This is a genomic window from Mesorhizobium sp. M8A.F.Ca.ET.161.01.1.1, assembly GCF_004792105.1.
In the GTDB taxonomy this organism is placed as follows: Bacteria; Pseudomonadota; Alphaproteobacteria; order Rhizobiales; family Rhizobiaceae; genus Mesorhizobium.
Window position 1 is genome coordinate 696,126 of the sequence record NZ_SRTD01000001.1, and the last position, 56,861, is coordinate 752,986.

Annotated in this window: 55 protein-coding genes and 2 pseudogenes (2 of these 57 cut by a window edge); 32 read left to right on the plus strand and 25 right to left on the minus strand. The window is 60.2% G+C overall.

Features of this window, described 5'->3' with window-relative positions:
- Window positions 1-106, plus strand: partial view of a thermonuclease family protein gene (locus tag EN804_RS03555; protein WP_135900629.1) — the 3' portion only. 746 nt of this gene lie to the left of the window's left edge; only the last 106 of its 852 coding nucleotides appear in the window; the start codon falls outside the window, past its left edge; its stop codon occupies window positions 104-106.
- Window positions 107-140: 34 nt separating this feature from the next.
- On the opposite strand, the gene EN804_RS03560 is transcribed toward EN804_RS03555, so the two are convergent.
- From EN804_RS03560 to EN804_RS03575, 4 genes are all read right to left on the minus strand, one after another.
- On the minus strand, window positions 141-1,100 hold the full coding sequence (locus tag EN804_RS03560) for a hypothetical protein (RefSeq protein WP_246693357.1): 960 nt from the start codon (window positions 1,098-1,100) through the stop codon (window positions 141-143).
- Between the two features lie 80 nt (window positions 1,101-1,180).
- Window positions 1,181-2,557, minus strand: coding sequence for a hypothetical protein (locus tag EN804_RS03565; protein ID WP_135900630.1), 1,377 nt, complete (start codon window positions 2,555-2,557; stop codon window positions 1,181-1,183).
- A complete protein-coding gene (locus EN804_RS03570) occupies window positions 2,554-3,378 on the minus strand; it encodes a hypothetical protein (protein WP_135900631.1) in 825 nt (274 codons plus the stop codon). Before EN804_RS03570 ends, EN804_RS03565 begins: the two co-directional genes overlap by 4 nt.
- A complete protein-coding gene (locus tag EN804_RS03575; protein WP_246693358.1) occupies window positions 3,371-4,813 on the minus strand; it encodes a hypothetical protein in 1,443 nt (480 codons plus the stop codon). Before EN804_RS03575 ends, EN804_RS03570 begins: the two co-directional genes overlap by 8 nt.
- Before the next feature lie 486 nt (window positions 4,814-5,299).
- Between EN804_RS03575 and EN804_RS03580 the strand changes: the two genes are divergently transcribed.
- Complete coding sequence (locus tag EN804_RS03580; protein WP_167508660.1) at window positions 5,300-11,620, plus strand: DUF3320 domain-containing protein; 6,321 nt, start codon at window positions 5,300-5,302, stop codon at window positions 11,618-11,620.
- Between the two features lie 342 nt (window positions 11,621-11,962).
- Here the strand turns inward: EN804_RS03580 and EN804_RS03585 are convergent, their stop codons facing one another.
- Window positions 11,963-12,331 carry a hypothetical protein gene (locus EN804_RS03585; RefSeq protein ID WP_135900634.1) on the minus strand — a complete coding sequence of 123 codons (369 nt, stop codon included), beginning with the start codon at window positions 12,329-12,331 and terminating at the stop codon, window positions 11,963-11,965.
- Between the two features lie 421 nt (window positions 12,332-12,752).
- Here EN804_RS03585 and EN804_RS03590 point away from each other — a divergent pair, with 421 nt between their 5' ends.
- Window positions 12,753-13,124 (plus strand): hypothetical protein, encoded by a 372-nt coding sequence (locus tag EN804_RS03590; RefSeq protein ID WP_145973282.1) that lies wholly within the window; start codon window positions 12,753-12,755, stop codon window positions 13,122-13,124.
- Here EN804_RS03590 and EN804_RS03595 read toward each other — a convergent pair.
- The 3 genes from EN804_RS03595 to EN804_RS03605 all read right to left on the minus strand — a co-directional run bounded on the left by EN804_RS03595 (window position 13,105) and on the right by EN804_RS03605 (window position 16,306).
- Entirely contained in the window at window positions 13,105-13,491 is a 387-nt protein-coding gene (locus EN804_RS03595) for a hypothetical protein (RefSeq protein WP_135900636.1), read from the minus strand. The two genes, EN804_RS03590 and EN804_RS03595, sit on opposite strands and share 20 nt — an antisense overlap.
- A 147-nt stretch (window positions 13,492-13,638) precedes the next feature.
- Window positions 13,639-15,627: an AAA family ATPase gene (locus EN804_RS03600; RefSeq protein WP_135900637.1), complete on the minus strand. Its 1,989-nt coding sequence runs from the start codon at window positions 15,625-15,627 to the stop codon at window positions 13,639-13,641.
- Between the two features lie 67 nt (window positions 15,628-15,694).
- Entirely contained in the window at window positions 15,695-16,306 is a 612-nt protein-coding gene (locus EN804_RS03605; protein ID WP_246693359.1) for a hypothetical protein, read from the minus strand.
- A gap of 461 nt (window positions 16,307-16,767) precedes the next feature.
- On the opposite strand from EN804_RS03605, the gene EN804_RS03610 reads away from it, so the two are divergent.
- Entirely contained in the window at window positions 16,768-17,463 is a 696-nt protein-coding gene (locus EN804_RS03610) for a DUF6544 family protein (RefSeq protein WP_348642026.1), read from the plus strand.
- A gap of 195 nt (window positions 17,464-17,658) precedes the next feature.
- Here EN804_RS03610 and EN804_RS37100 read toward each other — a convergent pair whose 3' ends face one another.
- Window positions 17,659-17,814 carry a hypothetical protein gene (locus EN804_RS37100; protein WP_167498788.1) on the minus strand — a complete coding sequence of 52 codons (156 nt, stop codon included), beginning with the start codon at window positions 17,812-17,814 and terminating at the stop codon, window positions 17,659-17,661.
- Window positions 17,815-17,921: 107 nt separating this feature from the next.
- On the opposite strand from EN804_RS37100, the gene EN804_RS03615 reads away from it, so the two are divergent.
- From EN804_RS03615 to EN804_RS03640, 6 genes are all read left to right on the plus strand, one after another.
- Window positions 17,922-18,476 carry a cytochrome c oxidase subunit 3 gene (locus tag EN804_RS03615; RefSeq protein ID WP_135900639.1) on the plus strand — a complete coding sequence of 185 codons (555 nt, stop codon included), beginning with the start codon at window positions 17,922-17,924 and terminating at the stop codon, window positions 18,474-18,476.
- 5 nt (window positions 18,477-18,481) lie between these two features.
- Window positions 18,482-18,757, plus strand: coding sequence for a cytochrome C oxidase subunit IV family protein (locus EN804_RS03620; RefSeq protein WP_135900640.1), 276 nt, complete (start codon window positions 18,482-18,484; stop codon window positions 18,755-18,757).
- A gap of 135 nt (window positions 18,758-18,892) precedes the next feature.
- Window positions 18,893-19,345, plus strand: a complete 453-nt coding sequence (locus EN804_RS03625) for a cytochrome c (RefSeq protein ID WP_135900641.1) — start codon at window positions 18,893-18,895, stop codon at window positions 19,343-19,345.
- Between the two features lie 17 nt (window positions 19,346-19,362).
- Window positions 19,363-20,709 carry a cbb3-type cytochrome c oxidase subunit I gene (locus EN804_RS03630; RefSeq protein WP_135900642.1) on the plus strand — a complete coding sequence of 449 codons (1,347 nt, stop codon included), beginning with the start codon at window positions 19,363-19,365 and terminating at the stop codon, window positions 20,707-20,709.
- 68 nt (window positions 20,710-20,777) lie between these two features.
- Window positions 20,778-21,590, plus strand: a complete 813-nt coding sequence (locus tag EN804_RS03635) for a CbbQ/NirQ/NorQ/GpvN family protein (RefSeq protein WP_135900643.1) — start codon at window positions 20,778-20,780, stop codon at window positions 21,588-21,590.
- A 9-nt stretch (window positions 21,591-21,599) separates the two neighbouring features.
- The gene (locus tag EN804_RS03640) at window positions 21,600-23,501 is read left to right on the plus strand and encodes a nitric oxide reductase activation protein NorD (RefSeq protein WP_135900644.1); all 1,902 of its coding nucleotides are present in this window, start codon (window positions 21,600-21,602) and stop codon (window positions 23,499-23,501) included.
- A gap of 75 nt (window positions 23,502-23,576) precedes the next feature.
- On the opposite strand, the gene hemN is transcribed toward EN804_RS03640, so the two are convergent.
- Both hemN and EN804_RS37105 read right to left on the minus strand, forming a co-directional pair.
- Window positions 23,577-24,929, minus strand: a complete 1,353-nt coding sequence (hemN, locus tag EN804_RS03645; RefSeq protein ID WP_135900645.1) for an oxygen-independent coproporphyrinogen III oxidase — start codon at window positions 24,927-24,929, stop codon at window positions 23,577-23,579.
- Window positions 24,930-25,114: 185 nt separating this feature from the next.
- Window positions 25,115-25,288, minus strand: coding sequence for a hypothetical protein (locus EN804_RS37105; protein ID WP_167508659.1), 174 nt, complete (start codon window positions 25,286-25,288; stop codon window positions 25,115-25,117).
- A 178-nt stretch (window positions 25,289-25,466) separates the two neighbouring features.
- Here EN804_RS37105 and ccoN point away from each other — a divergent pair, with 178 nt between their 5' ends.
- The 7 genes from ccoN to ccoS all read left to right on the plus strand — a co-directional run bounded on the left by ccoN (window position 25,467) and on the right by ccoS (window position 32,431).
- Window positions 25,467-27,122, plus strand: coding sequence for a cytochrome-c oxidase, cbb3-type subunit I (gene ccoN / locus EN804_RS03650; RefSeq protein ID WP_135900646.1), 1,656 nt, complete (start codon window positions 25,467-25,469; stop codon window positions 27,120-27,122).
- Window positions 27,123-27,128: 6 nt separating this feature from the next.
- Window positions 27,129-27,881 carry a cytochrome-c oxidase, cbb3-type subunit II gene (ccoO, locus tag EN804_RS03655; RefSeq protein WP_135900647.1) on the plus strand — a complete coding sequence of 251 codons (753 nt, stop codon included), beginning with the start codon at window positions 27,129-27,131 and terminating at the stop codon, window positions 27,879-27,881.
- Between the two features lie 22 nt (window positions 27,882-27,903).
- The gene (locus EN804_RS03660) at window positions 27,904-28,074 is read left to right on the plus strand and encodes a cbb3-type cytochrome c oxidase subunit 3 (RefSeq protein WP_135900648.1); all 171 of its coding nucleotides are present in this window, start codon (window positions 27,904-27,906) and stop codon (window positions 28,072-28,074) included.
- Entirely contained in the window at window positions 28,065-28,946 is an 882-nt protein-coding gene (gene ccoP / locus EN804_RS03665) for a cytochrome-c oxidase, cbb3-type subunit III (protein ID WP_135900649.1), read from the plus strand. Before EN804_RS03660 ends, ccoP begins: the two co-directional genes overlap by 10 nt.
- 241 nt (window positions 28,947-29,187) lie before the next feature.
- Window positions 29,188-29,994 (plus strand): DUF2189 domain-containing protein, encoded by an 807-nt coding sequence (locus EN804_RS03675; RefSeq protein WP_135900650.1) that lies wholly within the window; start codon window positions 29,188-29,190, stop codon window positions 29,992-29,994.
- Between the two features lie 14 nt (window positions 29,995-30,008).
- Complete coding sequence (locus EN804_RS03680; RefSeq protein ID WP_135900651.1) at window positions 30,009-32,285, plus strand: heavy metal translocating P-type ATPase; 2,277 nt, start codon at window positions 30,009-30,011, stop codon at window positions 32,283-32,285.
- Window positions 32,282-32,431, plus strand: coding sequence for a cbb3-type cytochrome oxidase assembly protein CcoS (gene ccoS, locus EN804_RS03685; RefSeq protein ID WP_135900652.1), 150 nt, complete (start codon window positions 32,282-32,284; stop codon window positions 32,429-32,431). Before EN804_RS03680 ends, ccoS begins: the two co-directional genes overlap by 4 nt.
- Window positions 32,432-32,893: 462 nt before the next feature.
- Here ccoS and EN804_RS03695 read toward each other — a convergent pair whose 3' ends face one another.
- On the minus strand, window positions 32,894-33,166 hold the full coding sequence (locus EN804_RS03695) for a DUF6455 family protein (protein ID WP_281404917.1): 273 nt from the start codon (window positions 33,164-33,166) through the stop codon (window positions 32,894-32,896).
- 115 nt (window positions 33,167-33,281) lie between these two features.
- On the opposite strand from EN804_RS03695, the pseudogene EN804_RS03700 reads away from it, so the two are divergent.
- Window positions 33,282-33,392: pseudogene (locus EN804_RS03700) on the plus strand (DUF3470 domain-containing protein); the annotation flags it as partial.
- A gap of 447 nt (window positions 33,393-33,839) precedes the next feature.
- Entirely contained in the window at window positions 33,840-34,121 is a 282-nt protein-coding gene (locus tag EN804_RS03705; RefSeq protein WP_246693360.1) for a hypothetical protein, read from the plus strand.
- A gap of 314 nt (window positions 34,122-34,435) precedes the next feature.
- Here EN804_RS03705 and EN804_RS03710 read toward each other — a convergent pair whose 3' ends face one another.
- Both EN804_RS03710 and EN804_RS03715 read right to left on the minus strand, forming a co-directional pair.
- Window positions 34,436-35,545: a tellurite resistance/C4-dicarboxylate transporter family protein gene (locus EN804_RS03710; RefSeq protein ID WP_135900654.1), complete on the minus strand. Its 1,110-nt coding sequence runs from the start codon at window positions 35,543-35,545 to the stop codon at window positions 34,436-34,438.
- Window positions 35,546-35,666: 121 nt separating this feature from the next.
- Window positions 35,667-36,830 carry a cytochrome P450 gene (locus EN804_RS03715; protein WP_135900655.1) on the minus strand — a complete coding sequence of 388 codons (1,164 nt, stop codon included), beginning with the start codon at window positions 36,828-36,830 and terminating at the stop codon, window positions 35,667-35,669.
- 418 nt (window positions 36,831-37,248) lie between these two features.
- On the opposite strand from EN804_RS03715, the gene EN804_RS03720 reads away from it, so the two are divergent.
- The 3 genes from EN804_RS03720 (at window position 37,249) to EN804_RS03730 (ending at window position 38,276) form a co-directional block, all read left to right on the plus strand.
- Window positions 37,249-37,572, plus strand: a complete 324-nt coding sequence (locus EN804_RS03720) for a hypothetical protein (RefSeq protein ID WP_135900656.1) — start codon at window positions 37,249-37,251, stop codon at window positions 37,570-37,572.
- Between the two features lie 81 nt (window positions 37,573-37,653).
- Window positions 37,654-37,932, plus strand: a complete 279-nt coding sequence (locus EN804_RS03725) for a ribbon-helix-helix domain-containing protein (protein ID WP_135900657.1) — start codon at window positions 37,654-37,656, stop codon at window positions 37,930-37,932.
- Complete coding sequence (locus EN804_RS03730; protein WP_135900658.1) at window positions 37,932-38,276, plus strand: type II toxin-antitoxin system RelE/ParE family toxin; 345 nt, start codon at window positions 37,932-37,934, stop codon at window positions 38,274-38,276. Before EN804_RS03725 ends, EN804_RS03730 begins: the two co-directional genes overlap by 1 nt.
- A 259-nt stretch (window positions 38,277-38,535) precedes the next feature.
- Here the strand turns inward: EN804_RS03730 and EN804_RS03735 are convergent.
- Both EN804_RS03735 and EN804_RS03740 read right to left on the minus strand, forming a co-directional pair.
- Window positions 38,536-38,655: pseudogene (locus EN804_RS03735) on the minus strand (IS1595 family transposase); the annotation flags it as partial.
- A 358-nt stretch (window positions 38,656-39,013) separates the two neighbouring features.
- Window positions 39,014-39,364 carry a hypothetical protein gene (locus tag EN804_RS03740; protein WP_135900659.1) on the minus strand — a complete coding sequence of 117 codons (351 nt, stop codon included), beginning with the start codon at window positions 39,362-39,364 and terminating at the stop codon, window positions 39,014-39,016.
- Window positions 39,365-40,099: 735 nt separating this feature from the next.
- Here EN804_RS03740 and EN804_RS03745 point away from each other — a divergent pair.
- The 7 genes from EN804_RS03745 (at window position 40,100) to EN804_RS03775 (ending at window position 48,305) form a co-directional block, all read left to right on the plus strand.
- The gene (locus EN804_RS03745) at window positions 40,100-40,681 is read left to right on the plus strand and encodes a hypothetical protein (RefSeq protein WP_135900660.1); all 582 of its coding nucleotides are present in this window, start codon (window positions 40,100-40,102) and stop codon (window positions 40,679-40,681) included.
- A gap of 66 nt (window positions 40,682-40,747) precedes the next feature.
- Window positions 40,748-42,994, plus strand: coding sequence for a Mu transposase C-terminal domain-containing protein (locus tag EN804_RS03750; protein ID WP_246693367.1), 2,247 nt, complete (start codon window positions 40,748-40,750; stop codon window positions 42,992-42,994).
- Window positions 42,991-44,067, plus strand: a complete 1,077-nt coding sequence (locus tag EN804_RS03755) for an ATP-binding protein (protein WP_135900662.1) — start codon at window positions 42,991-42,993, stop codon at window positions 44,065-44,067. Before EN804_RS03750 ends, EN804_RS03755 begins: the two co-directional genes overlap by 4 nt.
- A gap of 2 nt (window positions 44,068-44,069) precedes the next feature.
- On the plus strand, window positions 44,070-46,073 hold the full coding sequence (locus tag EN804_RS03760; RefSeq protein ID WP_189524433.1) for a TniQ family protein: 2,004 nt from the start codon (window positions 44,070-44,072) through the stop codon (window positions 46,071-46,073).
- 207 nt (window positions 46,074-46,280) lie between these two features.
- Complete coding sequence (locus EN804_RS03765; protein ID WP_135900664.1) at window positions 46,281-47,126, plus strand: Abi family protein; 846 nt, start codon at window positions 46,281-46,283, stop codon at window positions 47,124-47,126.
- A 197-nt stretch (window positions 47,127-47,323) separates the two neighbouring features.
- Entirely contained in the window at window positions 47,324-47,860 is a 537-nt protein-coding gene (locus EN804_RS03770) for a hypothetical protein (protein ID WP_135900665.1), read from the plus strand.
- A gap of 142 nt (window positions 47,861-48,002) precedes the next feature.
- Window positions 48,003-48,305, plus strand: a complete 303-nt coding sequence (locus EN804_RS03775; RefSeq protein ID WP_135900666.1) for a hypothetical protein — start codon at window positions 48,003-48,005, stop codon at window positions 48,303-48,305.
- Here EN804_RS03775 and EN804_RS03780 read toward each other — a convergent pair.
- The 3 genes from EN804_RS03780 to EN804_RS03790 form a co-directional block, all read right to left on the minus strand.
- Window positions 48,263-48,637: a hypothetical protein gene (locus EN804_RS03780; RefSeq protein WP_135900667.1), complete on the minus strand. Its 375-nt coding sequence runs from the start codon at window positions 48,635-48,637 to the stop codon at window positions 48,263-48,265. The two genes, EN804_RS03775 and EN804_RS03780, sit on opposite strands and share 43 nt — an antisense overlap.
- 696 nt (window positions 48,638-49,333) lie before the next feature.
- The gene (locus EN804_RS03785) at window positions 49,334-49,855 is read right to left on the minus strand and encodes a hypothetical protein (RefSeq protein ID WP_127276104.1); all 522 of its coding nucleotides are present in this window, start codon (window positions 49,853-49,855) and stop codon (window positions 49,334-49,336) included.
- Between the two features lie 30 nt (window positions 49,856-49,885).
- Window positions 49,886-50,842, minus strand: a complete 957-nt coding sequence (locus EN804_RS03790; RefSeq protein ID WP_246693361.1) for a DUF3592 domain-containing protein — start codon at window positions 50,840-50,842, stop codon at window positions 49,886-49,888.
- Between the two features lie 186 nt (window positions 50,843-51,028).
- Between EN804_RS03790 and EN804_RS03795 the strand changes: the two genes are divergently transcribed.
- Window positions 51,029-51,217 carry a hypothetical protein gene (locus EN804_RS03795; protein ID WP_127276106.1) on the plus strand — a complete coding sequence of 63 codons (189 nt, stop codon included), beginning with the start codon at window positions 51,029-51,031 and terminating at the stop codon, window positions 51,215-51,217.
- A gap of 193 nt (window positions 51,218-51,410) precedes the next feature.
- Window positions 51,411-51,635 (plus strand): hypothetical protein, encoded by a 225-nt coding sequence (locus EN804_RS03800; protein WP_135880226.1) that lies wholly within the window; start codon window positions 51,411-51,413, stop codon window positions 51,633-51,635.
- Window positions 51,636-51,644: 9 nt separating this feature from the next.
- Here the strand turns inward: EN804_RS03800 and EN804_RS03805 are convergent, their stop codons facing one another.
- Complete coding sequence (locus EN804_RS03805; protein ID WP_135880225.1) at window positions 51,645-52,718, minus strand: GH25 family lysozyme; 1,074 nt, start codon at window positions 52,716-52,718, stop codon at window positions 51,645-51,647.
- Window positions 52,719-53,071: 353 nt separating this feature from the next.
- Between EN804_RS03805 and EN804_RS03810 the strand changes: the two genes are divergently transcribed.
- The gene (locus EN804_RS03810) at window positions 53,072-53,677 is read left to right on the plus strand and encodes a DedA family protein (protein ID WP_246693362.1); all 606 of its coding nucleotides are present in this window, start codon (window positions 53,072-53,074) and stop codon (window positions 53,675-53,677) included.
- A 16-nt stretch (window positions 53,678-53,693) separates the two neighbouring features.
- Here EN804_RS03810 and EN804_RS03815 read toward each other — a convergent pair whose 3' ends face one another.
- The 5 genes from EN804_RS03815 to EN804_RS03835 form a co-directional block, all read right to left on the minus strand.
- The gene (locus tag EN804_RS03815) at window positions 53,694-54,485 is read right to left on the minus strand and encodes a phosphodiester glycosidase family protein (protein WP_127869523.1); all 792 of its coding nucleotides are present in this window, start codon (window positions 54,483-54,485) and stop codon (window positions 53,694-53,696) included.
- A 115-nt stretch (window positions 54,486-54,600) separates the two neighbouring features.
- A complete protein-coding gene (locus EN804_RS03820; protein ID WP_135918682.1) occupies window positions 54,601-55,227 on the minus strand; it encodes a transglutaminase-like cysteine peptidase in 627 nt (208 codons plus the stop codon).
- Window positions 55,228-55,375: 148 nt separating this feature from the next.
- Complete coding sequence (locus tag EN804_RS03825) at window positions 55,376-56,248, minus strand: undecaprenyl-diphosphate phosphatase (RefSeq protein ID WP_135880222.1); 873 nt, start codon at window positions 56,246-56,248, stop codon at window positions 55,376-55,378.
- A 241-nt stretch (window positions 56,249-56,489) separates the two neighbouring features.
- Window positions 56,490-56,687: a hypothetical protein gene (locus EN804_RS03830; protein WP_127276118.1), complete on the minus strand. Its 198-nt coding sequence runs from the start codon at window positions 56,685-56,687 to the stop codon at window positions 56,490-56,492.
- Between the two features lie 150 nt (window positions 56,688-56,837).
- On the minus strand, window positions 56,838-56,861 hold the end of the coding sequence (locus tag EN804_RS03835; protein ID WP_135918683.1) for a GFA family protein. It continues 372 nt past the right edge of the window; the window shows 24 of its 396 coding nt (coding positions 373-396); the start codon falls outside the window, past its right edge — the gene reads right to left on this strand; it ends in the stop codon at window positions 56,838-56,840.

Genomic DNA, 56,861 nt, shown 5'->3' on the forward strand with positions numbered 1-56,861 from the left:
CCAGGAGCACTACGACAGGACCCAAATCACGCTGAGCAAGGGCGAGCGATGGTTTTGTTCGGAGGCCGAAGCACTGGCTGCAGGGTGGCGACCCGCCCTTCGCTGATCGTCGAAACCGTCTAACCCGTGCTGCAGTTGCCTCACTGAATCTTCGCGCCGATTTCCGTTGTCGAAGGCGAATTGCGTTTCCTGACCCGGATCTCTATCCGACGCCGCGATTTCACGTCACCTGCTTGGGTTCCGTTGGTCAGGGTGTCGTCGGGAAGGATCAGTTGGGCCCCCGACATGGGCAGAATGGTAACCGCCTGGAGAGATGGTACGCTCTTCAGGACTTTGGCTACGGCAATCGCACGCGCTAACCCCAGACCCGCATTGTCCGCAGGGTGCAGCACGCCGACGGGGGCAGTGCCGCCAAGTACGTCTTGAAGCTCGGCATCAAGGTTTGATCCAAGACGCGAGATCTTCTGCTCATCGGTGTGCCCGATGACCTCCACGACGTCCACCGCATATTTCGCGGCGATGTCCGCAATCTGTCCAGCAGTGTTTTCTCGCAAGGCCGCGTCAAAGCTCGGGCTGAGTTCCGCGCTACCTGACTTGAAGAAGTATCCGTTCGTTTCGCTGAGGCTGATAATCGGCGGCCATTCGTGGGGCTTTGCGTTGCCTTCAGATTCCTTAGCCTTGCGGATTACCTCAAGAAGTTGCTCTTCCGGCGTCAGCTTCGAGGGTGAGACGACTACCTTGTCTCGGAGCACTTTGATCGCCGGGGCAAGCTTTTCGATGTCGTTGGCAGTCAGCCCGGAATCCCGGAGCCGTCCTGCCATGGGCACAACTTCTTCGAGAGTGAGACCGGTCTCCAATATCTGGTCCACCTTCGTTTTTGCGAGTTCCAGTTCCCGCCATTCCTTTTCGAGTTCGTCGCTACCAGCAACTGTCTTTCGGAAGACCTCGAGCTTTTCTTCGAGCAGAGCGTTGGAGGCCTCCTGCTTTTGAAGTTCAACCTCGACCGCCAGCTTGTCCGCTTTGATGTGTTCGGACGTGGACCGCTCTCTCGCAATGATCGCACCCGCTGCCAACAAGAGGCAGAAGACGAGCAACAGCATGGACTCGGCCATGGTGAGACCGAGAATAAGGCCGCGGCCATAGCCTCTCTGCTCGCTTGAGACGGACGTTCCCTGAGTGCTCAACGACGGTTCCACCACCGCTTGCTGTCAGATTCACTCTCGACAGATTTATTCACGGGGGAAATTGCATCCCCTGCCGCTTCGGGCGCATCCTGGCCGTTTGGCTGCGGCGCTTGAACTTCGACAGGGGGGGCCAAAGCAACTATGTCGTCGAGAAGCGGAGTCGACCCCAAGCCGTCGGTGAAATGGTGAACACCGTTTGCCCCCCCTGAAGCGCCATCGGATAGAGGTTCGAATACACTGGGCTTAGAGCCTGCGCGCGTTTCGATGAGCATCCTTTCAAGCAACTTCTGCATGTCCGCATTCTGTTGTTGGACATGGCGAGCGAGGCTGTCTGTGCTACGCTGCACGTGAGCGGACGCCTCTACCGACTTCTCCATAATCTGAAGCGATTTCCCAGTTGTCTCCAACATCTTCGCGGCGGCGGTCGTGATCAGGTCGATGCGGTGCGCCTGATCCTTGCTAAGGGCCTCGGTTCTGGCGCCGTAGTCGACGACAATTTTGCCGAGCTCCCTGACAAGCGGACCGAGTTCGTTCTTCAGGACGGCTTCGGGTACCATGACTGCTTCGAGTTTCCTGGTCACCGCGTCTACCTGGCTTCCGAGTTGAAAGGTTGAGCTGGCCATGCCACTATTGGCCTTCTCGAACACGTCGCCGGAGCTGTCGACCTTTTCCGCAATTTCGGCGAGCTTGGATGCGATCTGACCAAAGCTGGCGTCGATCGCGGCACTGAGTTTTGCCGACGCATCCTGAACTGGTTTGATGGCTTCGTTCGCCATCTTTTCCAAAGCGTCCCTCAACTGCTCGCCAGTATCATCGGCATGCCTGACGATCTCGTCGAACCCCTCGCTGATCATCTGGTTGCTCACCCGACGGAAATCGGCGAATTCGCGTGTGGCGCTTTCCATCTCCGAGCGCACGCGCCGCGTCATGGTTGCCAACTCGTGGCGCGTCGCCCTCTCGACATCGAGAACGTCACGCCGCGTCTGGTTGTAAAGGATGCGGAGAGCGATTCCGAAGATCGTGGACGTGATCGCGATGCCGAAGTTCCGGATGACGTCGTCTGTCGAAGACACTGAGGTGAATTGATATAGGGAAACGCCCAGGCTCGACAGCGTAAACAGGAAGCCCATGTAGTAGAGGTTGTCGCCGGTCTGCTCTTCGTGAAGCCGAATCCTCCCCGAAAACCAGGACAGCGACAAATACCCGATCATAAGCATGATCGGGACCGTCATGGAAACGAACGGATTCACCCCCCACAGCTTCGAGACCGCGATGAAGATGCAACCGGTGAGGGTAAACGCGGCGAAGGCGTAGAGCGGCAGGTTCCGGAGAAGACCAGTCGAAAATTCTTGGCCGACTGTGTGACGGTTCAATTCATTCCCTCCAGTCGTGGCGACGGCAGAAAGTTGCCGCGATTCTCCAAGACCCACTTAGCCCAGAACTCCAGATGATCGCGCCCGTCAAAGGGCTTGGCCGCGCGATCGACATACCAGATCGCGACGTCGACCCCGTCCAGCGTCGTCCGGTATTTGGCGTTCGCTGGACTGTTCAGATACGCTTCGTAGCTGACCCCTGACTTGTACTGCGAGTACAGCCTCGTGTGTTCGATCATGTCGGAGGCGACGATCAACTGCTTCGCAGCACCGGGTTTTGAAAACTTGTCGAAAACCGCGAGCTTGATTTCCTGAATGGCCGCCATGATCGGTGACTGATTGCCGGATTGGCCATTAGGGATGCTCTTCGAAACCTTCTCCAACGGCTTGTTGAAGGCCTCTTCCCACTGGCGCTGGCGTCTGGTGGGATTGTTAGTCCATTGATCGACAGTGGAGCCGTCGCCGGGATTGCAGCCGTCAAACATCGTGACGAGTTCGCCCGGGTTCTCGGTAAGGCCGAAAATCTCCAGCAGTCCGCCGACCGGAATCGCCGACACCCTCTTTTGGAACCTGTTCTTGATGTCGAGCAGCGTCGTGTCGGAAATCGGATCGGTCGTATCGACGAGGAACACGTTTACTGCAACAGGGCCGTCAAGCGGACACAAGGTTTCCTTGGCCAGCTTCGTTTGGGAACTGGCCTTCGCATAAAGGTATCCCAATCCACCGATCAATGCTCCGGAGAGGACGAGCAAACATATGCCGGCCATAACAGTGCCCAATCGGCCCGGCTTGCGGCTTTTTCTTCTTCTCGTCCTAGCCATTGGGAGCCGTCTCCGGATGCAGCTTGTCCAGTTCGCGGTACTGGTCGATGCCGTCGTCGCACACTGCAGCGATTTTTCTGATCTGGTCGGATAGGTCTGCCTGTGCCTTGCGTATGGATTCGGCGACGTCCTTGTCCGTCAATTCGCTCTCGCCTGCTTTCGTGGGCGGGATGCGTTCCAGCTTGTATGCGCCATCGAAGTACTTCGGAGCTGCTTCCGTTCGCGCCTTGGCATTAGCTTCCCGATAACGCTTGAGCAGCACGTTCGCGGTCCGCTCGAGCTGCTCCTGGTACTGGACAAACAAGGAGAGCAGCTTCGCCCGATGGGCGATGATCGCATTGTGGTCCCGGCGGCGGCCGCTGAGGTCCCTTATGATTTCGTCGACCTTCTCATTGTGGTCGTCTCGTACGCCGAGCAGCTCTTCAATGAGGTCTTCCTGACGGGTCGCGTAAGTCGTGCGCGCCGAGAGCAGCCTTTTGTACACTGCCGCATATCCGAGATATGGGTCTTTCAGGTACCAGCCGTCGATGAAGGCAAAGATCGAAAACATCAGGCCGATGCCGAAGAGCAGCCAGGATTTGATGTCCACGAGTCCGAGCGGATCATGCCGGATTCTATCCATAACGATAGGTCCAGCATCTTCGAGAATGCTCCCGGCTACCTCTCGATAATGGGCAAGTCCAAGATTCAGCGTGACGGCTAGGGCAGCATAGCCACCGATGGAAAGGTATCCGAGAAACTTCAGGAACAGGGACCGGTGGACGGTGAGGCTGACGCAAAACAGGGCGAAAACCAAAGCGATCCCGATATTGAGGAACGAGAAGCTCATGGCCTCGGTAACGCCCCCGACAATTCCCATATCGCTTCCCTTCGCGAGGAAGACGCCGTTCATGATCGCCTCGACGAGAAAGAGGAAGAACAGGAACGACACCTTGAAGAACCATACGTGGCCCTCCGACAGCCGCGGCGCGCGCGTGATCCCGTGCCGCCTGCGGAAATCGGCATAGTCTTCTTCGGCAGCGTTCAGTGCCCGTCGCAAACCATGGAGTTCGTTGCGTCCCCTGACGACTTCCGCCTTGAAGTTGGAAACGCCTTCGGCGTTTGCTTTGTGGATGTCGGAAAACTGTCCCTCGAAGTCCAGGCCGCCGAGCCTGCTGGCGAACGAATGGAGCTGGTCTTCCAGGTTGTTGTACGCGGTGTTCCTGGTGTCCTGGACCTTGCTGACGATCGCCAGTTCGACGTCATCAAGTGATTTCGAGCTCTTCGAGGGCTGGTCGGCTGCACCGCGGGCTTGCCCTTCTTCCGCGAGCTTCATGTCTCGTGCGACTCTGTCCACGTCCAAGTTTGGAAATATTTCAGTCGTGACCACAAAGTCATGGCTCGTCTCGCGGACCTTTTCCAAGATCCGGTTGAGCCCATCAAACGCCTTCGTCAACTCTTTACCCCTTGCCCACTTTCCCATGGTCAGCCCGTGCGAGACCTCTTAAGCAAAGAAACGCACGCGGACAACAATAATGACTATCTATACGGTTGCGGCAGAGGAGGACCACAGAATGCCACCCGTTTGCAGATCGAAACGGCTACGCGGATGACCAGGGATTGTTTTAGGAAATGTCGCCCTGAGGCGATTGTCGGTACCTCCCTCGCGCTTGATAGCCGGGAACAATTTTGAGAAAGAATTGGCCTGTAACACTGAACCATATGCATCATGCCCTCCCGACCCTACCAATCGAAAAGAATCGATGAACTCGAACGCATTTTCAAAGAGATGCGATCCGATGGACCTACGCTCGAGCTGTTGTGGCGAGAACTAGAGCACCGATCGACGCATCGAGCCGGGCAGCTCCAGAGAAATGTGGCAGCAGCCCGTAAAGTGGTCGGACGAGCAAAGTCCGGTCGGACGCCTGATTGGCGCGACGCCATGCAAACGCAATTGCAGCTCACCGGAACTGACCTCGCATCTTCGCAGTGTGTAACGAGGAATCCGGGGTCACTTCCCAACCGCATGTGTGATACCAACGTATCCGGGGTGGACGTCGTCCGTCAGGCGGAAATGAACGACAGGTTTGGGATGCTTGATCGCGGCGAAATGGACAGGCTTGGCAATATCTACGAGCAGCTCCGACTAAAACTTCTGGATTTGACCAAGAAAAATCGGATGCTGAATTACACGATCAGCGCCCGTTCAAAACGCCAGCTGCAAATCGTCGATGAGGTTCTTGAGGAAGCATACTCGAAACTCGTCGACGACGATGGTTCGTTCAGGATTGCCCATCTCGATGAGCCCGAGGGCTTTCCGCCAGAAGAAAAGACCGAAGAGTTTGTTGACGCGTTGGAACACGCAAAGGTTTCCGACATCGATTACCTGACCGCGCTGGATAATTTGGTCGCTAGCGCAACCGACGACGAAATGACTGTCGAGCGGCTCGATAGAACCCTTCGCGACCGCGTGCGTACCCAACTTGGACTCCCCCCTCGACCAAAGCGCGCGGACGTCAATCGCAACGAACATGCGCGTTCGCTCGGCATAGACCCCAATCCCGAGCTTCAACCGGCGGGCACGAAGAAGACGCACTCCGACCGCTTTCTCCAGACGTTGAAATATCCTGACGAGCTCGAGGCCTTAATGGAGAAAATTTCCGCTGAGGCCCGGCTCGCCGAACAGGAAGCGGGCCTGTCCACGCTCTTTTTGGCTTTCGGTTTCCTGGAATGGTACGACAGCGACGCCTCCGACAAGCCAATCTACGCGCCCCTCCTCCTTCTCCCTGTCAAGATCGAACGGCAGAAGGTGCGAGGAAAGCACGTCTACGAGGTGGCGGCCCGCGAAGGCGCGGCGGAAACCAACATTAGCCTTCAGAAATTCCTGGAGACAAAATTTGGCAGAGACCTTCCAGATTTCGGCGACGCCGATGACGGGGGATCCGTCGAGAGCTATCTGGCCAAGGTCGAGGCAAGCATCGAAGGATTGAAAAGATGGCGAGTTCGGCGCTGGCTAGTCCTCGGCCATTTCGCCTTCAGCCGCATAGCAATCTACGAGGACACTAAGCCGGAGAAGTGGCAGAACCACCCTGCCGCACATCCACTTGTCGGCTCGCTCCTCAGCGGCTTCGAGCAGGGCGCCGACGGTGACGGGCCCTCGTTCCATTCTCCCGAAGATTACCCTATCGACGATCCGGAGATCGAGAAGTCCGCCCCGATCCTGATCCAGGACGCCGACGCCTCGCAACACAGCGCCCTGGTAGACGTGATGCGGCAAAAGAATTTGGTGATCCAAGGGCCACCGGGGACCGGGAAGTCCCAGACCATCACGAACATCATCGCGAATGCCCTGGCTGCTGGGAAGACCGTGCTTTTCCTGGCCGAGAAACAGGCAGCCCTCGACGTTGTCAAACGGCGGCTCGACAAGTCCGGAGTTGGCGAGTTCTGCCTGGAGCTGCACTCCGACAGATCGTCTCCCAAAGCTGTGGTCCAAAGCCTCGCCCGCCGATACGAAATCGGCGTCGGGCGATCCGCTAGGGCAGCTACGGCACAGGAGGACACGACGTGGGCCTTCGCACGGGCCCAAATCTCTGAGTATCTGAACGAGCTGCACTCCGAAGCCGACGATGGAGCGACTCCGTTCGAACTGATTTGGAAGTCGATCCGAGGACGTTCGGTAAATGCCGATCTTGGCGACTTTTTCAACGACGTCCATATGCCGGACGATCTGCTGGGCGATCCACGCAACCTGCGGGACGTCAGAGGTAAATTAGAGATCTTCGCGGCGAGCGCGCAGGCGTTCCTTGATTCCTATGGACACCCGTCGGCATCACCATGGAGTGTGACCCCTCCGGGCCACCTGCCAGCGTACGAGCGCGATCAGTTTCTCGTGGCGATCCAAAGCCTTCGCGATGCGGCGGCGGAATTGGCGAAATTCATGGATCGCCATGAGGGTCTCGGCATCATTTCCGGCGAAGACGGAGATGCGGTTTCGGCCGCCGACAAGATCATCCCGGAGCCGTCGAGCCCTTCGAGGATAGCCACGATTGCCGCCATCGATCTCGATGGCCTGCAGCATGGATTGTCCCTTCAATCCTCGTACCTTTCGGCAGTTCAAGCAGTCGACGACTTGCCGTCAGCTGGAGATCTCGACGCGCCGACTCTTGATACGGCCCGTGCGATCGTCTCAGCGCTGCCTTCTCAAGACCTTGCCGAGCTTAGCCCCGTCGGCCTGCGGGCCCATGCCTACCGCACGATACACCGGAACAAGGGCTTTCTCGGCGCGCTTGAATCGATGGGCCAGGCAATGGAACTGCTAGGCTTGGGAGGGTCCGCCCCCGTTCACGCTCTCGACGCTGTTGCGGCAGCTCTCGAGGTTACCGAGAGCGCTCACCCTGAGCATCTGCAATGGGTCGGCGCTGTCCAGATTGATACCTCTATTTTCGGCCTGCTATTTGATCAATGGAACGCGCTTGCTCGCGAAGAGCTGGAACTTCGCCAGGCGGCGAGAGGGTTCACCGAACCCAAATGGCCGGATGCACGGGAGCTTGACGAAGCCGGCGCTACATTGCGAAAGACCGGGATCGGCAGGCTCTTCAGCGCAATACGCGGAGACGTCAAAGCCGCGAGCGCAATGTTGGAGCGGCTCCGGTTTCCGGCAGAACCGAACTCCGTCGACATGCTTGTCCGAATCTCCAAACATGTCCGGTCGGTCGAGGCGTTCGCGTCCCATCGCGACGCGGAAGCCGCGATTGGCAAAGCCTGGGCAGGGGTGGCAACGCCGTTCGTGGCTATCGATCAAGGGATCAAGCTGCGCGAAGCCTTGGAGCACAAGCTCACGGGGCTTCCCAACGGAAACAACGTTGCCAAAGCCATAGTCGGATTGACCGCAGGTTCTATCTCCGCATTCGCAGAGCTTTCGCGAACGGCAGATCTCTATAGAGCCGGACGCGCACGGTTCGATGAATTGATTGACGGGCACCCGATCGGGGACGCCGCGGAACAGTGCACAAAGGATCTGGAGACCTTTGAACGTGTTCTCGGACTGGACCCGGATGACCGGCTCTCGTCTTCCACGCTTTCGCTTTCGACCCTTGCCGAGATCGATGCCGCCAGGACACGGTTGTCGCAAGCGCTGATCGCGGTCGGCAGATCTCCATTCGCCGTCGCGGTGCGCTCGCTGGCGCCTGACAACGACGGGGTGTCGCAAACTGAAGACGCCATAGGATATGTGCGATCGGTCAAGTCGGCGCGACTGCCCGGACCGATCCTTGAAGGACTTCTCTCCGCGGATGGCCGGGCATGGCGCGACCGCCTTCGCGAGATGGCGGGGTCCTATGACCGCGCTACAGGCCAGCTCAGCCACTCGGCGAAGCGTGTTGATGGATTCGGTATTCGTGGCATGGGCGCCTTCGATCTGCGGTCCATGATCCCGCATCTTGAAAGCCTCCTGGAACATAGAGAAGAACTTTCGGAGTTCATCTCCCTCCGCAGTTCCCGAGCCGAACTCGAGGGAGCAGGTCTCGTCGAATTCCTTTTCAAGACAGATGGGCTGCTGGTCCCGCCTTCGAGGCTTCCGGCCGTATTTGACGCGGTCGTGTCCCGACTTCGAGCCCAAGGTGCCCGGCGTTTCTCTTCGTCGCTGGCTAACCGGACTGGCAACGAACTTGATGCGAAACGAAAGACGTTTGCCGAACGTGACAGGCAGAAGATCCTTGGCGATCGCGAGACTGTCCGGGCGCGTTTGCTCACAAGGCAGCCGCCGAACGGCCTCCGCAACGGATCGGTGAAGACATGGACGCAAATGAGCCTCCTAGCGAACGAGTTTCCGAAACAGAAACGCTTCACGCCAGTTCGCGGCCTAATGGGAAGGGCTGGCGAAGCTGTCAGGGCCCTGAAGCCCTGTTTCATGATGTCACCCCTCTCGCTTTCAAAGTTTCTCCCGCAAGGCCGATTTGAATTTGACCTGCTCGTCATTGACGAGGCGTCCCAGATGAAGCCGGAAGACGCGTTGGGCGCCATGTTGCGTGCGCGCCAGATCGTAGTGGTCGGCGACCCGAAACAGCTTCCGCCGACGAGCTTTTTTGAACGGTCGAGCGACAATCCGGCCACTGACGACGAAGACGCCGACGAGATCGACGACGAGTCGATCCTTGAACGGTGCCAGAAGGTATTCGGTGAGGTCAGGCGCCTGAAATGGCATTATCGCAGCCGTTGCGAGAGCCTGATCCGGTTTTCAAACGACAACTTTTACGAGGGCAGCCTCGTCACGTTCCCTGCCGCAAAACCTGGCTCTTTCTCTATCGACCTGCTTCGCGTCAATGGGGAATACAAGGCTAGGCGGAATGTCGCCGAAGCGGAGCGCGTCGCTGAAGAAGCGATAGAGTTCATGCGGCATTTCTCGGACAGCGATGAGGATTCGCTTCCCACCTTGGGTATTGTCGCGCTCAACACGGACCAGAGAGACCTCATTGAGGAAACCCTGCGACGGATGTCGGGCGATGACGAACTCGTCGAGACATATAGGGAGAAAGCCGGGAAGAAGGGGGAACCTTTGTTCGTGAAGAACTTGGAGAACGTTCAGGGCGACGAACGCGACTTCATCTTCATATCAATGACCTACGGCAAGGAAGCCGGTGCGACTGTCATGCGGCAGCGCTTCGGCCCGATTAACAGCAAGCAGGGTCATCGTCGTCTCAACGTACTATTTTCCCGGGCCCGGATCCGCATTGGTCTTTTCGCTTCGTTTGGCTCCGAAGACGTCAAACCGGCGGAAACCAGCAAAGAGGGCGTCCATGTTTTGAAGCGATATCTCGAATATGCCGAATCCGAGGGACGTGCTGCGGTCCAGCTGATTGGCGGAGAGGCAGACAGTGAATTTGAAACCGAGGTGGGCAACCGTCTTCGCGCTCGTGGCCATTCCGTAGACATGCAGGTTGGAGTTTCCGGATTCAAGATAGACTTGGGAATACGACATCCGGACCACCCGGAAATGTTCCTCGCAGGCATTGAATGCGACGGCGCGCAGTATCATTCGAGCAAGAGTGCGCGCGACCGCGACAGGTTGCGCGAGGAGGTTCTGCGGGGCCTGGGCTGGAATGTCCTTCGGGTCTGGTCGACCGATTGGTTTGATAACCCGGACGCTCAGACTGAGAAACTCCTTAAGCGGCTTGAGGAGCTGCGGACTAAGCCAATATCGGCGTTTCAGGACTATCGACTTGGCCCCACATATTTGCCAGCGATCGAGGTCGCGATCGCGGAGCAGTCAGAAACAGAAACCGACGATGACATCGATGGCCAAGCCCTATTTGACTCCATAGCGGAGCACGCGATTTCCGACGTGCAGGCCGAAACCGAAGACGGCTTCGACCTGTTTGAGGGGAGCGGTAACTTGACCGTAGACCAAGCGTATGAAGCCTTGGCGGCATTCAGGGAAAAGGTCATCCGACCATCGGCCTCGAATTGGGAGCCGCATCGCTCCATTCTTCGCGAAGCCATGATCGAAACGTTCGTCCGCCAAAGGATTACCGATCCCGAGGACTGGTTCACTCGCGTCCCGCACTACCAGAGGTCCGGTACCGACCCGGTTGAAAAGAGGCTGTACCTGGATCGCATCTGCAGCGTCATCGATCGCATCGGCGCGTCGGTCGGGCAGAAGCCCGCGGTGCAACCCTTTTCCTCCTCCCCGGCGATATCACGCGACGTGAAGGTTGCGACCTCCCAGCCACCAGTCATTCAAATGCCAGGGCTCTATATCGTCGCCGACTTCGGCGTCGCCGGGCTGACGCCGGATCGTGATCGCTTTTATGAGGCAAGCTATCGTCCGACGCTTCGACGGCTGATTGCGCATGTCATCCAGACGGAAGGTCCGCTGTACGGCGATATTCTCGCCATCCGGATCGCGAGGGCACATGGCATGGAGCGGACGGGTTCAACCATACAGAAGATGGTGACCGATGCCGTAGACCCGCGCTTTCCCCGATCTCGTGAGGAGGAGCGGGACGTGTTCTGGCCGGAAGGATCAGCCACGGATCGCCCGGTGCCCTTCCGGGTTTCGGCGGACGGAAGCCGATCCCATGGCGACACGCCGCTCGCCGAACTTGCTAGCTTGGCGGCGCCGTATTTGCGCGTCAGGCTCTCCGATGATCAGATCACAGAAAAGCTCGCGGAGCAGTTCGACTTACAGCGCGTGAGGGCGGCCACTCGAACGCGATTTGGATTGGCGATCGCGATCGCCAAAATATCCGCCCAGCATAAGCCCTGACAGCGCACGGCGGTCTGCGCCGCGTTGTTCATCAGACGTCCGGCGGCAGCCGGGAGGTTCATGTGATCCGGCCGGAAGATGTGCCTTCCTGGCTAAGCACACGCCGCTGCCGGAGCTTGCGAAGCGGCTCCGATGCGAGGCCTGGCCTCCATGCCTCCCAGGGCATGGAGACGGAAGGCATCGTCCCGGTCTTCCCCGGCGAGACACGGCGGAGCGTGATCTATCAGCGAAGCGACGCGATTTCGGTGCCGATCAAAGCAGGACTCGGCCCACCGAATCCGGTTGACGGCGATATCCAATCTGATCCACGGGAGGCGGTAGACGCCGCCGTCCGTATCGCCGTCAGCAGCCCCCCGCGATGAAGTCCCGGTACCTGCTCGCGCAGGCAAGTTCGCTCGGATCAATTTTCGGCCTGCCGAGGTAGGTTCCTTTAGACATCTTCTGGACGAAAGGATGGTCGAGGTTCAGCAGCGCCCCGCGCCCATGAATTCCCTCAGTCGCGGCTGCCTCTTCCGCGGCCGTCTTGATCTCTGCGAATTTCTTCCTCAGATCCGGAAAGCGGGATCGGGCGAGCGCGTCTTTGTTGTTCTTGAGACGAACCAGCAGCACATCGACGAATCCGTACATCAAAGCTCGCCCGAGCGCGTCCAGTCTTTCCTCGTCGTCCAAACGGTCATTCTCGACGCCTGCAATCCCTACGGCCTGCTCCATTTCCCCCTCCCCTGTAGAAGTTAAGTCTGGTCCACCGTGATGATAGGCACAAGGCCGCCGTCACACGGACTTCTTGCGCCGCTCTTGCGGGAGTTTCTACATGGCTGCCGGCTGGTATGGTGCCTGCGTAGGGACAGACCTGAATGCAGCTTGGCGTCGCCGTATTCTTCGTTGCCAGACTAACTTGAACCGTCGCCAGCGTTTTTGGACTCAGATCGCATTTTTTCGCGCATAAGTTGCTGAAATTGGCCTCGAACCGCCAAAATCGTCGGTTTTGCATGCGCACAACCGCTTATGGTTGACTGGCGTGCCGACCGTTTTTGCTCCGATTTCGGCAGCAATCTCGTGCCGTCAGTTCGCAGGCTTCCATTTTTGCGGAAGTTGTTGCCTCGAATGAAGAATCCTCGGATACGACTGCCCAATGAATGATCCGAGGATTCTCATGACACGGCCAGAAGCAATGGCATCAGGCGGCCCGCTTGCCACGCCAATTACAGTCGACGAGAAGGTGTACTGGGTCGCCAGGTCGCGCCGAGGAATCCTGAAACGCTTGTTTCTGACTCAACAAGACGCCGCTGTTGCAGCGAGCAATGACGACAGCGAAGTAGTTGAAATCGAAAGGATCGCAGGCGAGGATTCCCGCGCGATCTTGAGACTGGTATTGGACGGGCAAACGATCCTTCTCGCCTGCAATCCTTTAACTGGCAAGGTAGCCAACTTAGGGATTCCTGAATCAGACGAGTCGAAAATACCTCTACCTGAACCCGATAATCTTAGTGCCCGGAAACCTTAGCCAGAATTTCCTGCGCCCGTTTATCCATCCTAGCTACCTTCACGAAAACAGGGTGGCTGCGGTCGACGAGACTCCCCGCTCCGTTGTCTTTCTCGTATTCCGTGGCCCATGACAGCCAAGCTGCATGATCTTCGATGCGCTTGTCGAACTCCTGATGTCCCGCCTCGGCTGATTGGCTGCGGGCCCGCCCTAGGAAATGAGCCGCGAAGCCGACCATGCCCATCTCGCGCGCGGTTTGGACAGCTCCCATAAGCTGGTCGATCCTAAGTATCATGGGAGGCTGCCCGGCCATCATGTCCTTGGCGCCGAGCTTGATGTCTAAGGAACCATCAGAGCTCGCTGGAATCTCGTCAGCTTCGCGGATCATGCTAACTGCGGCTTCCATCAGAGCCGAGTGATTTCCCTCAGGTGGCGCGCAGTTTGGGCTAACCAGCATGCGTCCAGGGCTCGCTACCATCGTACGCGGTTCAATCATTGGCCTGGCCCTCGGTTTCGCAGAGGCTGTCGCGGCTCCCTACTCTGTCCGGCGAACCCCCAAAGAAGAATGGTTCATCGCTCCCACCACCGGCGCAAGAAGAATCGACAGTTCGCGGGAGCGGGAGTGAGCTGCGGGGTCGATCAGACTAGACACGTCCTCCGCCGAAAGCGTTTTCTTCCGGAGTAAGGACTCGGCGATGCTTTCGAGTTCGCTCCGCCTCTCTTCAACGAGCGTCTTCGCGCGACGGAATTCCGCGGCAAGGACGTTTTCCACCCGGGCCTGCAGGCCGCCGTTCATGTGCAGCGTCACGAGCAGTTCCTCCTCGCTTGCCCCCGACAGGAACGTGAAGCCTGCACCCAGCCCGTAAGCGGCTTCCACCTGCAGGGCGGTCACTGTGGCGATGTGAAGGTCAGAGCCTTTCCTTCCCCCTCCTCCAGCTGACCTCGAACTGAACACGACCTCCTCGGCAGCCAGTCCTGCAAGCGCGACGGCGATCCGGCCGAGAAAGCCTGCCTTGGTCCGCTCCGGAAAGACCTGCTCGTCGAAAAGCGCCCCGCCTCCGCGTTGCGTGGACTCGCCTGACGAGTCGAAGGCGTCGATGATCTCTACGCTCCTGAAATCGCCGACGCCCAGCGTGAGGCCGACGACCACGTGACCGGCCTCGTGGATCGCGTTTCGCCACAGCATGGCTTCAGGAAGAGGTACCAGCTCGGGCAACTCGGCGAGCAAGTCCGCGGTTTCGAGGTCGCGCCGCGCACGGCGCGCACGGCGACGGGCCTGCCGAGCAAGCTGCTCCAGAGCTGCCCCTGTCCAGCCGTTCGTGCGAGCGGCGACGGAAGTCAGGTCCAGAGCAGACGATGCCTCGGCCAGATGCCAGCCGAGAATTCCTTGTCGTCCCGCCATGTCCGGCAGCGGAATGATCACATGCCTGTCGAGGCGGCCCGGACGGCTCAGCGCCGCATCCAGCATATGGGGAAAGTTGGTCGCCCCAACCACGACGACGCCTTCTCGGCCACCGGATCCATCAAGGCATTCCAGCAGGCCATTGACGACCTCGCGGCTGTACTGTGCGTTGTGCCCGGAGAAGGTCGTCCTGTCTCCAACGGAATCGATTTCGTCAATGAACACGATCGAGGGCGCGTTCTTCATACCTTCTGTGAACGCGCCTCTCATGGCCTTCAAAAGATCTCCCAGGTGGCCCATTGCCTGCCAGCGCGCCAGCGAACCCAACACAAGATGGACTCCGCAGGTTCGCGCTAGAGCCGCGGCAAACATCGTCTTGCCCGACCCCGGCGGCCCGCTGAGCAGGATTCCCCTGTCGACTTCCGACCACCCGATCTTGCCTGCGCGCCAGTCCTTCAAGTCGACGGCAAGCTCCCTTCCCCAGTCGGCAGCGGCGCCCAGTCCATGGAGATCGTCCAGTGTCGGTCCCTGTACTAAGCTCGACTTTGGAGCGGTCAGAGTAGCGCGAGCCGCTTGCAGGACCTTGTCCAGTGCCCTGCCCTTGCGCCAGATCGCCGCCAGAACATGCAGCGGGACCGTCGCCAGGAATGAGGCGTCCTCGTCGGACAGGATCTGACCGCGACAGAAACGGGCGGCCGCCTTGAGATATCGGGGCTGAATGGCCGGAAGCACCAGCACGGCATCTGCAACCGCGTCGACGTTTTCCGCGAGAAGGTCGCGGGAATGCGTGACGACGATAATGCGGTCGTTGGAACCCGCGATCCCGAGGAGGTCGAATCGTTCGGGCTTTTTCCGGCCCTCAGGTTTGACCGTCATGACGAGCGTCCGTTCGCGATCGTACACGCTTCTGCTGATGAGCGATTCCCCCTGGGCCGGGAATTTGCACGCGCCCTCGTAAATCTCCACGTCCTCTTCCCCCGGTGCGATCAGGACGATCACGGCCGGTCCTCCCGACAGGAAGTCCCGTTGATGCCGGAGTGCACGCATTACCGAGCAATAAGCGGCGAACCGCGTTGCGTTCGAGGCGAGCTTGATGCTCAGCGCTTTCGACATGCGTTTCATTGGATGTCCTGACTTGATAGTTCCTGGCGCTCAGCGGCGCAGCAGCGATGGTGTTCGGAAGCCGCATTCAGCCGCGAATGCGGCGAACGGCGGTCTCGGGTCCGATCCTGGCCTCATCGAGATCGATCTCGACGAAACGTCGCAGGACCAGCGACGAAAGCCCTGCTATCGGGACCGTCTCATGGAAGGCGGTCAGGCATTCGGCGACGGTGAGGGAGCCGTGCTCGTCCAATGCCGCCAGCACGCGGATCCGGTCGCCCAGCGGACAGTGCCAGCGGGCGTACCGAAGCAGGTCCATGGAATTGGCCAGCCTGTGCCCTGCAAGGATCGTCGATTGGACTTCATATCGATAGCCCGCCTCAGCGGCGGCATCCTCGATCCATGGCTCCAAACGACCGCTTTCCGGCACCGCATCGGCGATCGAAGTCCCCTCCTCCCTGACAACAAGGAAATCCGGAACGTGGCTGTAACCCGGTCGATGCAGGACGAGCGGGAGGCATGACCATTCGGCGACCTCCGGATCGACATCGAGCAGGCATCCGAGGTATCGCGCGCTCTGGTTCTTGAACAGAGGCGCGCCGACGCAACGAACGGTTCCACGTGGATGAAAATGAAGACGCGCGGCATCGGCGCGGACTGACACGAGCTGGTCGGTTTCGATTTCAGGGTGGGCGGTCACGGGACGCTCCTACGCATACGCAAGAATGATCGGCCGCTGCTAGGTGCAGCGTCGGTGCGCGATCAGCGTATGAGGAGCGATGCCTGTTTCATGGTGGCGGGAACAAATATAGAACGAAATAGAAGGCGTCAACTGCCCGCTCTCGGGGCATGCTGGCAGCGTCCAGACGACGGTGAATCAACGAAACAAGTGACAGCAAGTCCTCAGCGTCCTCCTTCGACATCATTCAGTCTAAGCGTGCATCGTCCTGGTTTCCCTTATGGGCGACTTGTGCGACAGCGGGCGTTCGCTTCCGTGAGATCGGATACCGATGGGACAGTTCGATTTCTCGTGCGAGATCGGCCGAGAATTCTCGAATGGTATGAGGTTAATGAGGGGAACACCGATCAAGACTGGAACGGAAAGATCGAGTGCCCTTGGCCGTTGCTGACGGTCGGCGGCTTATGAGCTAAGCTGCGGACATGACCACCCGCTTCCGAGCCGATCCAGTGCTACCCCGTGAGGTTCTTGACTTGGCAACGCGTCTGGGGGCGAGAGGCAGTGTCTCCGGTTCCTCGGTGACGCTGACGCAGTCGGGGACGATGCGTGACCAGCCGACGGCGCATCCGATGCGGTTCTCCGCGCGCCAAACCACAAGTCTGCGGCGTTGCGAATTTGAATGGCGGGCGTCGACCGGACCATTTGGCTGCATTTCTGTTGTAGACGCACTGAAAGGCGAAGGCGCCGAGATAGATGTGCGAATCTTTCACCTCTTCCGCGTTGCCAGCGCAAAAGGCGGGACAGCGCTCTTGAAGGGCGAGATCATGCGGTACCTGGCGGAACTCGCCTGGGCGCCCGATGCGATACTTGGTAATCCTTCGCTCGATTGGACCGTAGTCGATAGCCAAGTTCTGCGAGTAAGAGCGGACAATGGCGATGCCAGCGGCGAAGTCGAGTTACGGCTGGACGAGAGCGGCCGCATCGCATCCGTCATTGCGAAGGATCGTCCGCGCAAGGAGGGCGATGTCTTTGTCGAGCGGCCCTGGCTTGGCCAATTCTTCGACTACAAGGAGTTCCAGGGACGGTTGCTGCCGACCCTGGGTGAAGTCGGCTGGGTCCTGGACGGACAAACCTTCGTCGCTTGGCGGGGAAACCTCCTGAGCTGGGCGATCGCCTGAACCGCGACTCAGTCCTATATCACCCGACACCTTGGAAATGGGTCTCGCATGTTTAAGATCGGCGAAGAGGCCGAGCATCTCGGGAATGTCCTGCGTTGGTCCGCAGATGTCACCGGCAAGCAGCCCGACTGTCGAAAATCCGCTGGGTATTGAGGGAAAGGGACAGCCTCGCCGTCCGATTGAGGTTCGGCATTCCTACTGGTTGAAGAAAAGCACTGCCGCGATCGCGATCGAGACGAGGATCGCGGATGCTGCCCCCGTGCGTTGGAGGACGCCGATGCGGTAGAGCAGCAGCGCGAAGCCGACGATGATCGGCGCAGTGACGGAAAGGCCAATTTGAGCGCTGCTCATTGCTGACTCCATGGGCTGACGGCGTTCACCGAAATCCTGCAGATTTTCATGCGCGCTTCCTTGCGCAAGCGCAAAGAAGCCGCGCGAGCGCATGCGTAAGAGGCGACATGGACATAATGGTTTCGACTGCGCCGGACGAAGAATCTCTGGATGCCGGTGATTTCCTACTCTGGATATTGGTGTGGAGCGAACTGGCCGCATTCGGCGTCATGCTTATCGCCTTCATGGTCACCAGCATCGTGCAGGCGGACGAGTTCGCAGCAGCGCGACAGCATCTCGATCCATCGATTGCCGCGCTAAACACGGCGGTTCTCCTCACCAGCGGCTGGCAGGCTGCGCGCGCGGCCCGGCCGGGTGTGCCACGAAAGGGGTCGCGCAGTGCCCTCATCTTGGCGGCCCTGCTCGGCTTTCTGTTCGTCGCAGTCAAGCTGTTTGAATACAGCGGGGAAGTCGGGCACGCCAGCGATGAGGGCTATGGAGCGTTCTTCGAGCTGTACTTTCTCCTCACCGGATTTCACCTCCTGCACGTGCTCTTCGGCGCGTTCGTGTTGCTCCTGGTCAGTTGGCGGGCGGAACGGTCGAACGTGCTTCTCATCACCACGCTCTGGCACGTGTTCGATCTGATCTGGATCGTCATGTTCCCGCTCGTCTATCTGGCGTGACCGGCATGGCTCGCGGCGCCCGCAAGCAGCTTCTGCGTTCCTGGCTCTCGCTTCTTGCACTCACTAGCGCAAGCGCCCTGGCGGTGCGCTTCGCTAGTAATGCGGCGGGGCTGGCGCTCGTCCTCAGTTTTGCGACGTTCAAGGGCCGCCTCGTGGTCCTGCATTTCATGGGCCTGCGAGAAGACATAACAATGCGCCGCGCCCTCATTGGCTGGTGCATGATCCTCACCGTTGCCGCGGCGGCTAAGACCATCCTCGCCGCGGCAGCCGCCGCCGGCTGAGCCATTTGTTTGTCAAATCGCAAAGAAGACTTCTCTCGGGATCTTAGAAGGTTCCGATCCGGCGCGGCCGGTGTGCGGGATGAATCGGTTCGGGCCATTCCGTGCTGGCGGGACTCTGACTGGAAAGGATCGGTGATGGCAGAACGCCTCACAAAAACGGGAGCTCGAAACGTCTTCTACGGCGGCTCGCTCTTCTTCTTCGCAATCTTTGTAGGGCTCACAGCCCATAGTCATTTTTACATGCGCACCACCTCGACCGACGAGTCGACGCTGACGGCCTCAGTCGCGCGTGGCAAGCACATCTGGGAGAAGAACTCCTGCATCAACTGTCACACGATCCTTGGTGAAGGGGCCTATTTCGCGCCTGAACTCGGCAATGTGTGGAAGCGCTTCGGCGGCGCGACGGATCCTGCAGGAGCCCGCGAAACGTTCAAGGCCTGGATGGCTGCCCAGCCCTCGGGGATCGAGGGGCGCCGGCAGATGCCGCAGTTCAACTTGGGTGACCAGGAGCTGAACGACCTCGCCGACTTCCTTGAGTGGACGAGCCGCATCAAAACGCAGAACTGGCCGCCAAACGATGCGGGCTGACGCCTTAGGAGAGAGAGATGAAATATAAAACGCAAAAGGTCGCTATGACCTATTTCTACGGCGCGCTTGTCCTGTTCCTGGCGCAACTCGCCTTCGGCGTGCTTGCAGGCACCGTCTATGTCATGCCCAATACGCTGTCCGTGATCTTGCCGTTCAACATCATAAGGATGATTCATACGAACGCTCTTATCGTATGGCTGCTGATGGGCTTCATGGGCGCAACCTACTACCTGCTGCCCGAGGAGACCGAGACCGAGCTGTTCAGTCCTAAGTTGGCCATCGTTCAGTTCTGGACCTTCTTCATTGCGGCGGGGATAACCGTCGTCGGCTACATGTTCAAAATCCACGAGGGACGCGAGTTTCTCGAACAGCCCTTCGCCATCAAGGTGGGTATCGTTCTCGTCGTTCTGATGTTCCTGTTCAACATCACTATGACGGCACTCAAGGGCCGCAAAACCACGATCACAAATATCCTGCTGTTCGGTCTCTGGGCGCTGGCGATTTTCTTCCTGTTCTCCTTCTACAACCCCTCCAACCTCGCGCTCGACAAGATGTACTGGTGGTATGTCATCCATCTCTGGGTGGAAGGCGTATGGGAATTGATTCTGGCATCGATACTCGCCTTCCTCATGATCAAGCTCAACGGCATCGATCGCGAGGTGGTCGAGAAGTGGCTCTACGTGATCGTCGGTCTGGCATTGTTCTCGGGTATCCTTGGCACCGGCCATCACTATTACTGGATCGGCGCACCCAGTTATTGGCAGTGGATCGGCTCACTCTTCTCGACGCTTGAGGTAGCCCCCTTCTTCTCGATGGTGGTTTTCACGTTCCGCATGACGTGGAAGGCAGGACGCAATCACCCCAACAAGGCGGCCCTCTTGTGGTCCATCGGCTGCTCCGTCATGGCGTTCTTCGGCGCAGGCGTCTGGGGCTTCCTGCATACGCTGTCTTGGGTGAACTATTACACTCATGGCACCCAGGTGACGGCCGCCCACGGGCATCTCGCCTTCTTCGGCGCGTATGTAATGCTCAACCTGGCGATGATGGCTTATGCCATTCCCGAGATCCGCGGTCGCGCGCCCTACAACCAATGGCTCTCGATAGTCAGCTTCTGGATGATGGTCACGGCCATGTCGGTCATGACCTTCGCCCTGACATTCGCAGGCGTTGTCCAGGTCCATCTCCAGCGCGTGCTGGGCGAGAGCTACATGGACGTGCAGGACCAACTCGCTCTCTTTTATTGGGTCCGCCTCGGCTCCGGCGTCTTCGTGGTCATCTCGGCGCTGATGTTCACCTGGGCGGTGCTGGTGCCCGGACGCGAGCGCAGCGAGAAGCCGGCTCGCGTCTTGCAAGCCGCCGAGTAACGACAAATGCGTGGCCCGGAACCGCCCGGGCCACGCGCCTGACAATTGCGCCCTCCTCGGAGTTCCCCATGACCATCGCTTTGCCGAATATCCGCCCCGTTCCGGACAGGGCCGCCTACTACAGCCCGTCGGGCAACGAGTGCCGCCTGTTCGAACACGCCTGGGCGCGTCGGCTGCCGCTGCTGCTCAAAGGTCCAACGGGCTGCGGCAAGACCCGGTTCGTCAGTCACATGGCCGCAAGGCTCGGCCTGCCGCTTTCGACCGTATCCTGCCACGACGACCTCGCAGCAGCCGATCTCACCGGGCGCTATTTGCTGATGGGCGGTGATACGGTGTGGGTCGACGGGCCACTTACCCGTGCCGTGCGCCAGGGCGGCATCTGCTACCTCGATGAGATCGTTGAGGCGCGCAAGGACGTCGCCGTGGTATTGCATCCTCTTACTGACGACCGCCGAATCCTGCCCCTGGAGCGCACTGGCGAGCAACTGGTCGCTCCGGCCAGCTTCATGCTCGTCGTGTCCTACAATCCCGGCTACCAGAATCTGCTGAAGAGCCTGAAGCCGAGCACCCGCCAGCGTTTCATCGCCATCGAATTCGACTTCCTGCCCAAGGCTGAGGAGATCACCGTCGTTTCCGCTGAAAGCGGACTCGCCGAAGGGCAGGTGGCGCCGTTGGTTGAGCTCGCGCGGCGGATCCGCGCCCTCAAGGGCCATGATATCGAGGAGGGCGCGTCGACCCGCTTGCTTGTCTATTGCGCAAGCCTCGTTGACGCCGGCGTGCCCGTGCGGGAGGCAGTGCTCGCTGCGCTGATCGAGCCGCTGACGGACGAACCGGATGTGAAGACGGCTCTGATCGAGCTTGCCGGCTCCCTGATCCGTTGACGCAGAACCATGCTTGATTTTCTTGAGTTTGAAGAGACGGTGGGTCGCGCCTGGCACCGTTTCATCGGCCGAGCGCACACATGGCCCCGCCACCCTAACCATGCGGCACGGCTGGCTGACATGCTGCCGGTGCTTGCGGTCTGTTTCCGCGGCTTCGGGGGCGAGGCTGCGGTTCAGATCGTCGCAATGCGCGGCAGGACCTCCGGCCATCGGCTCGGTTGGCGGCAGCGCATCGGGCTAGGCGAGGAAAAGCTTTCCCAGCCGGCGCGTGACTGTTCGTCGCTGATGCTGCCGGGGTCGATCGACTTCTTTCCTGACCGAGACCTCAATCGCGACATGTATGTTTGGCTGGTCGCCTACATGGCGGTGATGCCTCTCGATCCAATCGAGGTGCTCGACCCGCTGCAGCGCGATCTCGCCGCGCTCGCGCGCGCCGAAGAAACGGTGGCTCGCGTGCTGATGAACTTTCCGGGACTGCAGCGGCGCTACCGTAGGCTCGCGGCCGAAACGCTGACAGTGCGTCGCCGTGGCCCCCTTCCTTCAGTCGAGGCACAGGTCGAGGGTCGGATCACGTGTCTTCTCCGAAAGGGCGCCCAGGAACCCGGCCGAGTGCAGTCGGTCATCTTTCCGCATCGCGCCCCTGCCGGCTACCTGCCGATGCTTCCCAGTCCACTGTGGCCCGACGCGCTGCTGAGGCCCGAGACGGCGCCGCACCGCGGCGACGACGAGCCGGTGGCCAGCAGTAGCGAGGTCGCAGGCGCGGAGCCAGGGCGCCAGCTCGCCGTTCGCGAGAATCAGGACGACCGCAAGGAGGACCGCAGTCCCTTCATCCTCAACCGCTTCGAAAAGATCCTCGCCATGGCGGAGATGGTCAATGTCGACCGCCCTGCCGATGATAGCGATGACCACGATGCCAAGGCCGCGGAAGATCTCGACGACATGACGCTGGGCGAACGCAAGGGCAGACCAGCATCGCGCTTCCGCTTCGACCTCGACCTGCCGCCGGAGGCGCTGGACCGGACGCCACTGACGGCAGAACGAACCTATCCGGAATGGGACTTCCGCTCAGGCACCTATCTTCCGGACCACTGCCGGGTGCTGGTTTGGCCCGCTTCCGAACTCGGCTCTGCCGAGACGCCGGATGACGAGACAAGGCGCCTGATCCGCCGCGTCCGCCGACAATTCGAGGTGCTCAGGCCGCGTCATGAGATGCTGCGGGCCCAGCTTGACGGTGCCGATCTCGACCTCGACGCTGTCGTGCGTGCTCGCACCGACCTGGCCGCTGGCGGACAAGGCAGCGACCGCATCCACCTGATGAGTCGCCCGCAGGCGCATGACCTCGCCGTTACCATTCTCGTCGATGTCTCGCTGTCAACCGATGCATGGTTCGACGATCACCGGGTGCTCGATGTCGAGAAGGAGGCGCTCCTGATCCTGGCGAACGGGCTGGCTGCCTGCGGGGACAACCACTCGATCCTGACGTTCACGTCACGGCGGCGCGATTGGGTGCGCATTGAAACGGTGAAGGCTTTCAACGAGCCAATGAGCTCGCTGGTGGAGGCCCGCATCGCCGCCTTGAAGCCGGGCTACTATACGCGTATCGGGGCGGCTGTCCGGCATGCGACCGCGGAGCTGGCCAAGCAGCCCAACCGCAAGAAGCTGCTGCTTGTGCTGACCGATGGAAAGCCCAATGACATCGATCACTATGAAGGTCGGTTCGCGCTGGAAGATAGCCGCCGCGCCGTCATCGAGGCGCGCCGCAGCGGCCTTGGCGTCTTCGGCGTGACGGTCGACCGGGAGGCCAAATCCTACGTTCCGGCGCTGTTCGGGCAGAACGGCTACGCAGTAGTCGGCAACATTGCAAAGCTTCCGGCCGCGCTTCCCGCCATCTACCGCAGTCTTGCAGGTTAGAGTTGGGGCTGCGGGCTCAAAATGTCCGGCGCCACGGCACCGGACATTTTTGGGTGGTCCGTGCGGTTCGGCGGATTACGCCGCCTTGCTGTGTGTGCGGTTCGACTGCTCTATATAGGCATCGAAAGCCGCTGCGACCGCCCTGATGACGAAGCGATGGTTCTGGCTGACGCGGACCACGCCGTCCCTGACGTCGAGCACGCCGTCGCGCTCGAGTTCCGCCAGCTTGTCATTGCCGCCGAGAAGTTGTGACGGCTCGAAGCCGTAAGTCTTGCAGATCGCCGGGATGTCGGCGCCGAAATCGCACATCAGTCGCTCGATGATCTCGGCTCGCACCCTGTCCTCTTCGGTCAGCCGGTAACCCTTGACCGTCGCCAGACGCCCGGAGGTGATCTGCTGGGCGTAGAGGCCCGGCGCGACCTCGTTCTGCACATAGCCTTTTTTCATGCGGCCGATTGCCGAAGCGCCGAAGCCTATCAACGTATCGCAATTGTCGGTGGTATAGCCTTGGAAGTTGCGTCTCAACCTGCCCGCTTCCTGCGCCTGCACGAGGTCGTCTCCGGGCAGCGCGAAGTGGTCGAGGCCGATCTGCCTGTAGCCTGCGGCAACCAACGTCTCGGCAATCGCTCCGGCCTGCTCGTTGCGCGCAACCGCATCCGGTAGGACGGTTTCATCAATCATCCGCTGGTGCTTCTTGAACGTTGGAATGTGCGCGTAGCCGAACACGGCGAAGCGATCCGGCAGCATGGCGATTGCCGCATTGGCCGTATCGACGCAAGACCGCACCGTCTGGTGTGGCAGGCCATAGATCAGATCGAAATTAATGCCGCCGACACCGGCACTGCGGAGACGGTCGGCGGCCTCGGCCGTCTGCTTCTCGCTCTGGATGCGGTTGATGGCCTTCTGCACCACCGGATCGAAGCTCTGGACGCCGAGACTCGCGCGGCTGACACCTGCGGCACCTAGGGCATGGGCCATCTCGGCCGTAAGCCCGCGCGGGTCGATCTCAACGGCGACCCCGGTCATGTCGGAGAAAGCGAAGTGCTTCCGCATGAGTGCCATCAGCGCAAGGAACTCAGCCGGGGAAATGATGGTCGGCGTGCCGCCGCCGAAATGCACTTCGCCCACCGGCAAGCGGTCGGGAACTCGCGTGGCAACCATGCTGATTTCCTCGCGCAGCACGCTAAGATAGTCGAGGATTGGGCGGTCCTGTCGCGTTATCGTCGTATGGCAGCCGCAATACCAGCACATCGACCGACAGAACGGAATGTGCAGATATAGCGAGACGGGATCGCTTGGTGGCAAGTTGTCGAGCCAGTCTCGATACGCATCGGCGTCAACCGCAACGGAGAACCGCGGCGCTGTTGGGTAGCTGGTGTAGCGCGGTAGGCGTGCTTCGCCATATTTGGCCAGAATTGAAGTCTGCAACGGAGTTCTCCTGACAATTTATGCTGGCCACTCCTAGCCGTAGTCAGGTCGCTGTTCTTTGTTCTATGCCAAATCCGCGCCAAACATTGCGCTAGGGGTGCCGTCACCGGTGAACGCCTCGGACTGCAGCTTGTCTCCTTCCGCTTATGACGCTATCTGTGAATTATGGCGGAAAGCACCGACTATCACAAAGACTTAACTGCGGCACTCGCCTTTGTCTTTGGCGCGATCGTGATGGTCGCCAGCATCAGTTCGTTGTTGCTGACTCTTTTAGCCATCGCCGGCATCCATCTCATTTGATCTTTTGGTGCGGACGGGCGCGTGCGTTGACGGGCGCGAAGGCTGCTGTTGTCGGCCATTGACCGCTTATCCCGTCCCGAATGCACTGAAAGGCCCTTCAGGAGAGACTCGAAATTCCGTGCGCACGACACGGGCCTGACCGAGCGAAAGCACTTCTTGATAATGCCTGCCTGAACTGCAATCCTGCCGGCAAGGCGGCTTGCATCGAATAATTGTTATCTCCGAGGAGGCATCGACTTGGTCACGCAGCTAACCTCAAGCGAACGCCAATACTCGGCAGTGATACTTCTTCTCGTCGGATTGATGGGCTTGACGATGGCCGCGCTCGGCAAATCTGACCCGATCGGCGTGCACGGTGTCATCGTCATGCTGTTCAGCGGCGCGCTCCTCTATCTGGTGCTGTCGGCCTTCTACGCGCCAGAACCTCAGGTAGACCGGCGGGCCAGCTACTATGACGATCCGATCAAGGTAGGCATCGCGTTGTCGATGGCCTGGGCCGTGTTCGGGATGTTCATGGGGGTTTGGATCGCCGCCCAGCTCGCGTGGCCGAATCTCGCCTTCGATGCAGCCTGGTCGACCTTTGGGCGGATGCGGCCGACCCACACGACCGGCGTGATCTTCGGATTCGGCGGCAACGCTCTCATCGCCACTTCCTTCCATGTCGTCCAGCGGACCTCGCGAGCCCGGCTGGCAGGCCAGATCAGTCCTTGGTTCGTCCTCTTTGGATTCAACCTTTTTTGCGTGATTGCGGTCACCGGCTACTTCATGGGAGTGACACAGTCGAAGGAGTATGCCGAGCCAGAATGGTACGCTGACCTGTGGCTGGTCATCGTTTGGGTGACCTATTTTCTGCTCTATGTCCGCACGCTCGCGCGGCGCAAGGAGCCACACATATACGTCGCCAACTGGTACTATATGGCCTTCATAGTGGTCGTAGCGGTCCTGCACATCGTCAACAACCTAGCCGTGCCCGTCTCGCTCGGGCATGCCAAGAGCTACACCATCTGGTCAGGCGTACAGGACGCAATGGTCCAGTGGTGGTACGGCCACAACGCCGTTGCTTTCTTTCTCACGGCCGGCTTCCTGGGCATGATGTATTACTACCTGCCGAAGCGTGCAGGACGGCCGATCTTCTCCTACAGGCTGTCGATTCTCAGCTTCTGGGGCATCACATTCTTCTACATGTGGGCAGGCTCCCACCACCTTCACTATACGGCCCTGCCGCACTGGGTGCAGAATCTGGGAATGACGTTTTCCGTCATGCTTCTGGTTCCTTCCTGGGCCTCCGCTGGAAATGCCCTGCTTACCCTGAACGGTGCCTGGCACAAAGTTCGCGACGACGCGACGCTGCGCTTCATGATGGTTGCCGCCGTTTTCTACGGGCTTTCGACTTTCGAAGGCTCCTTCCTGGCTATTCGTCCGGTCAATTCGTTGTCGCACTATACGGACTGGACCGTTGGCCATGTGCATGCTGGAGCGCTCGGCTGGGTGGCGCTGATCACCTTTGGGTCGCTCTACACACTGGTACCCGCGCTCTGGAAGCGGGAGCAGATGTATTCCGCCGCGCTGGTCGAGGTTCATTTCTGGCTCGCGCTGGCGGGCACGCTCATCTACGTCTTTGCGATGTGGAACTCGGGCATCATACAGGGCCTCATGTGGCGCACTTATACGGCGGACGGCTCCCTGGCTTATTCATTCGTCGATTCATTGGTGGCGATGTATCCCTACTACATCGCGCGTGCCTTCGGCGGTCTTCTGTTTCTGCTTGGCACGATGGTAGGCTGTTACAACATGTGGATGACCGCAACGGCTGCGCCGTTCATGACAGAAAGACAAGCTGATCTTCCCGATCCCGGGACTGCCTCCGGCATTGCCCCGAGCCCGGCGGAGTGACGCGATATGCCTGAACTGTTCCATCGAAAGATCGAGCGGACGGCCGTCGGATTCCTTCTGGCCATCATCGCCGCCGCCAGCGTCGGCGGCATTGTCGAAATCGCGCCTCTGTTCACCATTCACGAGACGGTCGAAGATGCACCCGACATGCGTCTGTATACGCCGCTCGAGGTGGCGGGCCGCGACATTTACGTTCGCGAAGGCTGCTATGCGTGCCACAGCCAGATGATCCGTACTCTGAGCGACGAGGTCGACCGCTACGGGCCGTACTCGCTTGCTGTGGAATCGAAGTACGACCACCCCATGCTATGGGGATCAAAGCGCACAGGTCCGGACCTGGCGCGCATCGGCGGCAAATACTCCGACATCTGGCACGTGACCCATCTTTCAAATCCTCGCGCGGTAGTTCCGGAATCCAACATGCCGGCTTACGCATTCCTGGCGCGCACGCCATTGGAGGTGGACGATCTGGGCTTGCATCTTGCGACTCTGAGGGAAGTCGGCGTGCCTTACACCGACGACATGATCAACAACGCCGCGAGAGATGCCTTCGGACAGGCAACTCCCGATACCGATTTTGCCGCAGGCGTGACGAAGCGCTATGGCGACAAGACGCAGGTAAGTGCTTTCGACGGTGTCACGACCGAGGTGACCGAGATGGATGCGTTGATTGCATACCTGCAGGTGCTCGGGCGACTGACGGATGCCGCCTACAAACAAACCGCGGCGCCGGAAAAGGCACCCGACACGCAGAACTGACGAAACTGACAGGGAACGCATCATGGAGATGAACCACGACACGCTCGTCGCGTTTTCGAAGAGTTGGGGGTTGTTCTACCTGATCGCATTCGCCATCGGCGTATGCGTTTATACGTTCTGGCCGTCGAACAAGAAACGGTTTCGTGAGGCCAAGAAGGACATTCTCGATCGGGACGACACGCCATGGCAGTAGAGGAAGTTGATCCCCTAACCGGTCGCGTGACGACCGGCCATGAATGGAATGGCATCAAAGAACTTGACACCCCGGTGCCGAGGGGCGTGCTGATCTTCTTGATCGTCACGCACATCTTTGCTGTGATCTGGTGGTTCGTGATGCCCACATGGCCTCTCGGGACGACCTACACCAAGGGCTTGCTCGACACCGATCAGCGCAAGATCGTCGAAGAGAAGCTTGTTGAAGCGAATGCGGCGAGAGCGCCGTGGGTCGACGCGATCGAAAAATCAAGCTTTGACGAGATCCTGGCAAATCCTCAGCTCATGGAGGTTGTCAAAGAAACGGGCCATCGGCTTTTCGGCGACAACTGCGCGGCCTGCCACGGCCGCGATGGCAAGGGTGGCAAGAATTATCCCGATCTGACGGACCACGACTGGATATGGGGCGGTGGACCGGAAACGATCGCGGAGACAATGCGGATCGGCGTCAATTCCAGCAATCCGCAAAGCCGGGTATCGCAGATGCCTTCATTCGGGCGAGATGAGATGTTGGACCCTTTGCAGGTCAGGAACGTAGCCGCCTACGTGCACTCACTCAGCACCCCCTCGGATTCCACGCCCGATAGTATCGCCACGATAGAGGCGGGCCGACAGGTCTTCCTCGCAACTTGTGCCGCCTGCCATGGCGAAGATGCCAAAGGCAAAAAGGACATGGGAGCGCCAAATCTGACCGACCAATACTGGATCTATGGTGGGGACCTGGAAACGATCGTCACGACTGTCCATGGTGGCCGCCAGGGACACATGCCCACATGGGACGAGCGCTTGACCCCGGCCGAGATCAAGATTCTTGCGCTCTATGTCTATCAGCTCGGCGTCGAGAACCCCTGACGGGATGAACATGAAGGAACCATCTGGACAGAAGCGTTCACGCATTTCGCTGCTTCTATGGCTGCTGATTCCGGCCGCAACGCTGCTGTTTTGTGGGGCGAACGCGCACCTGATCTATGTGGCGTTCGCGTCGCAGCCGGAATGCGTAAGCCATCTGAAAGCGCCGGACCCAAGTACGGGTCGATTCAGGGCGGCGAATTCTGACTGCTGACAGCAACGGACGCAATCGTGAGGTAGAAACATGAGCGATGCCAACAAGCCCTACGGATTGCTGAACCAACTGTCAGGCATCGAGGAGACTCGCAATCCCGAGCGTCAGCGTCACTTGCCGGCGAGCACGGCATTTGCCTGGCTCGCAGCGGGCTGGCGTGACCTCAAGGTCGCGCCAGGACTGAGCCTCGCCTATGGGCTGTCGGTCTTCATCGTTTCCATCGTTTCCGTCTGGACAATGTTCGTTCTTGGTTGGGACTATATTCTATTCCCGGCCCTCGCCGGCTTCATGATCGTGGCGCCAGCAGTAGCGGTCGGGCTCTACGCGAAGAGCCGAGCCATCGAAGAGGGCGAAGTGCCGACGCTGGGTGGGATGCTGCGCGTCAAGCCCAGTGCCGGCGCCCAGATCTTCTTCACCGGGGTTCTCCTTTGCCTGCTCATGCTTTTATGGATGCGCGCGGCAGTCTTGCTCTATGCGCTGTTCTTCGGCGTGCGGCCATTTCCTGGGTTGGATCATATAGTGGGAATGCTTTTCACGACCCCGATAGGCCTCGCCATGCTTGTCGTCGGAACACTCGTCGGCGGGCTGTTCGCCGCCTTCGGCTTCGCAATCAGCGTCTTTTCCGTCCCCATGCTGCTCGACCAACGCACCGACGCGCTCACGGCAATGGCGTCCAGCATGGCCATCGTTTGGAACAATCTCCAACCAATGATCATGTGGGGAGCCGTCGTGCTTGCCCTGTTCGCGTTGAGCGTGGCAACGGCCCTGGTCGGGCTGATCGTCATCTTCCCCCTGCTTGGCCATGCTACCTGGCATGCGTATAAGGCCATGCGTTGAGGATAGGCTAAGCGATGTCCTGCTGCTCGCCCGCCGACGTAAGGCTCGAAATCGAAGTCGCGCGCTCGGTCGCGTCGGAGGAACTCTTCTTCGCCAGCCGCGATCTCGGCGACGGGACGCGTCAGACAGACCTTTCGGTACCCGGCATGCACTGCGGGGCGTGCATTGCGGCCGTCGAAAAGAAGCTGTCGGCGCTCGATGGTGTAGCGAACGCGCGCGTTAATCTATCCACAAGGCGAGTCGCCGTCCGGTGGCGCCCGGTTGACGGCGCCGCTCCGGACCTGATCGGCACGTTGGGAAAGATCGGCTACCCGGCGCACCTGTTTTCTTTCGACGCAGACGCAAAGGACCCGGAACTGTCGCGCCTGCTCAAGGCGCTGGCCGTGGCGGGATTCTGCGCCATGAACATCATGCTGTTGTCGGTGTCCGTCTGGTCCGGCGCCACCGGGCAAACACGGCAAGCGTTCCATTTCCTCTCGGCGGCTCTGGCGCTTCCGGCTATCCTGTATTCCGGCCGCATCTTCTATCTGTCGGCGTGGTCGGCACTGCGACACCTCCGGACGAACATGGATGTGCCAATCTCAATCGGCGTGACGCTCGCTTTCGCTCTTAGCCTCTACGATACCATGCATGGCGCGCCGTACGCCTATTTCGACGCAGCGACGACCCTCCTGTTCTTCCTTCTGATCGGGCGCACACTCGATCATATGATGCGCGAGAAGGCGCGATCCGCAGTCGCTGGACTTGCCCGGCTTGCGCCCATCGGGGCCACAGTCGTTGAGACGGATGGAACGAGACGTTACGTCGCGACGACGATGATCGAACCCGGGACGACCCTCTTCATCGCTCCCGGGGATCGAATCCCGGTCGATGGGGTCGTGGAGACCGGAAACTCCGAGCTCGACTGCTCTCTGGTTTCGGGCGAAAGCGCGCCTTTTGCGGCGTCAGCGGGGACCGCGCTCCGGGCTGGCCTGATGAACCTCACTGGCCCGCTCACGATGAAGGCTACCGCGCGAGCGGAAGACTCTTTCCTGGCCGAAATGGTCCGGATGATGGAAGCTGCCGAAGGCGGACGGGCTAGTTACCGCCGGCTGGCGGATCGCGCTGCTGCGCTCTATTCGCCTGTCGTCCATACGATCGCCCTGCTATCTTTGGTCGGCTGGCTCTTCGCCTCCGGTGACTGGCATCGCTCGATAGCCGTCGCCATCTCTGTTCTCATCGTAACATGCCCCTGCGCGCTCGGTCTTGCCGTTCCCATTGTTCAAGTCGTTGCCGCGCGGTGCCTCTTTGAGCTGGGTATCATGGTGAAGGATGGCTCCGCACTCGAGCGTCTTGCCGAGGCTGACACCGTCCTGTTCGACAAGACCGGAGTGCTCACTCTCGGAAAGCCGGTCCTGGCCAATGCAGCCGAGATCGCGCCAGCTGCCCTTGGCATTGCCGCCGCCATCGCAGTCGGGTCCCGACACCCATCTGCCACGGCGATCGCGGCTGCCGGAGTGGGCCGGCCGGCACAGCCCTTTGCTTTCGACGACGTAAAGGAGATCCCGGGCCTTGGCCTGGAAGCCTGGGCACAAGGCGCCGTCTATCGTCTTGGTCGCCATGATTGGGCGACTGGCCACAGTGCGCAAGATGAACAAAACTCAGCATCGGTCACTGTATTGACGAAAGACGGGGAGTGGCTGGCGACGTTCTTGATCGAGGACGATATCCGCCCTGGTGCAGAACAGGTAGTCCGCGCTCTCAAAAGTGCCGGATTGCAAGTGGGTATCGTTTCTGGCGACCGGCGGCAGCCGGTACAGATGCTGGCGAGGCGGTTTGACATCGACCAAGTCGAGGCCGAGCTGCTTCCGGCCGGAAAACTCGTCCGCATCGAAGAGCTTGCTGGTTGCGGCAGCCGGGTCCTGATGGTCGGAGACGGGTTGAACGATGGGCCAGCGCTGGCCGCCGCCCACGTCTCCATGGCGCCAAGCACGGCAGTCGACATTGGCCGAAACGCTGCAGACTTCGTTTTCCTTGCCGAGAGTCTTTCGGCCGTGACTCAGGCTCTCGGTATCTCAAAAAGGGCGGGGAAATTGATCCGGCAGAATTTTGCGCTTGCCGTCGCCTATAACGCCTTGGCGGTGCCGATAGCCGTTGCGGGCTACGTGACCCCGCTCTTGGCAGCTCTCGCAATGTCGATGTCGTCGCTGCTGGTGGTGGCGAATGCAATGCGACTGCGGCCCAATGTTCCAACCGCGCCCGTGACGCGCCCTCGCCTCTCGACGTCAATGCACGTGGCTGCTGGTCGATGAATTACCTCGTCGTCCTCGTCCCGGTCGCCATTCTACTGGGGTTAGCCGGGCTTGCCGCTTTCCTTTGGTCCCTGCGGGCTGGGCAGTACGAAGATTTGGATGGCGCGGCGGAACGAATCCTCCACGACGATGAGGACAGGCCATAGGGTGAAACCAGGCGCTCGCCGGTGAGGTTGCCGCCCTCGGCATCAAGGTGACCTTGGTCGAACCGGCGGGCTTCGCCACCGAGTGGGCTGTCCTTCCCGCGGCAATAGGCGACTGCCCACAAAGCGGGAGGCATAATTGCCAAGGCAACGTTGCGGACCTCATCCGGACGCTCCCGCTTCACTTCATCGAGTGATCGAGCTGCCATAGTTCACGCAGCAGCCGTCGACCTCTGCGGTCCGCCGCAGAAAAAAGGTCACGCCGCGGCTTCGCTAACCGTCGGCACGCACGCCGCATCGGCGCTGCACTCGTCTGCGAGATAGCTGATCAGCGCATCCATGCAGGGGAAGTTGTCACAGCAGATCAACGTCGCTTCGCGCTCCGCCGATGGTCAGCATCGACAGAGCGAAGGCGCGACCCGGTCAATGCGATCTCGGCGAAGCAGGCAGTATCGCAAAGGGCATCTAGAGATTTAGCCTGCATTCCCTGAAGAACCCGGCGTTCGGGCAGAATTCGGCGAGGCTGGCAAGATCGCTGCCACGTTCCAGCCAATCGCGGCAGTCGCGGTGGAAAGAGCAGCCCAGGCACGTGTTTCGCGCATCCGCCATCACCGTTCCGCCGCATTTGCGAGCCGCCACGATCGGATCGACGCGCATCCGCTCCATGACAAGGTCCATGAGCGCGAATTGCCGCCAAACCCTCTCAGACTGCGACCATTGTCGTTGACCAGACCGCATGATGATCTTCCCCTGCCGGAGCGACCGCTTGTCCCCACTCTATCCGCGAACGTCCCGCAGTTCGATGTGTCGCGTCGCCGCGCCCTCGAGAGCCGGCGTGCTGCGCCCATCCGTCTGGCCCAACATTACTCGCAAGAAGACACCGCCTGCAGACGCGGACGCCTGGGACGGGGTGCCCGGAAAGTTCGATGCCCATTTCAGTGGTAAACCCGGCGATGGCGAGTGATCTGGCGCCCCATCCCTTACCACGCCCAGCACCAATAGGGCCAAGTGGACCGCCGCCGTCCAACGGGCAACGGTAGCCGGAACGGCCCGCCACGCCGATTTCGATACTCTCGACGAATGGATGCCGTCGCTCTCGTCTTAGTAGACACAACCGCCTCGCGGAAGCTTGATGTCGCCGACCACACCTGATGGATTTTCCGAGTGCCGTCACACCTATCGTAGGAATTCCTGGGCATCTGGATGTCTGCGCCCCTTGAAACCTCCTGACAGAGCAAGACGACGATAACAAAAATGGTCGAAATCGCCCGCGTTGCCGCCGCCAACAACGCCGAATGGTGTGAATAATTGCTACTGGATACGGCTCACAACCTGTGCAATCACACAGTTTGCCAGCGCACGCGGTGATTGACATATTGAGGTAGGAGGCGCGTGAGGAGAAACTCTCAAAATGGCAGACAAGCGACTCATGAAGGCAAGCGACATCCCTGCCTTCGTGGACAGAGTGATCATGGCCGGCTGTGACATCTGTGCCATTGGCCATTTCAACTATTGCCTGGGCGACCTCGAGGAAATGGTGGCGGCGGATGACGAACTCCTGCGCATAGGCGAAGAATTTGGCGATCGCGATTTTCTGCAACCTGAGATCGTCGCCTACTTGCGAACCATCGGGCGGTACATAGACCCCGGCTCGTTGGCATCGCATTGGTCGGAGAACGGAAAAGCGCAGTAGGCGCTTCTCTACCCTGGCTTCCCCCGTCGAGCCTACGACCAACTTCACGGCATTGATCATTCGCGGCCGCCCGCCAGCTTCCCGCATAGATGGTCTGGAACCCAAGCCTGGAGCAGCCGTCACGCATCCCGTCAAGCGCTGACGCGCGCAGTCCGCAAGGGCGTGAGCGAAGCGTCCCTTGCGGAAGAGCACGACTGCGCTAGGGACCGACCAGCGTCGAGGCCCGCGCAGCGACCTAACTCCCCGCGAAAGGATTCCTTGCATCGGTTCGAGGCCCAGGCCTGAAACATAACCGCTCTCCGAGGAGTCGCGGCTCATTTCTTCCTTGTGTCGCCATCGCGCTGCGGGCTGGTAGAACAAGCTCTTTTGCTGTTCAGAACGCGGACCAGCCCGCGCAGCATGCCGAAGAAGGTGATGGCCCAAGCCGACAGGGCGATGTAGAGGAAGGCGCGCGGCAGCGGCGTGAGGAAACCGAATTCCATGGCGTGGTCCATCTGCCAGGTAGAAGCGGCATACATGCCGAGCGGAAACACGGCACCCCAGTAGAGCGGGTCGTAGCGGAACGGAAAGCGTTCGTAGCCGTAGCGCCAGATCGCCAGCAGAAGGAGCATGGGAATCCACCAGGTCCCCGTCGCCCAGTAGAAGACGGTGAATCCTTTCAGGAAAGGCAACAGCGACATCAGGTAGGGCGCGTGCGGGGCGTTCAGGATCAGCAGCGAGCCGGCCAACGTCGAGATGGCCATCGCCCCCATGTTGATCCAGTAAGGCGGCGCCAAGTCGCCCGGCGAAAAACGAAAGAAGGCATAGCGGTAGAAGATCAGCGACATCATCCAGATGTAGAGCATGCCGCCCCACAGCCACATCGACAGGGCCACGAGGTTGAGCTCGAGCCGGAAGGGCTGGTCGATGCGTGCCGCCAGCAGCGCGCTGGATACCGACAGCGCCTGCGTCGCCACCACCGCCAACAGCCAGCCGCCGTTGATGCCCTCGTCGAGAGTCGGCTTCTCGCGCCGAACGGTGAAGGCGGTGAAAATCGTGTAGGTCAGGCACACCCAGAGCAGGATGGCCAGCATCCACAGGGCCTTACCGACGACGATGTTCTCGCGCAGCACCATGAACTGGCTGGCGAGGATGCCGGTGCCGGCCACCGTGGTGAAGTAACCCGGCCCGGTCAGGTGGGCGACCATATCGCCGAAGAAGCGACGCGGATAGTGCCAGGCCCGCAAGGCGTACAATACGCACAAAACGGCATATTGCCCGATATTGAGATAGAACAGACCGAGCGCAATCGTGTCGTGCTGCATCATGAAGGCCGCCAGCGAGATGATGCCTGTGGCCATGACCAGTCCGAAATAGGCGGGCGACATCTCGGCAAGGCCTGAAAACACTTCTCCCGCCTGCTCGGCTCGGCCGCTGGCCGTCATGGCTTCCTCGCCCACCGCGGCCCCGCCGCGCAGGCATCGGCCAAGGCGTCGCCCTCCCCGCCGGGACATGTCGGAAATGTGCCGCAAGCGCCGTTTGGACAAAGCGCGTCGCCTCCACAAACTATAAGATAAGCATCGGCAGACTGGAAAACCCGCTTGCCGGATAGATGGCAATTGTAGGTTGCCGTCCAAGCGGCAACGCGATCTTGTCAGTCCGCTTCAGCAATTCCTCCATGACGACGCGCAGTTCCAGTCGGGCCAGAAGCGCGCCCGGACAGACATGGATGCCGCGGCCATAGAGGAGGTTTTGCGTGGCATCGCGATCGACGCGGAATTCGTCGGAGTTGCCAAAGACCGCTTCGTCGCGGTCGGCCGACGCCCACATGAGAGTAATCCGCTCGCCGGCTGCAATCCTGCGTCCGCCGATTTCGACCGGCATGGTCGTCACCCGCCGGTTGGAAATGAGCGGCGCGTGTATCCGCAGTATCTCGTCGATGGCGGCGGGCAGCAGGTGCAAATTCTCTCGAAGCTGCTGCTGCACCTGCGGGTTTTCCGCAACATAGTGGCCCAGAATCCCCACGCAAGCGGTTATCGTGCCCAGTTCGCCGACCGTCCAATTACGCAGGATGCTTACGATCTCCTCGTGGTTCAGCGGCCTGTCCCCGATCTTTTGCCGGAGCAAATTCGTCGTGATGTCATCTGGCGCATCCGCACCGGCCTCACGCCGCGCATCCAGTAATTCGCTGATATAGCCGTCGAACTCGAGCGCGATGGCAGCCATTGCGCTCGAGTCTCTGACCAAGGTGGCCTCGTGGTTCTTGCGGACCCACAGAAGCAACGGCTCATGCAGACTTGCAGGCCAGCCGAGAAAAGCGCACTGGATATGGACTGCGAATAGCTGGGCAAGCTGCGTCACCAGATCGATTTCCACGCCCCTTTCCAGGCCGGACACGAGATTGGCTGAGATCGTCCGGCAAAGCGGTTCGAAACCTTCCACGCGCTCGGGCCTGAATTGGCGCTCGATCAGCCGCCGGTATGCCGTGTGCTGGGGCGGGTCCATGCCGCTTGGCACCGACAGATGGCTGGAAACGACGCTGCTGAACGTATGGTGATCGTCCAGTGCCTGCACCACGTCCTCATGCCGGAACAGTGACCAGCCAAGATAGTCGCTATACGCCACCGGGCAACGGCGGCGCATGACGTCATAGGCTTTGATCTGGTTGGAAAGGACTTGACCGGATCGGGGGTCCCAATCCGGATGGGGCTTGTCCGGCGTCGAATTCATGGCAATTCCCTGAAAGCTTCCCTGCACCGCAAGCCACGGCCACAGGGCACAGTTCTAAAATGCAGGGTTCTGCTAACCCAGAGCGAGCAGAAGGTATTTGACCGGGATCAAACCCATCGCCCCATATGTATCCTGGGGGCAAGTCACATTGGCAGCCGGCTCCACGCCAGAGCATTCCGCGCTGCCGTGCCAGATTCAAATCTATGGCCGGAGCTACGGATTGCGAATACGGTCGATGACCTCTCTCTCTGGACCACGCGAAGAACCGGCCGCATGGAACGCCTCGTTCGGGATACATAAATGCCAATCGACTATGCGTGAGAGTTGGATAACGTGGGCAGTTCCGCGGTATTCGGTAGCAACAGCCACTAGATTCGACGTCGCGGATCGTGCACCCGGGCGATGATGGGGAGCGAACATGAAGGGGGACATTCATGATTGGGCCGAATGGAAGTCTGTCAACGCGCACAAGATGAAGCATCCAGCTGATTTCGAACAAAGGTTTGTGGACCTAATCCTCGCCAAGGTTCCTGGGCTAGATCCTGACGACGTCTCCGCGCAGTACGAGTTCGTTGACGATACTGGACGACATAGACGCATCGACTTCGCGATCAGGAACGCAGCCAAGGGTTACGATCTGATGATCGAACTGGATGGAGCATCGAAAGACACAGACACTTTGAAGTGGAGAAGGCTTATCCCGCTCGCTCCGGTCATACAAGATATAGGGCCGTCGTCCTGAAGTCGTTGGCCTAGTGCGGGTTGACATTTTGTCGTTCCGTGGGATACATTGAACCTCAACGAATTACAAATGAGGTCAATGATGGCGACTGAAGACAAAACGCAGGTTTCCCTTCGGGTTCCTGCAGCTATGCTTGCCGACTTCGAACGTATTGCCACTGCTCTTGACCGGGACCGGACTTGGGTGATGCTGCGCGCTTTTCGAGTCTACCTCGATGGCGAGGGCGGGCATCTGCTCGATGAGATGAAGGGGATCGAAGAGCTCGATGCAGGTCAGGTAGTGGATTTCGACGAGGTCATGGACAAGGCTGACGCCATCATTGCGGCAGCCCGCAACTCCCGCCAAGCCAAGGTGGGCTGATGTCGCGACGCATGGCAGGTATGTCTCCGAAGGCGGAGGCAAAGTTCCTGAACGGCATCGCCTACATTGCTGAGCGCAATCCTTCGGCGGCCGAAAAGATTGTCGCGAAGATGAGAAGCCTGCGCGAACGCCTCGTCGATTTCCCCGACAGTGGCGTTCGCGGCGAGATCCCCGGAACCCGGCGCATGGTGCTCAATCCGTTCGTGCTGACTGTCCGTCAGGGCAAGAGCGGCATAGAGATCGCGGCCGTGCGCCACGCCAAACAGAAGGATGCATACGCACCTTCCGAGCTCCTTGGCGAAGATCCCGAAGAGGCAGAGGTCCCGTCTAGTCCGAAGAGGTAGGGGTGCCTCAGTGGGTGTCGAACACGAACGCTGTCCGGCGCTTGGCGAGCACAGGCCGCTGCGGCTTCTTGCGCGTGTATTGCTCTCGCTCAGGTGGGTAATCTTGGTTCAGCAGCAGCTTGGCGTACTTGAGCGGCACGTCGGCCAGCCGGGCGCGCAGATACGCATCCTCGCGCCCCTCCTCGTCCTGTCCGCGGACCGCCTCCTTGAGTTCGCCGAAGATCGGCCGCTTTCCGGTGATGTCCCAAGAGGTTCCGGCACCAACCTTGACACCAATACCGAGCAGCCGCTCGAAGGATGATCGGTAGTGCCTGCGGCGGTTGAAGCGGAAGACGAATTCCTGCAGGTAGACGTCCGCGTGCTTCTTGCGTAGCCCATGCGCCGCAAAGTGGGTGCCTGTGGTTGGCGAACCGCTGAAAATCATATCGGGCTGCTGTTCGTGCGACCCGAATGACATTCACGCCAGCAAAGACATGAGAATTTCCGGCTTTGGCTCTGAGTGCGAATCCCATATGGACCGAGTGAAGTACTAACCGGGAATTATTTCAGTTGAAGAACGATGCCTCTTCCACAATTCCAGAGATCGTGTTGGTTACTGACGAGGACGTGCCGAGTGATTGCGCGCTCTATGCCATAATCCTCGGAGGACAGTGTGTCGGATACATCGTTGTCGGCCCTGAAAGGGGAAGAGCTTGTGACGGCGAGTCTCGCGGAAGCTCTCGAATTCGCCAGCAGGATCACGCGCACAAAAGGTTTTGGCCGCTGAGCGATGCTTGATGGTGCGCGGCGTTGGCCAACTCGCTTGGACTGATTACCCCCTTAGCGGTGAAGAGGCTAACCGAAGGATGGTCTAGCCTAAACAGGCTGCCGCGCCCGTGCTGCTGCTCGATCTGCTGCCCTGCCTCAAGGACTGATCTCAGCCGGGCGTACTCCGATTGCACTCCTGGATCAGTCGATCTTGAAAGCTTTCGATAAGCATGGAACATCGCAGCGAGCGATGTCATGTCTCCCATCGCCTCTGCAAGCTGCATTGATGAAAGGAAATCCCTTTCAGAGATGCGATCGATCACAGTGTTAGTCGTATCCATTGCTCGAACTCCAGTGAAATGGGTCGACCAGAAGCACCGCCCTTAAGTAGCTTGAGAGGGCAGATCGCACGACACAAGCCGGTCAAAGGTCGAGTTTATGAACAATTGCCTGAGATCTGAACAATTTTACCAGTCCTGTTCATTATATCGCAGGACCTTCCGCGTTAATGCCGCATTCCCCGACGAACGCCGGGCACAGAGGACTGAACGAGAATGAGAATGATGTGCATATCGATAGCTGTGCGGGAAGTCCGCGAAGCTCAGGGCTGAGGCCCCCGGTATGTTCCGCCGGGGATTCAAATCCGGCTTTTCGACCCTTCCCAGATCGATGGATGACGTGGCGGTTACCCGCAACGGCACGTGTGAACGAGTCCGCGACCGAAAGGTCGGCTTCGTTCCCGGCTGCTGTCCGAAACCTTCGCGTCTCCTGCTCGGCCTATAGATGCATTTCATCGCCTGTCGGCGATGCGCTGCAATTGTCGCAAGGGAAACGAAAATGCGCTGCCACAACCTTCTGCTCGCCGAAGCCTTGAACACGTCTGTCCGCGCGTTCAGCTTCCGTTCTGACGCGCTCGCCAACCATAAGGTGGCCGAGATCCGCAGCTCGTCCGGAGGGTGGTCTATACCGATGCCGCTCCACGTGACTGGGGCCGGGACGCCCCTGCGGTAGATGTAGAGGACAGCGTCGCCAACCGTGTGCCGCGACCGAGGAAGCGCGGCTCCAAGGTAGGCGCCGTGGTCGATCCGTTCCGTCGCAGGAGCATTTGGTTCGAAAGCGATCTGGAAGAGGCCGCACTTGTAGTCCTCCTCACCCTTGTCGAAACCTTGGAGATCCGTGAACAGCAGAAGGCGGAGTACATCCAACACGGCAAGAAGCGAAAACACTACTTCGACTTCGTCCAGCGACAGGCCTCAGGCAGGGTCGCCTACGCGGTCAAGTACGAGGAGGACGTGGATGACGACCTTCTAGAGACACTTCGGCTTATCTCTGAGCAACAGGGCGATCGGTTCGCCGACGAGTTCCGGATCCTGACCGAGAAGGACCTGACGCTGACGCAGATCGAGAACGCCAAGGACATCCTGGCGTACGCGTCTGACTTTGACTTCGAAGGCCAGGCGATCGTGACCGCCGCCCTGTACAGGCTTCCGGCGCGAGTCCTGCTCTCCGACGTCGTCCGCGAAACAGGCCTGGGCGAACGCGGACGGCGCGCCACCGTGGCCCTGATTCAGAAAGGACTCCTGAAGGTTCCAGCAAACGTCCGGTTGGCCGATAACGCCGTCCTCGTCAATCGCGCAGTACGGGAAGGGCGCCGTTAATTCAATCCTTACGGGAACCCCATAAAGCCGAAGGAAAACAAGAGAATGGAGGGGTACGTGAACCTGATGAATCCAGCGGCGTTGGCGGGAGGCCACGAAAGATCTCACTTGTTCGGCCGCCACGACAGGCTAGTCATCGACGGGCAGTCCTTCAGGGTCGAACGCAAGGTCAAGGACTCGCACGTGTTGCAGCCAGTCACTGGCGACTTGATCGCCGAGGACTTCTTTGTCGTGAAGACGGACAAGGAGATCAACGGGCTGATCCGCTCGAAGCGAATCCGTATCGACGAAGGCCACTATTCGAAGGCCCTCGGCATCCTACGGGTGCGGTTCGACGACTCCGACCTCAGCGACCTTTCGGAAGAGGATCTGAGGACGGTCGCCTGGAAGAAGGAATGGTGCGTTCGTTTTCTGGACGCCGCGGTGAATGTCGAACGGCACTGGCGCCCGCGCCGCACAGTTGACGACTGCGCGCGTTTCATTGAGGAGAACGCGGACCGCATGGATCGCTGGTATCTCGACACATTCGGAGAGCGGCGGCGGCCGGGCCGGCGACTCCCTGGCGAGGTGCGGAAGGCGTTCGATTACCCAAGTCCTCCCGCGTTAAAGAAGTGGCTTGCGAAGTTCATCGCCGGGAACTGCCGCATGGACAGCTTCCGTCCTCGGTATTCGAACTGCGGAAACCGCAGCCAGCTCGATCAGCGCGTTGCCGCAGTGATCGCGGTCGAAGTCCAAAAGTTCGCTAGCATCCTCCAACCCAAGATGGCGGACATCTGTGAGAACGTTGAGCTGGCCCTCTACGAAATTAACAAAACGCTGCCGCAGCACCAGCACGTCTACGCCAGCCCCAACGCCGTTCGCCGCAGGATTCATGCGCTTGACCCCTTCATGGTCGACGCCGGCCGCGAGGACAGCGACTACGCTCTTCGGAAGTACACTCCGGTCGGTAAGGGACTCTCGATCACGACGGCGTTGGGCCGAGTCGAGATGGACGACTGGGAAGTCGACCTCCACACGCTCATCGAGCGCTCCGCAATCTGGAAGGCCTTGACGCCCGAGCAACGAAAGCTCGTGCCCCGCGTCCGGATGGCGTTTACGGCAGGCATCTGCTGCGCGTCTCGATGCATCGTCGGCTTCAACCTCTCCATCAACAGCCCCTCGACTGCCACGACGAAGCCCGCGCTCAGGTCGGTAATGGTCGACAAGACCGAATTAGCGGCTGCGGCGGGAGCGCAGGCCTCTTGGCATATGCATGGCCGCCCCACCTACGTGGCGACTGACGGAGGACCGGCGTACGGCAGAGAATTCGATGACGCAGCGATGCGCGCCAACGTCAGTCGTGTGATCCCCGAGCAAGACCCTCGCATGCGCGGCACGGTCGAAGCCTTTTTCCGCTACATGAAGCGCCTTTGCCGCTACTTCGCCGGACGGGCGTTCGCTAACGTTGTCGAACGGGGAGACTATCCGGCGGAACAGCTCGCGGCGCTGACGGTCGGAGAATTCTACAAGACCGTCATCGTATTCATCGTCGACTACTACCATCTCCGCCCCCACCGTGGCCTGGAGGGCCGGACGCCGTACGGCAAATGGATGGAGCTTGAAAAGGGTGGCCTGCCGCCTGCCCCTTCCGAGCAACAGCTGGCCGTTGCCTTCGGGCTGCGGCGCAAAGACCGCAGCATCAGCAAGCACGGCGTCGAATTCCTGGGGATTTCATACAACTCGCTGGAACTCGCCCGCCTCTACGCTCTCTTGGGTCAGAAGAAGGTCGACGTCATCGTCGAGCCTGAGGACCTCGGCTGCGTATTCGTCCGGATTCCCAAGCAGTTCAGGGGGCGGATCAAAGAAGTCCCCGAAGACCATGCCTTCCTCACGGTTCCCAGCGTGGATGGCACAGGCAACGGGAAGACGCTCGCTGAAACGCTCCTGGCGAAGCGAGCTGTGCGCGAGTTCGTTAAGGCCGAACAGCAAGCCGGCCGAACAATCCGCATCGATGCCCATCGGCACTTCCTAGATCTGGCCGAAAACGTCCGCAAGAGGGCCGCCATCGCGACCCACGAAATCACGGAAAAGACGATGGACCTGATCGAGGCTCGGATCGCGTTCTCCGGCAGGGCAGGACTTGGGTCTGTTGAACATGCGGCCGAGGAACCCGAGGGCGACGGTTTGGGTACAGTCGTCGCGCTCTCGACGCGACGCCGTCTCGATGCCGGGCAGAAGTCCCTCCCGTCTCCCGGGTCGCCCCTCGAAGAAAGTTCACCAAAGCCGACGCCATTCGGCGGAAGCATGAACCTCTATGATGGAGAAGACGAATGACGCGTCAACTTGCCGATCAAGGACTCCGCGCAGACCACGAGCGTGCCGACGGTACGCTCCCGACGGGCTGGAACGATGCCATGTCCGACGACGACTTCCTCGACACGATTTCAGACCGCCTCACCGAGAAGGAGAAGCGCGTCAAGGAAGTGCTGGAACGCGCGAAAAGTGTGTACGTGCGGTGCGGACGGGACAACGTCGCCAAAGGCATCCTCTCCCGCTTCGTGACGATGATGCTGGCGAAGAAAAACCTACGGCGCGATGACGGCCGAATCCTGTTCGTGACCGGCGAAAGCGGCGCAGGAAAGACCACTTTGGTGGATCGGATGCTTGAGGAAAACCCCACGCTAGCTCCGATCCAGAAATCGTATGGGACCATCGAACCCGTGATCTCACTCACGCTGATGGGGCCGTCGACCCTCAAGTTCCTGGGTTTGAATATCCTGCAAAAAGCTGGATACAAGATCACCCGCAAGTACGAACAGGGCGAAGTGTGGGACATCCTTCCCGAGCAGTTGCACCTGCGAAAAGTCCTCCTCATTCACATCGACGAGACGCAGCACCTGCTGAAACTTACCGAATCCGACAGGGAGCGAGACTCCGTCAGAAAGGCGCTCAAAGGCGTCATGAACTACAAGCCCTGGCCTGTCAGCTTCGTCATGTCCGGGATGCCAAGCATCACATCTCTGGCCAAGCTCGACGAGCAGATCGAGCGGCGCGCACGGCACCTTCACCTTCCGGATGTTGTTCTTCCGGAAGAGCGCATCCTTATCCTTAATGTCGTGGCCGCTATGTGCGAAGCGGCCGGGCTGAACTCCACCAAGGTTTTGGAAAGCGACCTCCCGGACAGAGTCGCGCATGCGGCCAGGTATAGGTACGGACGCATCGCTCAGGTGATCCTCGCCGCGATTGAGCAGGCGGCGTCGAAAAACGCTGCGGCTCTGACGCGCGACCATTTCGCCCTCGCCTATATCGAGCATTCGCAGGCCCGGGGACATGACGAAATGAACCCCTTCCTCGTGGATGACTGGATGCGTTTGGAGCCTGGTCTGTTCATGATCGAGGAGTACTGATCGTGAGGACCAACGGGCGGGCGCTGGAGCCGCTTGCGTTTGCCTATCAGCTCGAGGAGCAGGAGCCGGCAGCGGGATTCGCGTCCCGCCTCGCCGCTCTGAACGGCCGTTCCCTCAGGGATCTCTTGCGCGACATGTGCATCCAACAACGGAGTCTCGATAAAGGCATTGCGTCTGCCGTACGTGCCATTGCAACGCTTGGGCGCGCAGACCCTGAAAAGCTGCTGAAGTACACGCCAGTCCCCAAGAGTGGGAAGCTCTACGAGGTAGCTGACGAGACGTTCGTCCGGCTTGCGATCAACCGGACGTATTTCCGGTTCTGCGCCCACTGCGTGCGAGAAGATATGGACCGCTACGATGGTCCATTGTTCAGCAGGCCATGGCTCCGGCTTGAATGGACCCTCTCTCATTTTCGTTCCTGTAGCCGCCACGAGATCTATCTAACGGCGACGAAGCCGATCCGAACACCCTTCGCTCCTTTCGATTTCAGCGACACGATTCGCACGTTGATGCCGAGCCTTTCGCAAGTGGCGGATGCGGCCGCTGCCTCGGGTGCATCCCCTTTCCAGGCATGGCTTCAGGATCGGCTCCGCGGAGTGCGGTCGCCGGAGAACTGGCTCGATGACCTACCGCTGTACGTGGCGGCACCATTCTGCGAGGCCCTTGGCGTTTCCTCGCTGCATGAGCCGAAAGTCAAGGTCGCGCAGTTCATTGCCTCCGACTGGGCCGCGGCCGCCGACGAAGGATTCCGCATCGCCAGCGCCGGTGAGGAATCTCTTCGCACGTTTCTCGGAAGGCTCAACGACGCGCAGTCTTCGATGCGCGGTTTCTGGGGTCCGCGCGACACCTACGGCTATGCATACGGGCTGCTCCAAAAGACGGTGGACGATCCGGCCTACGCCAAGCTGCGTGACGTCGTGCGCCACTTCGCCCTGGAAACCATGCCAATCGAACCGGGGACCCACGTGCTCGGAGAACCAGCGGGCGACCGCAAGGTCCACACGGTTCGCACCGCGGCCCGTGACTCCGGCGTGCATGCCCTCACCATCCGTCGGCTTTTCAAACGGATGGGCGTCGACGACGCGGGAGAGCGATCCGGGGTCATGGACCATCGCATCCTCGTCAAGTCCGGCGAGGTCCATCGCGTCGTTTCGGAGCTCAAGGATGCGATCACCGCTCCGGAGGTCGAGAAGCTTCTCGGCGTTCCACGCCTTCACCTGACGGCGTTGGTCGCTGGCGGGTACCTTTCCGCGTTGGCAGGCACAGGCTCTCGAAGGAATGCAAAGCGGCGTTTCTCGACAGAAGGTGTCGAGCAGCTTCGGTTCCACCTTTTCGACGGCGCCTGCGAAGTTTCAGAGCCAACCAAGCGCCAGCTCGATGTTATCGGCGCGCGGCGTGCGTCCTCCTGCAGCATTCCAGACCTTCTCGACATGGTCTTCACGGGGAAGCTGAGTTGGAAAGGCAGGCTCGTTGGCAGGACGGACTACATGGCTCTGCTGCTGGACGCCGACGAGGTAACGCGGATCGTGCGTTCGCGCGAAACGCGCACCAACCTTACGAAGGAGGAGACAGAAGCTTTCTTGCCTGGAACTCATGACACCGTCGTGAACGCTTTGATCGCGTCGGACTACCTGACGCTGGTTGAGGAATTCAGCCCTGACGCGAGGCGGATGATCCCGGTCGTTTCACGGGAGAGCGCGGAGGCGTTCAGGAGGCGCTTCGTTTCGCTCGGCGAGCTCTGCCAGAAAACTCGCATGCACCATAAGCAGGTCCGCGCCCTTCTCCGGCTGGCCGGAATCATGCCGACGCTGCTCCCGGAAACGGTCGGGGCGTTCTTCTTTAACAGGCAGTCGGTCGAGCATTTCGAGGCCGACAATCGGGGCGCTTGGGCCTACGACAAGGCATCAGTTCTGAAAATGATTAGGAACGAGAAGGGGGAAGCGCGGAGGGCTGCTCCTTCTGCCGTTACCCCAAGAAAAGCGACGTCAGGTCCGGGGGGTTCCTAGTGCTCGCCCGCAGCGAACAACCGTAGGTGACGGTCAGAGGCGGCAGGGATCCGCACTTAAAAGGACAATGTAGGAAACAGTTCACATAACATGCAGCGTTACCATTGACGGCGTTGCATACGAGTACGAGGAAGCTGACGATCTGGTTGTTGTTGAGCGAAAGAACGCCGGATATGATCGCGATGACGAACCAACGGAGAATGATGCTTGAACGGCGTTGTAGAGGCTGAAAACAAAGGGGGGCTGGCACCCGTAGGTCCAACCCCCATATCTGTGTCCACCGGGGATTTGACTGCTAATGCAGAAATGGAACCCGACAGCGCATGCGAAACTTATAAGCTAGCTGATCACTTTCTGCAAGGCCCAAATTCCTTGCCGACCGCAGCCTTGGAGAAACTCAAGAAAACCATATCGCCTGCCCGTATGAAACGCTACCTCGATTTGGCCGACGGCGACCTGCGATTAGCGGTACGCTTGCATACGTGGAATGCTGCGGTCGCTGGTTCGCTTCTGCCAACGTTGCACATCGCAGAGATCACGATTCGGAACGTTGCGATGAGAAGGCTCGCGGGCAAATATGGTAGGCAGTGGTACCGCAGCACCGATCTCCTCGATTATCGATTGGGAAAGTCGAACCTTGCCCAACAGTTGACGGACGCATATCAGAGCGAGATCGATAAGGGACGCCGAGGCGACCTATCCGACTATATCACCAGCGAACTGACTTTCGGTTTCTGGGTGAACGTTTTCACGAAGAAATTCCATCCGCATCTATGGAAAGCCGAACTCCACACGATAGTGGCGGGGTTCCCGAGAGAGAAGAATATCGATCACCTTCACGATGGAGTGGAGTTCGTCCGCACGTTCAGAAATAACGTAGCCCACCATAAGGACCTGATATGCAAGCCGGTGGTGGAGAACTACGAGAGAACGTTGGACGTCATCGGAATGCTATGCGCCAAGACGCGAGATGCAGCAGGCAAGACTTCGGCATTTCGCCGCGTCTGGGCATGCGCCCCCGTACCTCATGATCGGCTCGCAATCCAGAATTAGCTTGAGTTGCAGCAATGCTCGTGACTTCCGAGGGAACCGCGACCGGGAACACCATCGGTATCTTGTTAAAGGAAGACCTTCGCGCACGACATTAGCAGAGCGATGTCTTCACTTGCACGCGATGCCGCACAACGCTGATGTTTTGATCCTTGCTTAATCCGCCCTGATCCTGCGCAGGCAGTTCGGGAGGCAGTAGCATGAAGCGCAGAAAGAACGCGGACTTCCTTGAAGGCCGAGACTTAACGGCAGAGTTAGTCGGCGACGAGGGGTTCCGGCGCTGCCCGAACTATGTTGTCCACTTCCGGCGCCTGCCGCATCACGAAGTGGGTATTCCGCCCTTCTGGGAGCTTCACGTCCAGAACTCCCTGAACGCCTATACGGTCAACGTCGGCATTCCGGCCGACGAACTGGACTTTGTCATCCAGCGTCTGCCCGAACCCTCTCCGGAGAAAGAAGGGGTCGTGTTCGTGCGTGCGCGAGACGAAGTGATCCTTCCGGAAGGCATCAGGCGGCTCTGCGGGGAAACACTCCTCCCGTTCCTGATCTACAAGGTCGTATCCGCTCCGCTAGGATCACCTTTCAAGAATGGTCAGCGCTATAACGACGCCGACCTGACACGTCCGATCGCGCCGACCGAAGCAGACAAGGTGGCTAACGAGAGACGAAAGCAAATTCTCCTGGATAGGTTTGCCCAGGAGACAGAGCAAGGCTACTCGCCCTCCCCGCGGTTCTGACCCGGCTATCCGGAACCCTCCTTTTCCCGGCGGCTGCTTTTCGCGGCGGCTGTCGGCGCTGCGGCGCTCATTACGGAGACATCGACCAATCTTCCCGCCCGCCAATGCTTGACATCAGGTAGTGAATCCTTGAGTGCCGGCTGTGGCGCGGATCGCGCTTACCAGCGCGGCGGCAAAGTTTCGGAAGCTGCTAGCTGCCGAAGCCGAAGCCAATGGAAGGAGCAAGAGCTTGTCCGCGAATCATTCCGACGACATTGACCCGGAGATCGAGGAACGTCCGGTTGACAGCAGTGACGATGGCGAGATCGTCGAGCAGTGGAAAGACGGCGGGCATTTTGCTTACGTGGTGATTCCGGCAAGGACGAGGACGCGACACACCGTAGATGGCGACCTGGCCGACGCTTACAGGGCGCTCGAAGAGTTCAATTCCGGCAAGCCAGAATGAGCCGCGGCATATGCCTCGGCATTGCGGATGCGGTCCGGGTTCATCAGCCCTTTTGCGCGCAGATCCACGAAGACAGGGCCGTCGAGCTTCAGGAGAGCGCCCTCGCCCCATTCCGCCTCAATGGCCAGCCCCTTCTTTGCGACTTCCTGCCATCGCGCAAACTTCGCCCTGACATCCTCCGATGCCGAGGTGGCCAGGTCCGAGAAGTTACCTTTTAGGACGTTGGCCATCATCCTGACGCTGCCGGATCGTTCGAGCCCGTCGAGGACGAAAAGCTTCTCATCCTCGGTCAACCTGCAGAAATGCCGCTTCTCGTTTTCCATCGCCGTCACCTTTGTGCTCCTGTTTGAAGGAAGGGTCAGGCGCCGGCTTGCTGGCGTCAATCGGTGCCACGATTCTTTCTAGCTTCGTCCCAGGCCAAGACGTGAGGGCGTTTAGCGATGAGGAAGAAGCCTGAGCGGTGGAACCTCGCAACAGGTGTCGAAGACGCCGTTTCAGTCCGGAAAAACCTTAGGCAGGCATCGTCAACGCTTCCTGCCCCCAACTTGCTTTCTGGCATTACTTTGAGCCGCCCGGAACCCTCCGGGAGGAGCCGGAAAACTCTTACGAGGACTAGAGAGGTGCCGACGCTTGGTTTTGAAAGCCGAAAACGACCACGGAAAAACCTCGACAGGCACTTCAGGATACAACTTTGGGTGTGCCAGGTACCTAACTTTGGGTGTGGAATATCTTCCTAAAAAATATGCCTGCAATTTCAATTAGATCCGATGGGGTCAGGATACAACTTTGGCTCTCGCACCAAGGCACTAAACATCGGCTTATTCACGGTATCCAAGGCCGGCCCGAAGGGGTCGGCCTTGGCTTTTTGTTCGGCCCGATCTTACGACCGAGCCGATGATATACGGTGCTTTCCCAAACGCATTTGTTGCCGGGAGGCGCGATGATGCGGGCTTCTTCGGCACGAGCCACGGCAATTGCCCGTCACCGGTGCCAAGAGGGCGCAGGTCAGGCTGATCAGTCCCATCGCGCTATTCATCGCTGCATCCCGCCAAAGTGAAGGCGTCCCATGCCGAGCCGTTCCGATTGGCTTTGGCGAAGTCGGCAAATTCGGTGAAAGCAGCGCCGAAATCAGGCAGCAACAGCCCTTTCGGCGCCGGCGTCGCTTCGCGCGAATTCAGCTGTTCGGCGCCGCCTCCGGTCAAGGCATAGACCTGGCCTATCCATATCCGGCACAGCCCGCTGCCATCCTCCAGCCCCGCCTCGCGGTCGTCGTCGGTGCAGGTGTGGCGGATAGTGCCGAGCGGAAATGAATTCCTGCCATTGGTCCAGGTGATGTCGGCCGGCAGGCTTATATCGGTCTTCGGCACGGTCAGCGAAAACACTTCGGCCGTCAGCGCTGCCGGCTCATTGTGGAGCGGCCGGAATTGCATGACCGCACCCGAACGCGGCTCGCGATAGGTGGCGTGGCTCAACAGACACTCTTTTGCGCTCGCTGCCTGCACGGCGCCGAGCAGAGCCAGGAAGAACAAGGCCGGTTTGCCAGTGATCATTGAATGCCTCGTCATGAAAGCAGGCGCGCCTCAAACGACCAGCCAGGCGGCGGCGCCGAGAAAGCCCAGCGAGCAAACCCACAGCAGCCAGAGCCCGCGCACCCGGCATTCGAGCACCGCCGAGGCGGGATTGGCCGGGTCATAGTGCACGTCGACCTTGCTGCCTTCGGCATAGCGCCTGGCCTGGCCGCTGACGAGGCCGGGCAGCGAGGCCGTCACGTTGGCGCCGAAGGTGACACGATCGGCGCTGTAGCGCTGTCCGGCGACGCCATAGCTGTAGACGATGCGCGACCGAAAGACGGTGCGCCAGCGATAGCTGCCATTGGCGCGGATCGTCTGCAGGCCCGACGCATCGATGCGGCCGGCGGCGACCGGCCATTGCACCGCTTGCCTGGCAAGCGCCTTCTGGGCGAAACCCATGCGCAGGACGAACAGGCCCATGAACAACAGCAGCGCCGCCGCCCCGAGATTCTGCGGCTTGGCCAGATGCGGCCTGATCCCCTCCAGGACGCCGCCAACGGAAAACACCAGAACCACTGTGCCGATCACCAGTCCCGCCGACAGCTTGGCCATGAATTTGAAGGCGCCATCGGGAAAGGTGCGCTCGATCACCGCCTTGCTCGGATCGGCCGGATTGTAAAAGACAGTCACCTCGGCGCCGCGCGGAAACTGCGCCAGGGTTTCAGCGACTTCGAAATTTCCCAAATTCTCTTTCACACTGTAACGCGAGCCGCGAAATGTCTTGCCGCCCACCTTGTATTCGAAGGTGATCGCCGGAAAATTGCGGATTTCGGTGGTGTCATTGCTGTCCGGGCCAACGCCCGAGACTCTCACCTCACGCGCCTCGGCGCGCGACGAAATGATCTTTCCCGGCGTCGGCAACCAGTGGCTGAGGGCCTGCACCTCCCGCCATTTCACGAAGGTGATGAACGACAACATGCCGGCGACCGCGCAGGCAAATCCGACAAGCAGAAATTGGAGCTCCACCCTGATCCCCCCGGAGTACAGGAACCGGCACTAGACAGCACCGCGGCGGCAATGTCTCGCTTATTCGCAAAACACCAATGCCGGCGCCTCACGCGCACTGAATTGCTGAAGCGTAATTTGACGACTGAGGCGATCGGCTTAAAAAGGGCCGGGAACTTTCGCGAGGCTGCAAGTCGGGAGACGGACATGAACGACGAAGCCGACGACGACAAGGACATCGTGAACCAGCTTGCCTATGTCAGGGCCGATCCAAGCCAGCACGACACGCTGACGCTTCTGGCCATGATCGACGCGGCGATTTCCGAGATCATGGGGTTGAGGACGGCGCTGCGGCTGAGCGAGGAACGCAACAGCCGCAGCGCTCAGCTGCAATAAGAATCCGAGCCAGCGCTGCTTTGATCCGCGTCGGCCATCATCTGCCGGCCCGCGCCGCCCGCCCAGGCGCGCCATCTCCGCTCGTTACCCCGGTGGGATTGCCTTGAATGGACGCATGGCGACGGTCCGGGCATTCGAATCCAGGTCTGTCCATCGCAGCAATGATGGATCGCGCGCCGCCTCAATAGCTTGGTTGACCCAGATCAAGGCCCTGCCTGCGTTCATCCTGTCTTCTCCGCCAATGGCAATCATCAAACGGAGAACGAACGTGCCCAGCTACGACATCATGGTTATCGCGGCGGTCCTGATCAGCTTCGGCTTATTTTCCGGGACTCTGGCCTTCGCCACGTTCGACGAATCGCGCCGGCACTCGGACAAGGCGCCCCGCGGCGAAGCTTCCGGCTCGCGCGCCCATTAGTCGCGCTGCCTAGTCCGCGTCAGCCATCATCTGCCGGCCGCCACCGCCGGCCCAGGCGCGCCATTGCCGCTCATCGCCATGGAAGACGTTGAGGTCGATGCGACCGGTCACGCCATGCGACAGGCCGGAACCGGAATACTGCCAGAACAGCCACTTGCGATCGGGATAGACCTTGGACGGATGCCGGGCCACGGCGCGCAGCCAGAAGGGATAGTCTGGGAAGGCGCCCCGAAGGTTGTCGCGATAGAAGTCGGGCGACGTGTAGATGATCGGCCGCTGGCCGTAGTGACGCTCCAGCTTGTCCATGAACACCTGCATCTTCTCCAGCACCTTTTCGCGCGACGGCCGGCGCTGGCAGCTGGAGTCGCCGTTCCACTCGACGTCGATCACGGGCGGCAGCGCACCGTCGACCTTCGGCACGTTGCGGATGAACCAGTCGGCCTGTTCGCCGGCGGTGCGGCACCAGTAGAAGAAATGATAGGCGCCACGCTTCAGCCCCGCGGCCTGCGCGCCGCGCCAGTTCTTCATAAACATCGGGTCGAGGTGGTCGCCGCCGTCGGTCGCCTTTATGTAGGCGAAGTTGGCGCCCTGGGCGCGCAGCTTTTCCCAATTCACGTCACCCTGCCAGCGCGACACGTCGACACCGTGCACGGCAAGGTGACGGGGCGACGAGCGGCCGAAATTGATCGGCTTGGCATCGCGGAAGCCGTAGCGCGTGACCGGCCCTGCGAGCATGGCCGGTGCCGCCCGCGACAACAGCTTCGGTGGCGACACCAGGGCAGCCTCCTCGATCGGCGGCTCGACGCTGTCGGGCAGTTCGGGTGCGGGAAACGCCACCGCCTCTTCCTCCGCCAGGCCAAAGGGGCGAGCGGTGTCGTCCGCGGACGCAACCTCAACCCGCTTGCGCGGCGCGTTTGCCCTGGCCGCCGGAACGGACGCGATCGGCGCGCTTGGCCGCACCACCGAACTGGTCGTTTCATTGGATGGCTTCTGCATGTCGAGCGCGTCCATGCCCGACGTCGACGAACAGCCGGCGAGGCACAGCGATGCGATCACGAAACTGATGACGCCTGATAACCGCATCTGGACCTGTACTCAAACACAACAGACCGAAGGCGACGGCCGACGGACAACCAGACGAGTTATGAACGAGAAATTACCAATAAAGTTTGAATCAAGTTTTTTACCATAGCTGTGGCCCCGTTCAGACAGTCGCCGGCGGCGGCCCGGCCAAGCCTTGACAGCGCCATGATGTGGCTGTTGAGAACGGCATGCGGCGTTTGCGCCGGCGTTCCCAAAATTCTTGAAAAGGCGCCGGGCCACGCGGCTGGCTCGTCAACGACAAGCTCGACGAACTCAGGAGCCTGCTCGACAGCGGCAGCTGAGAAACACTTTCAAAAGGGAGCTTGCGTGCAGTCGTTCATCGACCAAAGCGTTTGTTCATCGAGAACCATCAGGCCTGGGCCGGCCTCGTGGTCGGGCTGCTGGCCTTCGGCGAATCGCTGGTGCTGGTCGGCATCCTGTTGCCCGGCACCACGGTGCTGATCATCGTCGGCGGCCTGGTGGGCGCCGGTGTCGTCCAACCCTTGCCCGTTCTCCTCGCCGCGATGATCGGTGCGGCGCTCGGCGACACCATCTCCTATTTTCTCGGCAAATGGCTCGGGCGCGGCGGCGTCCACAAATGGCCGCTCAACCACTATCGCCGCGAGATCGCCAGGGCGCGCCTGTTCTTCCATCGCTACGGTTTCGCCGCAGTTTTCGTCGGCCGCTTCTTTGGTCCGGTGCGTGCCACCGTGCCGCTGGTCGCGGGTATGATGGGCATGAACAGGCGCCGCTTCCAGATCGCCAACATCCTGTCGGCGATCATCTGGGCGCCGGTCGTGCTGTCGCCCGGATGGCTGGTGGCGAAAGGGGCCGACAGCCTGCCCGAACTCGACGCGACCAGCCTGTTCGGGCTGGCGGTTATCGCGGCCATAGTGGCGGCGATCATCGTCGCCGTGATTGTCATCAGGCTGCGAGGCAGGCGCGATGCCCGGACCTAGGGGATGGCGCCATGCGTCAGCCGCGTTTCCTGAAGACGCCGATCATCGGCCCCAGGTTCCAATAGTCGTCGTTGCGGCCAATGGCCGGAGCGAGCAGACTCGATATAGTGCCGTCGAGGAAGAGTGCGTTGTCGCAGCCGAGCGCGTCGCGAAACAGGCGGGCGAAGGCATGGAATGTCACCGTGCCGTTCGAGATGGCAAAGACGGCGACGCCATCCTTTCGCACCCCGACGCCGTCGCGGCTCTTGCGCGACGTGCCGTCGGATCGGAATTTCGGGTGAAGCTGGCCGTCGATCACCAGCATCGGCCCTGATTGCGTTGCATAGTCGGTGGCTGGCCGCTGCCTGACGAAGTCCCTGGTCGCCCGCACCGCGGCCTTGCCGCCGCCGATATAGAAGATGCCGTTCGGCTGCAGCGAAAAATTGCCGCTGCCCGATCCCGTCTTCACACCGGCCATTTCCCGGCCGCGCTCGACATAGAGGCCGACCGGCCTGAGGTCGGGGTGATACATGCCCGCATTGATGGCAAACAGCATGGTACGGCCGACCGCACGCTGGGCGTTGTCGAGATTGTGCAGCGACTGAAAAGGCTTGCCGCCCTGATCCTTCCAGAACAGTTCGATCGAATACAGTTTTGGATCGACCTCGCAGACGAGAAAGCTGCCGGCCTCGAAGGCGACATCACGGCACGGCGGCACCGAAGCGAACCACTGGCCGAACGCCATTGTCGTGGCAAGCGCGTGCGGCAACGCGGCCTTGACCAAAGTCAGCAACAAGGGCGCCGAATGCAGGAGTGTCAAAAAATCCATGCGCGTTCCGGATTGTCGGTTCCAACGAGTTGTCGTGGATAGCACCGCTTGCCGGTACGATGAAGGATTTGCTCAGGGGAAGCGTGGACTATGGCCCGGGGACGGCCCGCGACGGCTATTTGACGGCGCTGACCAGCTTCTCTTCGCCGGCGAGAATGGAGACCCAGCGCCCGGTGTCGTCACTCGCCTGTCTTTTCAGATAGCGATACGGCGTCTGGTTCCAGAGACGAACCTTGTCGACAAGATTGTCGAGGATGAAGTCGCCCTTGTCGGTGCGTACCGTCAGCACGGCATGGCCTTCGCCGTCCGGCTTGCGAACCACCGTCATCAGGAGATTGGCTATGGCGATGCCCAGGCTGTTGAGCTCACGCCGCTTTTCCAGCGCGTAATCCTCGCAATCGCCGAAGCCATTGTCCGGATAGGCCCACCATTCCTCCTTGCCGTAATTGTCCATGTCGCTCATCGGCTTGACGCGCGTGTTGACCGAAAGGTTTACGGCACTGATCTCCCGCAACAGCTTGCCAGTCATCTGTTCCGGCTCGCTGTCGGGTGAACGGATGGAGCACTCGGCAGCACGGATCTTGCAAAAATCATAGTGGCCGATTGGCTGCGAGGTCGCGCCGCCGATGACCATGGAAGCGGGAGCCGCGTAGGCGGAATTCGCCGCCGAACAGAAAGCAATCAGGGCAATCGCAAGCCCCAGCCCCTTCGCCTTGCGGCGCAAACCCAACGAGGATGCCATGCGGCTCCGCCATCTGTTTTTTGTTAACAGAACGTTAAGGGCGGACATTGCCGGAAGTCAATGAAGGCGTCCGATCACATCTTCGGGCATGGGTTGATGCGCTCCAGGCGGTTGCAGCAGCGCAACACCGCAAGCGTGCCGGTTCGGCCTAGGCTAGCCATCCCATAGCCACGCCGAGCAGCAGGACGACCCCGAGCGCGCCGCGATAGATGACGAAAGGCCAGGCGGAGAAGCGTTCGAGCACGCGCATCAGGCCCCAGATGGCGAAGAAGGCCGATATCGAGGCCACGAGCAGTCCCACGCCGAGAACCGACCATCCATGGGCGTCGAGATGCACCTTGTGCAGTTCCCACAATTCCTTGAGGCCGGCGAGCGCGATCGCCGGCAGCCCGAGCAGGAACGAGAAACGGGCCGCCTCCGCCCGCTTGAAGCCAAGCCCCAGCGCCGCCGTCAGCGTCGAGCCAGAACGAGAGACGCCCGGGATCAGCGCGCCAACCTGGGCGATGCCGACAAGGAGCGCGTCGACGAGCGACGCTTCGCCCACGGTGCGCCTGTGGCGGGCGAAAATCTCGGCCAGCGCCAGCAGGACCGCCATGGCGATGCAGGCCCAGCCAATCACGCTCAGACTGCGCAACGGCGAATTGCAGGTGTTGAGGACGCCCGAGAGCGCCACGCCGGCGATGACGATGGGGATCGTCGCCAGCACGATCCACAGCGCCAGACGGAAATGCCGGTCGGCAAAATCGCGGCGCGTGAGGGCATCGAGTGATCCAAACAGGAGATCCCTCACGTCGCCCCAGAAATAGCTGACCACCGCTGCAAGGGCCGCCAGCTGCATGGCGGCGGAGAAAGCCGAGCCCGGGTCCTGCCAGCCAAGCACAGCCGGCACGATGCGCATATGGGCGGTCGAGGAGATCGGCAGCAGTTCGGTGATGCCTTGCACAAGGCCGAGGAAAGCGACCTTGGCAAATCCAAGGCCGACAAAGCCCGTGTCGACGCCTTGCGTGCAGATATCAGCCATGTCGGTTCCATGCGGGAGGGATCGGACTTGCGAAGGCACGATCGGCGGCGATCAATGCCGGGCAAGCCATACCGCTATGCGGCGCAGAATCAATTTACGGATTTGTAAGCTGGCGGCCCGAACGGGCGTCATTGCGTCGCGTGGCGGCGGACACATTGCAATACGCTTGCGGGCCGCGCCACCCGCATCCAAACCGGCCCACGGGCCGGCCAATGATGTTCATGGAAGATCGCAAGGCTACTCAGGGGCACAGCCACAGTTTCTGGCAGGTCCTGGCGATCACATGCGCCGGCGGGACAACCGGTTCATCGAGGGAAGGCCGGCGAGCCCGCTCAAGCAGCATGCGCACCTGTTCCGGGCGCACACGGTCACGTTCCATCACAAGCAGGACCATCGGATCGCTCAAAAGCTCGTCCAGGGTGCTGATGCTGTCGTTCATCCGTCGTCTCCTCGAATGCCGGGCCCGCGACGCTTAGATAGGGTGACAAAGATGGCCCGCCAATGACGGTTTGCCGGCTATCGCGTGTCTCTTTGGATTAATTTTTGGTCATCCCGGGGCACGTCGTCCTGTTGAGGAGAAGGTGGAGGGTTAGGCCGGCGGTGCGCCCTCATA

Bases quoted from the DNA above. Each gene is read 5' to 3' on its own strand.
- EN804_RS03560 (WP_246693357.1), bottom strand. From the start codon at position 1,100: ATGCTGTTGCTCGTCTTCTGCCTCTTGTTGGCAGCGGGTGCGATCATT.
- EN804_RS03570 (WP_135900631.1), bottom strand. From the start codon at position 3,378: ATGGCTAGGACGAGAAGAAGAAAAAGCCGCAAGCCGGGCCGATTGGGC.
- EN804_RS03580 (WP_167508660.1), top strand. From the start codon at position 5,300: ATGCAAACGCAATTGCAGCTCACCGGAACTGACCTCGCATCTTCGCAG.
- EN804_RS03585 (WP_135900634.1), bottom strand. From the start codon at position 12,331: ATGGAGCAGGCCGTAGGGATTGCAGGCGTCGAGAATGACCGTTTGGAC.
- EN804_RS03590 (WP_145973282.1), top strand. From the start codon at position 12,753: ATGAATGATCCGAGGATTCTCATGACACGGCCAGAAGCAATGGCATCA.
- EN804_RS03595 (WP_135900636.1), bottom strand. From the start codon at position 13,491: ATGATCCGCGAAGCTGACGAGATTCCAGCGAGCTCTGATGGTTCCTTA.
- EN804_RS03600 (WP_135900637.1), bottom strand. From the start codon at position 15,627: ATGAAACGCATGTCGAAAGCGCTGAGCATCAAGCTCGCCTCGAACGCA.
- EN804_RS03610 (WP_348642026.1), top strand. From the start codon at position 16,768: ATGACCACCCGCTTCCGAGCCGATCCAGTGCTACCCCGTGAGGTTCTT.
- EN804_RS37100 (WP_167498788.1), bottom strand. From the start codon at position 17,814: ATGAGCAGCGCTCAAATTGGCCTTTCCGTCACTGCGCCGATCATCGTC.
- EN804_RS03615 (WP_135900639.1), top strand. From the start codon at position 17,922: ATGGACATAATGGTTTCGACTGCGCCGGACGAAGAATCTCTGGATGCC.
- EN804_RS03620 (WP_135900640.1), top strand. From the start codon at position 18,482: ATGGCTCGCGGCGCCCGCAAGCAGCTTCTGCGTTCCTGGCTCTCGCTT.
- EN804_RS03625 (WP_135900641.1), top strand. From the start codon at position 18,893: ATGGCAGAACGCCTCACAAAAACGGGAGCTCGAAACGTCTTCTACGGC.
- EN804_RS03630 (WP_135900642.1), top strand. From the start codon at position 19,363: ATGAAATATAAAACGCAAAAGGTCGCTATGACCTATTTCTACGGCGCG.
- EN804_RS03635 (WP_135900643.1), top strand. From the start codon at position 20,778: ATGACCATCGCTTTGCCGAATATCCGCCCCGTTCCGGACAGGGCCGCC.
- EN804_RS03640 (WP_135900644.1), top strand. From the start codon at position 21,600: ATGCTTGATTTTCTTGAGTTTGAAGAGACGGTGGGTCGCGCCTGGCAC.
- EN804_RS37105 (WP_167508659.1), bottom strand. From the start codon at position 25,288: ATGGCCGACAACAGCAGCCTTCGCGCCCGTCAACGCACGCGCCCGTCC.
- ccoO (WP_135900647.1), top strand. From the start codon at position 27,129: ATGCCTGAACTGTTCCATCGAAAGATCGAGCGGACGGCCGTCGGATTC.
- EN804_RS03660 (WP_135900648.1), top strand. From the start codon at position 27,904: ATGGAGATGAACCACGACACGCTCGTCGCGTTTTCGAAGAGTTGGGGG.
- ccoP (WP_135900649.1), top strand. From the start codon at position 28,065: ATGGCAGTAGAGGAAGTTGATCCCCTAACCGGTCGCGTGACGACCGGC.
- EN804_RS03675 (WP_135900650.1), top strand. From the start codon at position 29,188: ATGAGCGATGCCAACAAGCCCTACGGATTGCTGAACCAACTGTCAGGC.
- EN804_RS03680 (WP_135900651.1), top strand. From the start codon at position 30,009: ATGTCCTGCTGCTCGCCCGCCGACGTAAGGCTCGAAATCGAAGTCGCG.
- ccoS (WP_135900652.1), top strand. From the start codon at position 32,282: ATGAATTACCTCGTCGTCCTCGTCCCGGTCGCCATTCTACTGGGGTTA.
- EN804_RS03695 (WP_281404917.1), bottom strand. From the start codon at position 33,166: ATGCGGTCTGGTCAACGACAATGGTCGCAGTCTGAGAGGGTTTGGCGG.
- EN804_RS03705 (WP_246693360.1), top strand. From the start codon at position 33,840: ATGGCAGACAAGCGACTCATGAAGGCAAGCGACATCCCTGCCTTCGTG.
- EN804_RS03710 (WP_135900654.1), bottom strand. From the start codon at position 35,545: ATGACGGCCAGCGGCCGAGCCGAGCAGGCGGGAGAAGTGTTTTCAGGC.
- EN804_RS03715 (WP_135900655.1), bottom strand. From the start codon at position 36,830: ATGAATTCGACGCCGGACAAGCCCCATCCGGATTGGGACCCCCGATCC.
- EN804_RS03720 (WP_135900656.1), top strand. From the start codon at position 37,249: ATGAAGGGGGACATTCATGATTGGGCCGAATGGAAGTCTGTCAACGCG.
- EN804_RS03725 (WP_135900657.1), top strand. From the start codon at position 37,654: ATGGCGACTGAAGACAAAACGCAGGTTTCCCTTCGGGTTCCTGCAGCT.
- EN804_RS03730 (WP_135900658.1), top strand. From the start codon at position 37,932: ATGTCGCGACGCATGGCAGGTATGTCTCCGAAGGCGGAGGCAAAGTTC.
- EN804_RS03740 (WP_135900659.1), bottom strand. From the start codon at position 39,364: ATGGATACGACTAACACTGTGATCGATCGCATCTCTGAAAGGGATTTC.
- EN804_RS03750 (WP_246693367.1), top strand. From the start codon at position 40,748: ATGAATCCAGCGGCGTTGGCGGGAGGCCACGAAAGATCTCACTTGTTC.
- EN804_RS03755 (WP_135900662.1), top strand. From the start codon at position 42,991: ATGACGCGTCAACTTGCCGATCAAGGACTCCGCGCAGACCACGAGCGT.
- EN804_RS03770 (WP_135900665.1), top strand. From the start codon at position 47,324: ATGAAGCGCAGAAAGAACGCGGACTTCCTTGAAGGCCGAGACTTAACG.
- EN804_RS03785 (WP_127276104.1), bottom strand. From the start codon at position 49,855: ATGATCACTGGCAAACCGGCCTTGTTCTTCCTGGCTCTGCTCGGCGCC.
- EN804_RS03795 (WP_127276106.1), top strand. From the start codon at position 51,029: ATGAACGACGAAGCCGACGACGACAAGGACATCGTGAACCAGCTTGCC.
- EN804_RS03805 (WP_135880225.1), bottom strand. From the start codon at position 52,718: ATGCGGTTATCAGGCGTCATCAGTTTCGTGATCGCATCGCTGTGCCTC.
- EN804_RS03815 (WP_127869523.1), bottom strand. From the start codon at position 54,485: ATGGATTTTTTGACACTCCTGCATTCGGCGCCCTTGTTGCTGACTTTG.
- EN804_RS03820 (WP_135918682.1), bottom strand. From the start codon at position 55,227: ATGGCATCCTCGTTGGGTTTGCGCCGCAAGGCGAAGGGGCTGGGGCTT.
- EN804_RS03825 (WP_135880222.1), bottom strand. From the start codon at position 56,248: ATGGCTGATATCTGCACGCAAGGCGTCGACACGGGCTTTGTCGGCCTT.
- EN804_RS03830 (WP_127276118.1), bottom strand. From the start codon at position 56,687: ATGAACGACAGCATCAGCACCCTGGACGAGCTTTTGAGCGATCCGATG.